Source organism: Paraburkholderia sp., from assembly GCF_049581445.1.
Lineage (GTDB): Bacteria > Pseudomonadota > Gammaproteobacteria > Burkholderiales > Burkholderiaceae > Paraburkholderia.
Genome location: NZ_JBAURZ010000076.1, coordinates 1 through 55,795, shown reverse-complemented (window position 1 = coordinate 55,795; position 55,795 = coordinate 1). Strand labels below are relative to the sequence as shown.

At 60.4% G+C, this 55,795-nt stretch carries 55 protein-coding genes and 1 pseudogene (1 of these 56 cut by a window edge); 22 read left to right on the top strand and 34 right to left on the bottom strand.

Annotated features, from left to right (window positions below):
- Positions 1–57, bottom strand: part of the annotated coding region (locus WCA85_RS06160; RefSeq protein ID WP_424062280.1) for a PLP-dependent aminotransferase family protein (this coding region is incomplete at its 3' end). Its footprint begins 1,237 nt before the window's first position; 57 of its 1,294 annotated nt are in view.
- A 559-nt stretch (positions 58–616) separates the two neighbouring features.
- On the opposite strand from WCA85_RS06160, the gene WCA85_RS06155 reads away from it, so the two are divergent.
- The 3 genes from WCA85_RS06155 to WCA85_RS06145 are packed head-to-tail and all read left to right on the top strand — an operon-like array spanning position 617 to position 3,347.
- On the top strand, positions 617–1,537 hold the full coding sequence (locus tag WCA85_RS06155; protein WP_424062279.1) for an ABC transporter permease: 921 nt from the start codon (positions 617–619) through the stop codon (positions 1,535–1,537).
- A 44-nt stretch (positions 1,538–1,581) separates the two neighbouring features.
- The gene (locus WCA85_RS06150; protein ID WP_424062281.1) at positions 1,582–2,589 is read left to right on the top strand and encodes an ABC transporter substrate-binding protein; all 1,008 of its coding nucleotides are present in this window, start codon (positions 1,582–1,584) and stop codon (positions 2,587–2,589) included.
- Between the two features lie 23 nt (positions 2,590–2,612).
- Positions 2,613–3,347, top strand: a complete 735-nt coding sequence (locus tag WCA85_RS06145; protein ID WP_424062278.1) for an ABC transporter ATP-binding protein — start codon at positions 2,613–2,615, stop codon at positions 3,345–3,347.
- A 7-nt stretch (positions 3,348–3,354) separates the two neighbouring features.
- Here the strand turns inward: WCA85_RS06145 and WCA85_RS06140 are convergent, their stop codons facing one another.
- Positions 3,355–3,792: a hypothetical protein gene (locus WCA85_RS06140; protein ID WP_424062277.1), complete on the bottom strand. Its 438-nt coding sequence runs from the start codon at positions 3,790–3,792 to the stop codon at positions 3,355–3,357.
- Between the two features lie 208 nt (positions 3,793–4,000).
- On the opposite strand from WCA85_RS06140, the gene WCA85_RS06135 reads away from it, so the two are divergent.
- The 3 genes from WCA85_RS06135 to WCA85_RS06125 all read left to right on the top strand — a co-directional run bounded on the left by WCA85_RS06135 (position 4,001) and on the right by WCA85_RS06125 (position 6,724).
- The gene (locus tag WCA85_RS06135; protein WP_424062276.1) at positions 4,001–4,612 is read left to right on the top strand and encodes a DUF6622 family protein; all 612 of its coding nucleotides are present in this window, start codon (positions 4,001–4,003) and stop codon (positions 4,610–4,612) included.
- 108 nt (positions 4,613–4,720) lie between these two features.
- On the top strand, positions 4,721–5,806 hold the full coding sequence (locus WCA85_RS06130) for a sensor histidine kinase (RefSeq protein WP_424062275.1): 1,086 nt from the start codon (positions 4,721–4,723) through the stop codon (positions 5,804–5,806).
- A 96-nt stretch (positions 5,807–5,902) separates the two neighbouring features.
- Positions 5,903–6,724 carry a LytR/AlgR family response regulator transcription factor gene (locus WCA85_RS06125; protein WP_424062274.1) on the top strand — a complete coding sequence of 274 codons (822 nt, stop codon included), beginning with the start codon at positions 5,903–5,905 and terminating at the stop codon, positions 6,722–6,724.
- Between the two features lie 55 nt (positions 6,725–6,779).
- Here the strand turns inward: WCA85_RS06125 and WCA85_RS06120 are convergent, their stop codons facing one another.
- On the bottom strand, positions 6,780–7,790 hold the full coding sequence (locus tag WCA85_RS06120) for a sulfonate ABC transporter substrate-binding protein (protein ID WP_424062273.1): 1,011 nt from the start codon (positions 7,788–7,790) through the stop codon (positions 6,780–6,782).
- Positions 7,791–8,153: 363 nt separating this feature from the next.
- Here WCA85_RS06120 and WCA85_RS06115 point away from each other — a divergent pair, with 363 nt between their 5' ends.
- Complete coding sequence (locus WCA85_RS06115) at positions 8,154–9,344, top strand: M20 aminoacylase family protein (protein ID WP_424062272.1); 1,191 nt, start codon at positions 8,154–8,156, stop codon at positions 9,342–9,344.
- A gap of 61 nt (positions 9,345–9,405) precedes the next feature.
- On the opposite strand, the gene WCA85_RS06110 is transcribed toward WCA85_RS06115, so the two are convergent.
- Positions 9,406–10,284, bottom strand: coding sequence for an aldo/keto reductase family oxidoreductase (locus WCA85_RS06110; RefSeq protein WP_424062271.1), 879 nt, complete (start codon positions 10,282–10,284; stop codon positions 9,406–9,408).
- Positions 10,285–10,387: 103 nt separating this feature from the next.
- On the opposite strand from WCA85_RS06110, the gene WCA85_RS06105 reads away from it, so the two are divergent.
- Positions 10,388–11,293, top strand: a complete 906-nt coding sequence (locus WCA85_RS06105; RefSeq protein WP_424062270.1) for a LysR substrate-binding domain-containing protein — start codon at positions 10,388–10,390, stop codon at positions 11,291–11,293.
- A gap of 18 nt (positions 11,294–11,311) precedes the next feature.
- Here the strand turns inward: WCA85_RS06105 and WCA85_RS06100 are convergent, their stop codons facing one another.
- The 5 genes from WCA85_RS06100 to WCA85_RS06080 form a co-directional block, all read right to left on the bottom strand.
- Entirely contained in the window at positions 11,312–12,286 is a 975-nt protein-coding gene (locus WCA85_RS06100) for an alpha/beta hydrolase family protein (protein WP_424062269.1), read from the bottom strand.
- 283 nt (positions 12,287–12,569) lie between these two features.
- Entirely contained in the window at positions 12,570–13,331 is a 762-nt protein-coding gene (locus WCA85_RS06095; RefSeq protein ID WP_424062268.1) for an SGNH/GDSL hydrolase family protein, read from the bottom strand.
- Between the two features lie 832 nt (positions 13,332–14,163).
- The gene (locus WCA85_RS06090; RefSeq protein ID WP_424062267.1) at positions 14,164–15,369 is read right to left on the bottom strand and encodes an alpha-hydroxy-acid oxidizing protein; all 1,206 of its coding nucleotides are present in this window, start codon (positions 15,367–15,369) and stop codon (positions 14,164–14,166) included.
- A gap of 581 nt (positions 15,370–15,950) precedes the next feature.
- Positions 15,951–17,024 carry a hypothetical protein gene (locus tag WCA85_RS06085; RefSeq protein WP_424062266.1) on the bottom strand — a complete coding sequence of 358 codons (1,074 nt, stop codon included), beginning with the start codon at positions 17,022–17,024 and terminating at the stop codon, positions 15,951–15,953.
- Between the two features lie 488 nt (positions 17,025–17,512).
- Positions 17,513–18,118, bottom strand: a complete 606-nt coding sequence (locus WCA85_RS06080) for a TetR/AcrR family transcriptional regulator (protein ID WP_424062265.1) — start codon at positions 18,116–18,118, stop codon at positions 17,513–17,515.
- A gap of 130 nt (positions 18,119–18,248) precedes the next feature.
- On the opposite strand from WCA85_RS06080, the gene WCA85_RS06075 reads away from it, so the two are divergent.
- Complete coding sequence (locus tag WCA85_RS06075) at positions 18,249–19,172, top strand: NAD-dependent epimerase/dehydratase family protein (RefSeq protein WP_424062264.1); 924 nt, start codon at positions 18,249–18,251, stop codon at positions 19,170–19,172.
- Complete coding sequence (locus WCA85_RS06070) at positions 19,169–19,519, top strand: DoxX family protein (protein ID WP_424062263.1); 351 nt, start codon at positions 19,169–19,171, stop codon at positions 19,517–19,519. Before WCA85_RS06075 ends, WCA85_RS06070 begins: the two co-directional genes overlap by 4 nt.
- A gap of 196 nt (positions 19,520–19,715) precedes the next feature.
- Here the strand turns inward: WCA85_RS06070 and WCA85_RS06065 are convergent.
- From WCA85_RS06065 to WCA85_RS06050, 4 genes and pseudogenes are all read right to left on the bottom strand, one after another.
- Positions 19,716–20,213: pseudogene (locus WCA85_RS06065) on the bottom strand (LysR substrate-binding domain-containing protein); the annotation flags it as partial.
- Between the two features lie 389 nt (positions 20,214–20,602).
- Positions 20,603–21,808, bottom strand: a complete 1,206-nt coding sequence (locus tag WCA85_RS06060; protein ID WP_424062262.1) for an EAL and HDOD domain-containing protein — start codon at positions 21,806–21,808, stop codon at positions 20,603–20,605.
- Between the two features lie 450 nt (positions 21,809–22,258).
- Positions 22,259–22,852 carry an NADPH-dependent F420 reductase gene (locus WCA85_RS06055; protein ID WP_424062261.1) on the bottom strand — a complete coding sequence of 198 codons (594 nt, stop codon included), beginning with the start codon at positions 22,850–22,852 and terminating at the stop codon, positions 22,259–22,261.
- A gap of 23 nt (positions 22,853–22,875) precedes the next feature.
- Positions 22,876–23,616, bottom strand: a complete 741-nt coding sequence (locus tag WCA85_RS06050; protein WP_424062260.1) for an SDR family NAD(P)-dependent oxidoreductase — start codon at positions 23,614–23,616, stop codon at positions 22,876–22,878.
- 122 nt (positions 23,617–23,738) lie between these two features.
- On the opposite strand from WCA85_RS06050, the gene WCA85_RS06045 reads away from it, so the two are divergent.
- Positions 23,739–24,629 carry a LysR family transcriptional regulator gene (locus WCA85_RS06045; protein ID WP_424062259.1) on the top strand — a complete coding sequence of 297 codons (891 nt, stop codon included), beginning with the start codon at positions 23,739–23,741 and terminating at the stop codon, positions 24,627–24,629.
- An 11-nt stretch (positions 24,630–24,640) separates the two neighbouring features.
- On the opposite strand, the gene WCA85_RS06040 is transcribed toward WCA85_RS06045, so the two are convergent.
- From WCA85_RS06040 to WCA85_RS06025, 4 genes are all read right to left on the bottom strand, one after another.
- The gene (locus WCA85_RS06040; RefSeq protein WP_424062258.1) at positions 24,641–25,108 is read right to left on the bottom strand and encodes a hypothetical protein; all 468 of its coding nucleotides are present in this window, start codon (positions 25,106–25,108) and stop codon (positions 24,641–24,643) included.
- An 83-nt stretch (positions 25,109–25,191) separates the two neighbouring features.
- Positions 25,192–25,908, bottom strand: coding sequence for an SDR family oxidoreductase (locus WCA85_RS06035; RefSeq protein WP_424062257.1), 717 nt, complete (start codon positions 25,906–25,908; stop codon positions 25,192–25,194).
- Between the two features lie 41 nt (positions 25,909–25,949).
- Positions 25,950–26,831, bottom strand: a complete 882-nt coding sequence (locus WCA85_RS06030) for an NAD(P)H-binding protein (RefSeq protein ID WP_424062256.1) — start codon at positions 26,829–26,831, stop codon at positions 25,950–25,952.
- A 162-nt stretch (positions 26,832–26,993) separates the two neighbouring features.
- Positions 26,994–27,566 carry a TetR/AcrR family transcriptional regulator gene (locus WCA85_RS06025; RefSeq protein ID WP_424062255.1) on the bottom strand — a complete coding sequence of 191 codons (573 nt, stop codon included), beginning with the start codon at positions 27,564–27,566 and terminating at the stop codon, positions 26,994–26,996.
- A 113-nt stretch (positions 27,567–27,679) separates the two neighbouring features.
- On the opposite strand from WCA85_RS06025, the gene WCA85_RS06020 reads away from it, so the two are divergent.
- Together WCA85_RS06020 and WCA85_RS06015 are read left to right on the top strand one after the other, a co-directional pair.
- The gene (locus WCA85_RS06020) at positions 27,680–27,895 is read left to right on the top strand and encodes a hypothetical protein (protein WP_424062254.1); all 216 of its coding nucleotides are present in this window, start codon (positions 27,680–27,682) and stop codon (positions 27,893–27,895) included.
- Positions 27,877–28,146 carry a hypothetical protein gene (locus WCA85_RS06015; protein WP_424062253.1) on the top strand — a complete coding sequence of 90 codons (270 nt, stop codon included), beginning with the start codon at positions 27,877–27,879 and terminating at the stop codon, positions 28,144–28,146. The genes WCA85_RS06020 and WCA85_RS06015 overlap by 19 nt, the downstream gene beginning before the upstream one ends.
- A 35-nt stretch (positions 28,147–28,181) precedes the next feature.
- Here the strand turns inward: WCA85_RS06015 and WCA85_RS06010 are convergent, their stop codons facing one another.
- The gene (locus WCA85_RS06010; protein WP_424062252.1) at positions 28,182–28,970 is read right to left on the bottom strand and encodes a DUF899 domain-containing protein; all 789 of its coding nucleotides are present in this window, start codon (positions 28,968–28,970) and stop codon (positions 28,182–28,184) included.
- A 248-nt stretch (positions 28,971–29,218) separates the two neighbouring features.
- Entirely contained in the window at positions 29,219–30,133 is a 915-nt protein-coding gene (locus WCA85_RS06005) for a LysR family transcriptional regulator (RefSeq protein ID WP_424062251.1), read from the bottom strand.
- Positions 30,134–30,306: 173 nt separating this feature from the next.
- Between WCA85_RS06005 and WCA85_RS06000 the strand changes: the two genes are divergently transcribed.
- Complete coding sequence (locus tag WCA85_RS06000) at positions 30,307–31,011, top strand: SDR family NAD(P)-dependent oxidoreductase (RefSeq protein WP_424062250.1); 705 nt, start codon at positions 30,307–30,309, stop codon at positions 31,009–31,011.
- Positions 31,012–31,114: 103 nt separating this feature from the next.
- Here WCA85_RS06000 and WCA85_RS05995 read toward each other — a convergent pair whose 3' ends face one another.
- From WCA85_RS05995 to WCA85_RS05980, 4 genes are all read right to left on the bottom strand, one after another.
- A complete protein-coding gene (locus WCA85_RS05995) occupies positions 31,115–32,047 on the bottom strand; it encodes a hypothetical protein (protein WP_424062249.1) in 933 nt (310 codons plus the stop codon).
- Between the two features lie 152 nt (positions 32,048–32,199).
- Positions 32,200–32,577, bottom strand: a complete 378-nt coding sequence (locus WCA85_RS05990) for a cupin domain-containing protein (RefSeq protein ID WP_424062248.1) — start codon at positions 32,575–32,577, stop codon at positions 32,200–32,202.
- 84 nt (positions 32,578–32,661) lie between these two features.
- Entirely contained in the window at positions 32,662–32,985 is a 324-nt protein-coding gene (locus WCA85_RS05985) for a helix-turn-helix transcriptional regulator (protein ID WP_424062247.1), read from the bottom strand.
- 175 nt (positions 32,986–33,160) lie between these two features.
- A complete protein-coding gene (locus tag WCA85_RS05980) occupies positions 33,161–33,502 on the bottom strand; it encodes a hypothetical protein (protein ID WP_424062246.1) in 342 nt (113 codons plus the stop codon).
- Positions 33,503–33,573: 71 nt separating this feature from the next.
- Between WCA85_RS05980 and WCA85_RS05975 the strand changes: the two genes are divergently transcribed.
- Together WCA85_RS05975 and WCA85_RS05970 are read left to right on the top strand one after the other, a co-directional pair.
- Positions 33,574–33,978 carry a GFA family protein gene (locus WCA85_RS05975; RefSeq protein WP_424062245.1) on the top strand — a complete coding sequence of 135 codons (405 nt, stop codon included), beginning with the start codon at positions 33,574–33,576 and terminating at the stop codon, positions 33,976–33,978.
- Positions 33,979–34,019: 41 nt separating this feature from the next.
- Entirely contained in the window at positions 34,020–34,673 is a 654-nt protein-coding gene (locus WCA85_RS05970; protein WP_424062244.1) for an SDR family NAD(P)-dependent oxidoreductase, read from the top strand.
- Between the two features lie 110 nt (positions 34,674–34,783).
- Here the strand turns inward: WCA85_RS05970 and WCA85_RS05965 are convergent, their stop codons facing one another.
- Positions 34,784–36,295: a hypothetical protein gene (locus tag WCA85_RS05965; protein ID WP_424062243.1), complete on the bottom strand. Its 1,512-nt coding sequence runs from the start codon at positions 36,293–36,295 to the stop codon at positions 34,784–34,786.
- Positions 36,296–36,606: 311 nt separating this feature from the next.
- Complete coding sequence (locus WCA85_RS05960) at positions 36,607–37,143, bottom strand: carboxymuconolactone decarboxylase family protein (protein ID WP_424062242.1); 537 nt, start codon at positions 37,141–37,143, stop codon at positions 36,607–36,609.
- Between the two features lie 132 nt (positions 37,144–37,275).
- Here WCA85_RS05960 and WCA85_RS05955 point away from each other — a divergent pair, with 132 nt between their 5' ends.
- Positions 37,276–38,253, top strand: a complete 978-nt coding sequence (locus WCA85_RS05955; RefSeq protein WP_424062241.1) for a cupin domain-containing protein — start codon at positions 37,276–37,278, stop codon at positions 38,251–38,253.
- Between the two features lie 18 nt (positions 38,254–38,271).
- Here WCA85_RS05955 and WCA85_RS05950 read toward each other — a convergent pair whose 3' ends face one another.
- The 4 genes from WCA85_RS05950 to WCA85_RS05935 are packed head-to-tail and all read right to left on the bottom strand — an operon-like array spanning position 38,272 to position 44,552.
- Positions 38,272–39,396, bottom strand: coding sequence for a hybrid sensor histidine kinase/response regulator (locus WCA85_RS05950; RefSeq protein WP_424062240.1), 1,125 nt, complete (start codon positions 39,394–39,396; stop codon positions 38,272–38,274).
- A 9-nt stretch (positions 39,397–39,405) separates the two neighbouring features.
- Positions 39,406–40,041 carry a chemotaxis protein CheB gene (locus WCA85_RS05945; RefSeq protein ID WP_424062239.1) on the bottom strand — a complete coding sequence of 212 codons (636 nt, stop codon included), beginning with the start codon at positions 40,039–40,041 and terminating at the stop codon, positions 39,406–39,408.
- A gap of 42 nt (positions 40,042–40,083) precedes the next feature.
- Positions 40,084–40,944, bottom strand: a complete 861-nt coding sequence (locus WCA85_RS05940; protein WP_424062238.1) for a CheR family methyltransferase — start codon at positions 40,942–40,944, stop codon at positions 40,084–40,086.
- Between the two features lie 23 nt (positions 40,945–40,967).
- Entirely contained in the window at positions 40,968–44,552 is a 3,585-nt protein-coding gene (locus tag WCA85_RS05935) for a response regulator (protein ID WP_424062237.1), read from the bottom strand.
- Positions 44,553–44,964: 412 nt separating this feature from the next.
- Here WCA85_RS05935 and treA point away from each other — a divergent pair, with 412 nt between their 5' ends.
- Positions 44,965–46,848: an alpha,alpha-trehalase TreA gene (gene treA / locus WCA85_RS05930; RefSeq protein WP_424062236.1), complete on the top strand. Its 1,884-nt coding sequence runs from the start codon at positions 44,965–44,967 to the stop codon at positions 46,846–46,848.
- An 83-nt stretch (positions 46,849–46,931) separates the two neighbouring features.
- On the opposite strand, the gene katE is transcribed toward treA, so the two are convergent.
- Positions 46,932–49,043: a catalase HPII gene (katE, locus tag WCA85_RS05925; RefSeq protein ID WP_424062235.1), complete on the bottom strand. Its 2,112-nt coding sequence runs from the start codon at positions 49,041–49,043 to the stop codon at positions 46,932–46,934.
- Positions 49,044–49,417: 374 nt separating this feature from the next.
- Here katE and WCA85_RS05920 point away from each other — a divergent pair, with 374 nt between their 5' ends.
- The gene (locus WCA85_RS05920; protein ID WP_424062234.1) at positions 49,418–49,771 is read left to right on the top strand and encodes a hypothetical protein; all 354 of its coding nucleotides are present in this window, start codon (positions 49,418–49,420) and stop codon (positions 49,769–49,771) included.
- Positions 49,772–49,893: 122 nt separating this feature from the next.
- Complete coding sequence (locus WCA85_RS05915) at positions 49,894–50,097, top strand: hypothetical protein (RefSeq protein WP_424062233.1); 204 nt, start codon at positions 49,894–49,896, stop codon at positions 50,095–50,097.
- A 29-nt stretch (positions 50,098–50,126) separates the two neighbouring features.
- Here WCA85_RS05915 and WCA85_RS05910 read toward each other — a convergent pair whose 3' ends face one another.
- Both WCA85_RS05910 and WCA85_RS05905 read right to left on the bottom strand, forming a co-directional pair.
- Entirely contained in the window at positions 50,127–50,393 is a 267-nt protein-coding gene (locus tag WCA85_RS05910; protein ID WP_424062232.1) for a hypothetical protein, read from the bottom strand.
- 687 nt (positions 50,394–51,080) lie between these two features.
- Positions 51,081–51,269, bottom strand: coding sequence for a CsbD family protein (locus tag WCA85_RS05905; protein ID WP_424062231.1), 189 nt, complete (start codon positions 51,267–51,269; stop codon positions 51,081–51,083).
- A 1,098-nt stretch (positions 51,270–52,367) separates the two neighbouring features.
- On the opposite strand from WCA85_RS05905, the gene WCA85_RS05900 reads away from it, so the two are divergent.
- Entirely contained in the window at positions 52,368–52,847 is a 480-nt protein-coding gene (locus tag WCA85_RS05900) for a hypothetical protein (RefSeq protein ID WP_424062230.1), read from the top strand.
- Positions 52,848–52,853: 6 nt separating this feature from the next.
- Here WCA85_RS05900 and WCA85_RS05895 read toward each other — a convergent pair whose 3' ends face one another.
- Together WCA85_RS05895 and WCA85_RS05890 are read right to left on the bottom strand one after the other, a co-directional pair.
- Positions 52,854–53,750 (bottom strand): MipA/OmpV family protein, encoded by an 897-nt coding sequence (locus WCA85_RS05895; RefSeq protein ID WP_424062229.1) that lies wholly within the window; start codon positions 53,748–53,750, stop codon positions 52,854–52,856.
- A gap of 279 nt (positions 53,751–54,029) precedes the next feature.
- Positions 54,030–54,920 carry a LysR family transcriptional regulator gene (locus tag WCA85_RS05890; protein ID WP_424062228.1) on the bottom strand — a complete coding sequence of 297 codons (891 nt, stop codon included), beginning with the start codon at positions 54,918–54,920 and terminating at the stop codon, positions 54,030–54,032.
- Positions 54,921–55,051: 131 nt separating this feature from the next.
- Here WCA85_RS05890 and WCA85_RS05885 point away from each other — a divergent pair, with 131 nt between their 5' ends.
- A complete protein-coding gene (locus WCA85_RS05885) occupies positions 55,052–55,777 on the top strand; it encodes a pirin family protein (RefSeq protein ID WP_424062227.1) in 726 nt (241 codons plus the stop codon).
- Positions 55,778–55,795 lie beyond the last annotated feature (18 nt).

The following is a 55,795-nucleotide window of genomic DNA, read 5'->3' as shown; positions in this document are numbered from 1 at the left end:
TTCGGGCGAGCGCTGGAAGCGCTGGGTCCATAACGCCGCCGAGGTCCGGCTAGGCATGCTGACTCCTGTGGGTTGCACCGCGTTTAATCGCGTTTTACCGTGTTGTGCGGACATGTCGCGGGGCGGCACGAGCCGTTCCCCGTGCTGGCCCATTCCAGATGCGCAGATGTGGACTCAACGATCGGCACCGTCTGGCTCTAACTTGCCATATTTTTTAATGACGATACTTGATTCAACCCGAGCCCGACGATTGGGACAAGCCCCGTCGCCGCGGCTTCACTCACAGCGAGGTTCAACACCGCCACGGTCATACTGGACGGGGCTTTCCGGCAGAATTTCGGCCTTCACGGCGCGCCGGGTTAACCCACCCTTTTGATCAGGAAATTATAGGTTACTGTTTCGTAGGGAAAAAAATCATCAGATGTAAAAAGATGAACTCCTAATTGCTCTCAGGCCGTCGTGACCCACGTTCGTGACTGGACGACGCAGCGCGAAACAGCACTACGCGCCGATGCACCGATTGACGAACGGCGCGCCACATGTTCGCCTTGTTACGACGCAGTACTGACTATTTCTATCCGGCGGCGAGTGCTTAGATTCAGAAAAGGAGGTCCGCATGCCTGTGACACACGAGAGTACCGAGGCACCTGAGGCAGTCGAGGTGGCCGGCACTACGCCACCCGAACCTGACGGGTCCGCCACTGAAACTGCGCCGATCACCGTCGCAGAAGGAGAAGGAATCCGGCGCGGCTCGATGGGCGCCCGCGTGGGTGGCCATGCTCACCGGTTTGCGACAGTGATCGCGCTGATCTGCGCACTGGTGCTGTGGCAGATCGTGTCCGTGCTACAGGTTTTTCCGCCGATCGCGTTGCCTTCGCCTGCGGCGGTGTGGAAGGCGCTGGTCTTGCTGCTCGCCCATGAATATGGCGGACATTCGCTCTATGACGACATCTGGATCAGTGTCTTGCGCATTGCCTTGGGATTTGTCGGCGCGGTGATCCTGGGTGTGCCGATCGGACTCGGCATGGCGCGCAATCCACTGATATTTCGCATCATCGACCCATTTCTACAGTTCGTCCGCCCGGTGCCGCCGCTTGCCTACATTCCGTTGCTGGTCGTGTGGTTTGGCATCGGCGAGTTGCCCAAAGTACTGCTGATCCTCGTCGGCACCGTGCCGGTGATCATTATCGGCACGATTTCCGGCGTCAAAGGCACACCGGCGCTCAGGCTGTCGGTTGCCCGCACGCTGGGCGCATCGGAGACGCAAATCTTTCGCTACGTGATTTTGCCCTCGGCGCTGCCTGAAATTTTCACGGCGATGCGGGTCGGCATCGGCGTCGCGTGGACCTGCCTCGTCGCCGCTGAACTGATCGCGGCGGATCAGGGGCTCGGCTGGCTCGTTCAATACGCAGGTCAGGCCCTGCAGGTGGCAATCGTGATCGTGGGCATCGTGGTAATCGGCATTCTTGGCTACGGCATGGAACTTCTCATCCGCCTGGTCGAACGCCGTGCAGTACCCTGGCGTGGTCAAGGTTGACCAGCACAAAAGCACGCATAAAAACGGAGGATGTCGTGGACAAAATGGGTAAGTATCTCGGGATGGGCCTTACTGCTTCTGTGCTGCTCATTGCGGCCGCAGCCTCCACTTTTGCCGACGCACAGGAAGTGGTGATCGGCTATGAAAACGGCGGCGCCGACCCGTACATGGTGACCAAGGGGATGAATCTGTTCCAGAAGAATATTCCGGGCAAAGTCAGCCTCAAGTATTTCGACTCGGGTCCCGCAGCCATGAGCGCGCTGGCCTCGAACAGCCTGCAATTCATGTGCGGTATCGGCATTCCGCCCTTCGTCACCGGTGTTTCGCAAGGCCTGCCACTGGCCATCGTATTCAACCAGGAGCGCTATACACGTGACGCCGGCATCGTCGTGCGTCCTGGCAAGGGAATCGATTCGGTGGCCGATCTAAAGGGCAAAACGATTGCCATCGTCGTGGGCTCGCAAGCGTCGTTCGAACTCGCGACCTTCCTGACCGAAGCCCATGTGCCGATGGAATCGGTACGGCAACTCAACATGTCGCCGCCTGAAATGCATGTTGCGTGGACGACGGGCAGCATCGATGCCGCCATCGTGTGGGATCCCGTCTTCGATGCGCTGCAGGGGCTAGGCGGGCACGCCATCAAGACGGATGCCGACCTGCCGCCGGATGCGTCGTCCTATAACGTGTGCATCGCCAATACCAAATGGGCGAACGCAAACCCGGACATTGTGGTCGCCTTTGTGAAGGCGCTCGACCAGGGCGTGACTTATACGAAGGAGCATCCGGACGACGCGCTCGCCATGATGGCCAAGGAAGCGGGCGTGACGCTGCCGGTCGCGAAAGCGGAGCTTGCAGGGTACGAATACTATTCGGCAAAGGATCAGGTCACGCCGAAAGTGCTGGGCTCCGGCAGCGGCATGGCCACTTCCGCCACCACCAAAACGCTTGAAAACACCGCGAAGGTTTTGCAGAAGATTGGCCGGGTCACCGACATGCCGGCCAGCTTCGCCCCCGCTGTGAATTCAAGCTTTGCGGCCAAAGCGGCTCAATAGCGTACAAGGTAAGGGGTCTGGTTATGACGATCGTGATTGATCGTGTCAGCAAGGATTTTGGTCCGCATCGGGCACTCGACGAGATTTCCCTGACCATCGAGGATGGCACTTTCGTGACCATCCTCGGTGCCTCGGGGTGTGGCAAGTCGACCTTGCTGAACATGCTGGCGGGGCTTACCGCCCCGAGCGCCGGCCAGCTTACGCTGGACGGCACCCGCATCGTCAAGCCAGGCCCGGACCGGGTCGTGGTGTTCCAGCAACCGGGCCTTTACCCGTGGCTCTCGCTGCGGGACAACATTGCCTTTGGCCTCCGGATGCGCGACACGCGACACATCGACTGGAAACGCGTAGACGATGTGATCGACGTGATCGGCCTCCAGGGCTTTGAAAAACACCGTCCCTATGAGTTGTCAGGTGGCATGCAGCAACGCGTCGCCATCGCCCGGGCACTCGTCATGCAACCGCGTGTCCTGCTGATGGATGAACCATTCGGCGCCCTGGACGCGCAAACGCGCCGCACCATGCAGCAGTTCCTGCTCGATCTGTGGGACCGCATCCACGCAACCGTGGTATTCATCACGCACGATATCGACGAGGCGATCCTGCTCGGCGAGCGGCTCGTAGTGATGAGCCGGCGCCCCGGACGCGTGGCGCTAACCAGCGATGTGCCCCTTGCACACCCGCGCAACTGGGAAATGTCGCTGGAGCCTGGCTTTCTCGACCTCAAGCGGCAGGCCATGAGCATTCTCGCCCACTGATCCCGTTTCAGTTACTCGACTTGCACAGCACCGCGGTCATGACGAGCGGCATCACTTCATGAACCGCGGCGTCGCTGCCTGCGTCACGCAGATGCATCTTGACGGAATCGCTCGGCCCGAACACGACCACGCCGTATAACGAGCCGGGCATGGCCTCGCCGCTGCCCTTATGGAACATCTCGTCGTCGTGCTCAAAGCCAAGTACGGCGTAGACCCGAAACCCGAACGCGGTCAATTCGCTGCCGCGCGTCGGCCGGAACGCGTTGACGGAATTTGCCTCGACGTGCATCGGCACCGGTTCGATATATTGGTCGCTCTGCAGCGACGCGATAAACGTATGCGCGTTCATGGTGCAGTCCAGCTGCGCATCCAGTTCGTGCGCGGCGGAGGGTAAGGAATAGCATGCGGCGCCGATCGCGGTGAGCAAGGTAAGCGCGCTGGACAAGCAATTTCTCATAACGATGCAACCCCTATCCTGGCAGGTATCGGGCACGCGGCCCCAGTTACAACGTAGGAGCTTCGCCGCGCTTCATCTGTACGGCAGCGATCAGAAGCGGCCGGGCTGAGCTGCTGGGCACCATCGCGATAAGACCTCAGCCGGTCGCAAGGGTTTCGCGCCGCTATCGGAGCGTTTCGCGACGCGCCCCGTCATTTTGTCGCAAACCGCTCGAACGCGTGGGCGACGCGGCCGACCATGTGCGTCATCGAACCCCCTCGTTGACGCCACGGAGCCAATCGCCATGTTTATTTCCATTCTTCAGCAGACACCGCACTGGGTTTGGGGCCTGCTGGCCGCCCTGACCATCACCGGCATGAAACAGACGCTGCCGCGCCTGCGCTCGGTGCGCAGCGCCACGACGCTGCCCGTTGTGATGATGGCCCTGTCGTTTTACGGGGTGGCCTCGGTGTTTTTGCATGAGCCGGTGGCGCTGGCCGCCTGGGCGGTGGGTGCGGTTCTGAGCGTGTTCCTGTGCAATACGCTCGGCGTATGGCGCGGCGTTGAGTGGTCCGCGGCGGATCGCGCCCTGCTCGTGCCCGGTAGCTGGCTGCCGTTGACCCTGTTTCTGACGCTGTTTTGCCTGAAGTTCGCCGTGAGTGTCGCCGTCGCTGCAAACCCCGCGCTGGCTGTCGACGCAGGGTTTGCCGGTCTGGTCGGGTTGGCTTACGGTGGTTTTAGCGGCGCATTCCTTGCCCGTGGAATCGTCATGTGGCGGGTGGTTCGACAGGCTGTGCAGCGCGATACGGTGAGCAATTCGGCTTTTTGATGCTGTGGCCGCCGCGCGATGGAACGCCAGTCTGATACGGCCCTGAAGCGGCTACAATCCGCAGCACTGGCCGCCCCTCTCCACCCGCGCCGCACTCTGAGACTCCGAATGCCCAAGTACCGTAACGCACTCGCATGGCTTTGGCGCGAACTGAGGATCGCGATTGGCGTGTCTCTGGCTTGCTCATTCTTTTTCAGCCCGTTTTCCGGTGAAACGTGGGTGTCGGATCTGATCTACGCGTCCTGCATAACGGTGTGTATTCAGACCCTGGTCGAGGCGGGTCGCTACGGATTTTCGTCAGCGCTAATCCGGCGCCTGCCCGAAGGCGCCGTGACGACACCCGCCCAGCGGCGCTGGCCCGGCTGGGCCTGGATGGCGCCGTGGGTGGCTGCCTCGGCGGCGGTGGGCTACTTCGGCGGCCATATGCTCGGCGATCTGCTGACGGGCGTGCACCGTCCCCCAGTCACGTTGATCCGTAACGCGAGTCAATTGCTGCCGACGCTGGCGCCGACGCTTGCCCTGGCGGTCGGTTGCACGTATTTTTTCTATGTCCGCGGACGCCTCGCGGCCACTGAAGCGCGCGCCCAGATCGCGCTGCGCACGGCGGCGGAAAACCAGTTGAAGCTGCTAGTGTCGCAACTGGAACCGCATATGCTGTTTAACACGCTGGCGAATCTACGTGTGCTGATTGGCCAGGACCCGGCACGCGCGCAGGCCATGCTCGATCATCTGAACGGCTTTCTGCGCGCTACGCTAAATGCTTCGCGTACGGACTCGCATGCGCTGTCGGCCGAGTTTGCGCGGTTGTCCGATTACCTGGAGTTGATGCAGGTTCGGATGGGCAGCCGCCTGCGCGGCACCCTCGATTTACCTGACGATCTGAGCGCCCTGCCTGTCCCGCCGCTGCTGTTGCAGCCGCTGGTGGAGAACGCGATCAAGCACGGGCTGGAGCCGAGTGTGACCGGTGGCCAGATCGAAGTGGCCGCGCGACGCGACGGCCATGCGCTGGTGCTCAGTGTGCGCGACACGGGCGCGGGACTCGGCGTTGCACCTGCGGATGGCACGCGCTTCGGCATGCAGCAGGTCCGCGAGCGGCTTGCGGCGTTGTATGGAGAGGCCGCCACGCTCGAACTCAGCTCGCCGATGGATGGCCGCGGCGGCGCGCTCGCGACGGTGCGGTTGCCGATTATATGAAATGAAGACCGGAAAGCTGGGCCGCCGAAGTACTGCACTATCGAATCACCTGACCACTTGACCGCTCGAACCCCAACCTGATTTTTCCCTTTCGCCATGCACGCAACCGCCCTGATCGCCGAAGACGAACCCTTGCTGGCCGCCAACCTGCAAGCCGAATTGCTTCGCCTGTGGCCTGAGCTGAGCATCGTCGGGTCGGTCGGCGATGGGGTGTCCGCGCTACAGCAAGGTCTGGCGTTGCAACCCGATCTGCTGTTTCTCGACATCCGCATGCCCGGCATGAGCGGCCTCGACGCAGCCCAGGCGCTGGCGGAAGACTGGCCCGACAACGACCGCCCACTGCCTTTGCTGGTGTTCGTCACGGCGTACGACGAGTACGCGCTGCGTGCCTTCGAGCGTGCGGCACTCGACTATGTACTCAAGCCCGTCCAACCCGAAAGACTGGCTAAAACCTGCCAGCGCCTGCAATCAGCGCTGCAGGCGCGCATGCAGCCGGCGACGGGCGAGGCGGCTCTCGCGCCAATGCTGGACCAGTTGCGTGGCTTGTTCGGCATGGGGACGGCCGGGCTTCAAGCAGCAGCGACGCCCGCCGTCCCTTTGCGCATGATTCAGGCAAGCGCCGGCAACACGATCACGATGGTCCCCGTCAGCGACGTGGTGTATTTCGAAGCCGCGGATAAATACGTGCGGGTGATTACTGCCGAGCGCGAGCATCTCATCCGCGTTTCCTTGCGCGACCTGCTACAACAACTCGATCCGCAGCAGTTCTGGCAGATTCATCGCGGCACGGTAGTGCGCGCAGACGTGATCGCCAGCGCGTCGCGTGACGAGTCCGGCAAGCTCACGCTCAGCCTGCGTGGACATGACACGCGACTGATTGTGAGCCGACTCTATGCGGACCGCTTCAAAGGCATGTGAAGCAGCAACCCGGCGCTGGCGATGCGCGCAGGTGCGCCGGTGCGCCGGTGGGTCCTCAGGCCGTGTCCCAGCGGGCCTCGGCTACCGTCAGCTTCTTGGGAATGAGCCTCAGATTGGTGAAGGTGTCGGCAATCTGTTGCTGATAGGCGAGCGTCGCCTCGGTAATGGGCTGCACCCCGTAGCCTGCTCGTCCTAACGCGAGTTCGAGGGTGGCCGTGTCGAGTCCGACCAGCGGCGACAACTGGGCCGCCACCGCCGGAATATTGTTACGTCCCCACTGACCGATCTGATTCAGTTCGTCCAGCAGGACGTGCAACACCTGCGGCTGGGTCGTCGCAAACTTACGCGTCGCGACGTAGTACTGGATGTTGCTGACGATCCCTTCGGCATTGGTCAGCACCCGTGCATTCGCCTGTCGCTCGACGGCGGCCAGATACGGGTCCCAGATCACCCACGCGTCGATGCTGCGTTGAATGAACGCCGCGCGAGCATCGGCGGGCGTCAGATAGATGGGCTGAATGTCCGTATAGGCGAGGCCCGCTCGCTGCAATGCCTTGACCAGCAGAAAGTGGACGTTCGAGCCGCGGTTGAGCGCGACCTTTTTGCCGTGCAGTTCGGCGACGCTGCGAATCGGCGAATCATGCGGCACGACTAGCGCTTCGCCGCGCGGTGCCGGCGGCTCGTTCGCGATGTAGACGAAATCGACGCCCGCCGCCTGCGCAAAAATGGGTGGGGTTTCACCCACCGTGCCGACATCGACGGCGCCCGCGTTCAAGCCTTCGAGCAGTTGCGGGCCAGCCGGGAATTCAAGCCATTGCACGCTGATGCCCTGCGCAGCGAACTTTTTCTCAAGCGTGCCGCGCGCTTTCAGGACCACGAAGTTGCCGTATTTCTGAAAGCCGATCCGCAAGGTCTTCGGATTGGTCTCGGCGCGTGCCGTCTGACTCGACAGCAGCGCTGCCGCGCCGCCTGCGATGGTGGCGCCCGTGCTCACCGCGAGTGCTGCGGCCGCCTTCAGCAACGTGCGGCGATGTGCGTCGTGGATGGGGTGTTCCTGTGCAGCCATGTGTATCCCTTGCAGTTTCAAAGCGGAGCGCGGTGGGCGTTGGGTGGGAGGCGCGAAACGCGCGCAGCCGGTCCTGCCGCGTTGCCTAGAATACGGTGGCGCCGCGTTGGGCCGAACCAATCAATATGCATATGCAAAGCTTTGGACGTGCGAACGCGTCGTTCTGAACGCTGCAGCGGCGATGCAGTTGCTCGTATTCCAGCGAGCAGATTTCGTTAGCTAACCCGTCCGCCCCTGTCGTCGACCACCGCTTTGGCATTGCCTGATAGGGGAATCAACATTCTCGACCGGAAAAGATCATTGATCGCCAGTCGTTACGGCAAAATACTGAGCACATTCTTCACTCGTACGAGCGCCCCATTCATGTCAGCCACTCAGGATTTCTGTTCCCTCCACGACACCCAGGATCTGCGCGACGAGTTGAGCGGCATTCGCCACCATCTCCATCAGCATCCGGAACTGGCCTATCAGGAGTTCAAGACCTCTGATTTCGTCGCCCAGAGTCTCGAAAGCTGGGGCTATGCAGTCACACGCGGCCTGGGCGGCACTGGCATGGTGGCCACGCTCAAGGCAGGAAGCGGCACGCGCGCCGTAGCGGTGCGCGCCGACATGGACGCCCTGCCGATCAACGAGGAAACCGGTCTGCCCTACGCCAGCACTGAGCCGGGGAAGATGCACGCTTGCGGGCATGACGGCCACACGACCATGGTGCTCGGCGCGGCGCGCCATCTGGCGCGCACGCGCCGCTTCGACGGCACCGTGCATCTGGTATTCCAGCCTGCCGAAGAAATCGGCGCGGACAGCGGCGCTAAAAGGATGATCGAAGATGGCCTGTTCGAGCGCTTCCCGTGCGACGCGATCTTCGGTCTGCACAACCACCCCGGCTATCCGACCGGCACGTTCCTGTTCCGCAGCGGGCCGTTCATGGCCGCGTGCGATACGGTTGAATTGATCATTCACGGTCGCGGCGGTCATGCGGCGCGCCCGCATCTTGCCGTGGACCCGATCGTGATCGGTGCGCAACTGGTGAGCGCATTGCAGACAGTGGTGTCGCGCAGTGTCGATCCGATGCACACCGCGGTGGTTACGGTCGGTGCGTTCAACGCGGGACATGTGGCCAACGTGATCCCGGAAACGGCGCGCTTGCAGATCAGCGTGCGCTCGTTTGATCCCGAGGTTCGCACACTGCTCGAAACCCGCATCCGCGCGCTCGCGCACGCGCATGCGGACGCGCACGGCGCTCGCATCGAGATCAACTATGTGCCGGGCTACCCAGTGGTGATCAATAGCGTCAAGGAAACCGACTTCGCGCTCAGGGTTGCACGCGAACTGGTGGGCGAGCACCGCGTGGTCGACGGCTTCGGGCCGATTGCCGGCAGCGAGGACTTCGCCTATTACCTGCAAGAAAAACCGGGCTGCTTCCTGCGGCTGGGCAACGGCGAACGCGCGCCGATGCTGCACAACGCGTCGTACGATTTCAACGACGACAACCTCACGGTAGGCGCGGCCTACTGGACGCGGCTCGTCGAGCGCTTCCTCGCACTGCCTGCGTAGGACGCTTCCAGGCGCCTCGTCGCATGGTCATGACGAGCGCGCCAGCCCAGGTCGCGTACGACTATTCGCTGTGCGCCTGCGCGACCGCTTCGAGTTCGGCGAGCACCACGTTGGACAGCTTCAATTGCGCCGCCTGGAGGTTTTCTCGCAGATGCCCGAGCGACGACGTGCCAGGAATCAGCAGGATATTCGGCGAACGATGCAGTAGCCAGGCCAGCGCCACCTGCATCGGCGTCGCGCTCAATTTCCCGGCCACCTGCGCGAGCACCGACGATTGAATCGGCGTAAAGCCGCCCAGCGGGAAAAACGGCACGTAAGCGACGCCCTGCTTTGCCAACGCATCGATTAACGCGTCGTCCTCCCGGTGAACCAGGTTGTAATTGTTCTGCACGCAGACGATCTCAGCGATCTTCTGCGCCTCCACAACCTGCGTCGCCGTCACGTTGGAGAGTCCGATGTGGCGCACGAGCCCCTTGCGTTGCAACTCAGCCAGCGCGGTCACCGGCTTCTCGATCGATCCTTCATCCGGCGCGTGCACCTTGCCCATGATGCGCATGTTGACGACGTCCAGCGCATCGAGGCCGAGGTTGCGAAGGTTGTCGTGGACTCCACGCTCGAGATCTTCCGGCTCCATCGCCGGCAACCACGCACCGTCGTTGCCGCGCACGGCGCCCAGCTTCGTGACGATCAAAAGATCCTCTGGATAAGGATGAAGTGCTTCGCGAATCAACTGGTTGGTGACGTGCGGTCCGTAATAGTCACTTGTATCGATGTGATTGACGCCTGAGGCCAGCGCCTCGCGCAGCACGGCAATGGCCGCGTCGTGATCTTTCGGCGGCCCGAATACGCCTGGACCCGCGAGTTGCATCGCGCCGTAGCCCATGCGGCGCACCTGGCGGCCGGCAAACGGGAAAGTGTCCGAGGGGGTGACGTTTGACATGACTGGCTCCGTGTTGAAGGTTCGGCTTCAGTATGGCGGCGATTGCGCTGTTAGATAATCCGGTCTAAATTGCACAGGTTGTTGAAAATTGTGAACAATGACCATGGAATTTAACGATCTCGCCGCCTTCGTCTCGGTGGCCCGCGCTGGCGGGTTTCGCGACGCCGCGCGTATCAGCGGCGTGTCGGCATCGAGCCTCAGCATTGCCGTACGCCGTCTTGAGTCGAAGCTGGGTCTGCGCCTGTTGAACCGGACTACGCGCAGCGTGGCGCCGACCGAAGCAGGTTTGCGTCTGATTGAAAAGATCACTCCCTTGTTCAGCGAAATGGAAGCGGCACTGGACGTGTTGAATGTGTTCCGCGACAAACCGACCGGAACGCTCAAACTCAACGTGCCGTCAAGCACCGCGCGGATCATTCTGCCTTCCCTGCTGGCGGCATTCATGAAGGCCTATCCGGACATTCGCGTCGAGGTGGTGGTTGAGGACGGGTTTGTCGATGTGCTTTCAATCGGTTGCGACGCGGGCATCCGCTACGACGAGCGACTCGAACAGGACATGATCGCGGTGCCGATCGGACCGCGTGTCCAGCGCTTCGCGACGGCGGCGGCGCCGGCGTATCTCGATGCGCATGGCAGACCCGAGCATCCGCGTGAGTTGTTGGGGCATGCGTGCTTGCGCGGCCAGTTTGCGGGTGGCGCGATGCCGACCTGGGATTTCGAGCGCGATGGTGAAGTGGTGCGACTGGATCCGGCAGGGCCGTTACTGGTCAGGCCGGGGGCGGCGATGGATCTGGCCATCAGCAGTGCGGTTGCCGGGCTGGGCGTGATCCACCTGTTCGAGGATATGCTGCGTCCGTATCTGGACAGCGGTGCCCTGGAACCGATTCTGCAGCCATGGTGGCCGGCGTTCTCCGGGCCGTTTCTCTACTATCCGGGGCGGCGGCATGTGCCGGCGCCGTTGCGGGCGTTTGTGGATTTTGTGCGCGGCGGTGGGGCTGACGAAGGTTGATGAAAGATGAGACGCTTTCTATCGCAGCGTTGCCTGGAAAAACTGCACCACATCGGCATTGAATTGTTCGTGGAACGCCGCGCGGTCGAAGCCCGGCAGGCTGTTGCAGATTTCCGGCACCTTGCGGGAGAGTTGCGCATCACAAGGCGGCAGGAAATCGTAATGGCCCGCGTTGGCGACCACGTGGTATTCAGGCTCTCGCGGCAAATTGGCGCGTACCGCCTGTTCATAGTAGGGATGTGGCTGATGGCGATCATCGGCTGCTCGCCAGAGTTGGATCGGCGCGCTCACGCTGCTTAGCCCTGCGCGGCCGAAGGTGAAGCCGAACGCGGGCGCGGCGATGACCGCGGCCTTGATGCGCGGATCGTGGACCCAGGCGCTGGCGGGAACATTGGAGCTGAAATGAAGATCGACCCCGGCATGTTTCAGGGTCGCGCACAGGTCATGCTCAGGATGGGCCTCGCAATACGGGGCGATCTCTGAAAGATCCGGGATTCCGCCTGCGGCCACGAGCACGGTGAAGCCACCGTTGGAAAAGCCGAACGCACCGACCCGGGTCGCATCCAGCCGCCCGTGCCAACGCCACTCGTCGAGCATGTAGTCCACCAGCCGGTGAAGCTGGGCGGGACGGCGCCACAGTTGCAAGACCCCGCTCTGGTCATCGAAGGTGTCGCCAGCATGGCTGACAGCCGCCACCACGAAGCCCGCGTGAGCAAGGGCAAGAGCGGTGTCGTAATGACCGCCGTACCACCCTCCTCCGCCATGCGACATCACCACCAGTGGCAGGCGATCGCCAGCGACCGGAGCGTCCGGTGCCACAGTCTGGGTGAAATTACCCAAGGAGTGCGGTGTCGCCGTCGTGTCACTCGGATACCAGATCCCGGCCGTTAGCGGCGGCTCCGTGCCATTCGCTATCTTGACCTCCTCGAAGCCGACATCGGCGGCAAGGGCAGGCGTGGCGACCAGAGCAAAAAGGATGGTGATAACGGCCATAAATCTCACGGCGGTCTCCTTTGTTATCGTCGCTCAGATCGAAGGTTTTATACGACGCAGTGACCGGGAGGCTGCCTGTGCAGGCGCGAAAGGTTGCGCGAGAACATACCGGTGCAATATTGATCTGAATGCCCAACAGGTTATCTCACCGGGCATAACAGCGGAAATCCCGCCAAACCTGGAGATCGCCCGCAAAGGTGCGCGTGGATTCTCGAGTCTGGTGGAAACGCTCACACAGCTGGAATTTTCCGTCACTTACCTATGGAGTCCGAAGGGTGGCGCTTCACGAAGCGCTCGCCACCATGGTCTTGGCAACCAACGGTTGCAGAGACCAGGCTTCACGTTGCCCCTTGATCGTATAAAGCGCCTGGTCAGGGTGGATACCGTCGGTCAGCATGCTTTGCCAATTGGTGAGTGAGAGAATGTAGTTGTACTGCTGGATAACCAGAACCTGCTCTTCATAGCCGACCTGGTCCACCATTGCCACGAACGATGGCAGTTGGGTGTAGTAAGTCAGGCTTGGAGGATTGGGTTCTTCAAGCACTGGAATTTTCCCTGCCTGCTTCACTACGGCGATCCAGGCAACCAGGTTATCGTGATACGTCTGAAGATCCACTTCAATCGAATCGTTCAAGCCATAATTTTCCATTACGATCTGCGATTGATCAGTAGCCAGGCGAGTGGCAAGAGGGGCAATGCCCGCCCATCCGCTAATGTCATCCCCGATTGTCTCGCCGACAACACCATTGTTCTCAACGGTGATCCCCTCCACCCCGAGCTTCCGGATTAACTGCTCTTGAGCCACCGCGGGCGCGGGCATATTGGCATATACATAAGCCCCATTCATCCACAGTGCCCCTTTCATGGTCGAGTCGCCTTCTGCATCAATCGTGACCGGGGTGGACGCTACTGGATCGGAAGCGGCACTCGAGGCCGCACTGGCCGAGCCAGCTTGTGCGCTCGTCGCTGGATTTGAGACCGGATCGGAAGACCCGCCACAGCCGGAAAGAGCCACGACTGCGAGAAACACCAATTCCCTGTTCATTTTGATCCTCATATATTGGTCGTAAATTGCTTGAAAAAACATCCCAAAATCGAAACGGGGCGAGTCCTCGTGGCAGCACTTCGGCGAAGTCGGCTCGCGCATCCGTCGTGAGTTCGATATTCGGTACTCGCGCACGCCGCCGACCACTCGCTATTCGACAGTGCCTTTATCAGTTGCCTGGAGGAATCGCTACATAACCCGCCGGATTTATCACGAAGTAATGATCCGGCACCGTATATAAAATAAATATGAATAGGACAACGTATTTATTGCATCGGAACCTCCGGTCGATTGAGAGAAATATAAAATTTTCCGATAGTGACGGCCGTCGGGAGTTTTTATATATGGGCCGATAACGTGTGCAAAAATGCTAATAGAATATGTTCAGCAGATTGCATAAGAACGCAAAACGATGTTATGTGCGGTACTTTGGCCGATCCGGCAGGATCGAAATTGACGCTCTTCTGATTTGCTGTGTTATTCCGATTCTTCTTTGTCTACCTGAATCGCTCTGTTAGCTAACGTTGTGTGAAAAACGTGCGACCATTGACAGGCAGATTGTTATTGACCAGAACGAACAAGGTCTGCGTTAAGTACACAAACCATATTGCAAGTCGGACTCATGGATTTGCGTTCGCGGGACCGCTCGACGAGCATTTGGAGAGTCGACCGGTCATTCGGTTCTGCGTTTAAATCGCGGCCCGTTAAGCGAGTGGCTGAGTGGTCGAATTCGGTAGGGGTGACCTCAATCGATCGTAAGGTCAGGTGGTCGCCGTAGTTCACGATCTACAGCAGCCATTCGACGACGGCAGCGAATGGCTGCTACTGAATGCTACGGGCGCGTACGGCGCACGCCGGCAGCTCGCAGTGCCGCGATGTCGGGAAATCCGTCGACCGCCATTAAAAGATCCGCCTCGGCCAGGATGGACCGGACGACGTGGACGACGCCTGGCGTGCCGCCTAGCGCCAGGCCGTAGGCATAGGGCCTGCCGATGCCAACCATGCTGGCTCCCATAGCAAGCGCCTTGACCACATCGGTCCCCGAACGGATGCCGGAGTCGAACCAGACCGGTACATCACGGCATGCGGCGACGAGCGCCGGAAGAAGGTCAATCGACGCAATCCCGCCATTGGCCTGGCGGCCGCCGTGATTGGAGCAGTAGACGGCGTCGACGCCGACATCAATGGCCCGCATCGCGTCGTCCGGATGCTGGATGCCCTTGACGATCAACGGCAAGCTGGTGATCGAGCGCAACCACCCCAGGTCTTCCACGGTCACGGTCTGCCCGAAGACAGATGCCCAGTACAGGACGGCGGCAGCGATGTCCTCCTCCGGGGGCGCCACGAGTTTGGCGCGGAAGTGCGGGTCTGCGAAGTAGTTCGCTAGAGCGACACCGCGCATCTGGGGAAAGTTGCTGCTGTTGAGATCCCGCGGACGCCAACCTGTGAGCCAGGTGTCCAGCGTCACGACGATGCCTTTGTAGCCGGCCGCCTCGGCCCGGCGGACGAAGCTCGCTGCAAGATCACGATCTTTGGGCATGTAGAGCTGAAAGAAGGCATCGCCGTCACCCAAAGCTTGCGCGACGGTTTCGAGCGGGTCACACATGAGCGTGGAGGCGATCATCGGCACGCCGGCCGCTGCTGCTGCCTTAGCCGTGGCGATATCGCCATGGCCGTCCTGGGCACAGACTCCGATCACTCCGATCGGGGACAACATCAGGGGGGATTTGTACCGCTTTCCGAAGACATCGACAGACAGGTCACGAGCACGCGTATCGACCAGCATTCGCGGCACGATGCCCCACTCCGCGAATGCTTCGACATTGCGGCGCTGAGTGGACTCGTCCCCGCAGGCACCTTGCACATAAGAGAGGACCGACGGTGAAAGGGCCGCGCTCCCTCGTTCTTCAAGAAGTTTGAAATCGACTGGAAGGCTCGGTGTAATACCCCGGAGGCCGTTCAAGTAGATTTCGTTCTGGTAATCACCGAATTGATCCATCGTTAATCCGTCCGTTTCGAAGAGATATGGGTCCAGCATGACGCAACTCGAAATGCCAGGGCCGGCTGGTTGCCTCGCCAGAGGCGTGGACCCATCATGCCTGGAGTTGCGCCCGGAAACTGTCAGAAAACCGACAGGTGGACACACAAATGGAACCCATGCCGCACCGTTATTGCCGACAACTCGAATCAACCGTGTGGTTCTGCGGTTTGCCGTCGAGTTTCAAGGCCATCTGATTTAAAAAGTCAACCTGCTCCAGTTGAACAAAGGGCAAGCGCTTTACGGGTGTGGCGACTCTTCTTAATGCTTGTACGTGCTGCTCAACGGCGCTCTAGCGCTGGGGACGGTCGGCGTCGTCTGCCTGGGTATACTAACGATTAGCCGGAATGCGTTCAGTCGCCGGGCTCAAGTCGAATAGCCGGTCATTGAGCGCAGCCGACATCGTTATCCTAACGTAGGACGACGCGACCGCACGGTTTCCGCTGATGTCGCGGCAAGGCTCAAAGAGCGAGCGAGATCGATATGCGAAGCTGGGCCTATCACGACGGTAATACGAAACGTCTAATTCCCAACGGGAATCAGAACATTTCGTAGTCGAGACAGCATGCTAGAAGCCGCGATCAGTCATTCGGGAAGGTGATCTTGAAGATCTGCGCTCCAATACCTCGCGTACCGGCATAAAGATTGCCGCTGGCGTCGGTGACCAGTGAGGTAATAAAGTCCGTCGTGTTCGTGAACGGATACGATACGACGCTGCCATCGCTGGCAACACGGTAGATCACCTGAACGCCCGCCGCGTAGATGTTTCCCGACTTGTCGACGGCAATCGTGCCTGCCGTTTGCAACTGGCTGGCGACAGTTGTGACTGTGCCGTCCGGTGCGATTTCCCGAACCGTGTCCAGACTTCTCACATAAAGGTTGTCGTTGCTGTCGATTGCAAGGTCGGGCGTCGCAGAGAGCGTGAATGTGGCAGCAGTACCTACCCCGTCCTGATTACCACTGGTGCCGCTGCCGGCAAAAACCGCCCAGGTGTTGCTGCCGACGTTAAACTTCACGATACGGTTGTTCACTTCATCCGCTAGAAACAGCGCCCCTTTGCTGTCCATAACGAGGCCACCGAAGCCGACTGACGAACTGGTGCCCGAGGTTTCCCAGTTCGCGAATAATTGCTGGTAAGTGCCCGATGCCGAGAATTCTTGCAGCGACGCTCCCAATGTCAGTGGCGAGCTTGCAATAAGCTGAACGTCTCCCGATCCGTAAACGTTGCCAGAGGGGTCGATTGCAACGCCGTCCCAAGAACCTTGAGTCGTCAATGTGGTGACCACGCCTGACTGCGTGACCTCCCGAAGGTGGCCTCGATCGGACAGGATAATGTTTCCAGACGAATCCATCGCAAGATGGCCGCCGCCCCAGAAAATGGCGGCTGCTCCCGTCCCGTCGACAGGCTGAAGGTTTGTGGTAGCCGAACCTGCGAGGCTGGTAACCGTCAACGGGGACGTCGAGAGACTACTACCGGATGCCTGCCCGGTGGTGACAACATTGTTGGCCGGGCCTGTTGCACTGGCGGGTACGGTGACGACTGCGCCCGCCTGTGTAATGACGGTATCTGATGACCCATTAATCGTTACGATCGTGCCGTTCGGCGCAGTAACGGTAGTCCCAGCAGGCACCTTCACGGAAGTGTTCGCCGCCATGGTCATGCTGGAACCGGCCCCCAGGGTAACAGGCGACGTCGTGGCTCCGGTCGAACCCGAACTGCCGGACCCACCTCCGCAAGCACTTAAAAATACGGTGCACCACACGACAACAGCCGCGCGTAGAAAAGTCCGCATTGTGTTCCCCTTTTTTTAATAATTCTGGGCTCGTTGATGAGCCGTGTCGTCATCGGCCGCTACAGCCTCTGGTTTTCTGATGCGCAAAGCGCGAGCTTAACAATCCGCCGAGCGCCGCCATTCTGGATAATTACCACACACACAACAAGTTTCTATTTATTACGGCTTGTGAAAATGGCCATCCATCCCAGTGCGGCCACAAAACGATATTCACAATTTTGAAAACACGCCTGGGTCGCGCGGAAACCGGTGCGCGACTGCGTTCGGAATTGGAAGCGCGGTGCCTTGCCACCCGCGCTACACGCTGTTGCGCTCCGCATGCAGTGGCCCGAAATCTTACGTGGCGCTCCTTAGCGAAGTGCAACCGCTACCGCCTCGTCAATCTGCAGCGCAAAACGCGCTTCGACATCGGGCACCGTGTAGCCGATTGACAGTTCCAGATACGCGTCGCCTAACACCAACTGAACGAATGTCGCAGCCCGCAATGCAGCAGTCGATTCGTCAAATCGATTTCGCAGAATTTTTGCGGCGAAGGCACGCACGACCTTTGCACCATTTTCGTAAAACACCTGGCCGAGTTGCGGAAGACGCTCGGCCTCAGCAACGATAGCCCGGTAAAGCCGCAGATAATCCGGCTCGATAAGGATTTGTGCCAACACCCCTCCCAACTCGCGCAACTCGATTTCCGGTGATCCATCGGATTGCTCGTCCTGAGTGCTGGCAAGAAGTCCACCCACCTGAGCGCACATCGAACTCACCAGACCAACGAAGAGCGCCTCCTTCGACTTGAAGTGGCGGTAGACCGTCTGTTTGCCGACGCCAGCGGCCGCGGCGACATCGTCCATCGTCGCCAGGCCGAAACCCTGGCTTAAAAAAACGGTTTTCGCGCCGTCGAGGATGGCGGACCGCTTACGGCGTTGCAGCGGGCTCAGGTCGGGGAGGGAGGACGTGTTCATGGCAGATAAATAACAGATCGTCGAGTAGTTGACAAGACTGGTCAGTCTCGTTTAGATTTGTCGAAACGAGACCGATAAGTCTCGTTCGTGTGATTTATCAACTTCGCAGGCAATCATCGAGGAGTACGCCATGGAACTGTTCATCACAGGTGGTACGGGCTACATCGGGCAAGCGGTCGCGCGCAAGGCAATCAGCCTCGGCCATCTGGTGACGGCGCTGGTGCGCGACGACAGGTCGGCGGCCGCGAGCGCGCTGGCACGGCTCGGCGTGAAACTGCATCGCGGCGACTTGCGTGAGCCACAGTCTTTCGCTGCAACTGCCGGTGCCGCTGATGGCGTGGTGCACATGGCGTCGACCAACGATGCTTCTGCCGCTGCTGCTGACAAGGCCGCGGCTGAGGCGATGCTTTCGCATTTGCATCCGGGCGCGGCGTTTGTCTATACGTCGGGCACCTGGGTCTACGGCAATACGGAGGGCGAGTCCGCGACTGAAGCATCGGCGCTGAACCCCACCCCGCTCGTCGCCTGGCGGCCCGCAGTGGAGCAACACGTGCAGGCGCTGGCAGCACGCCGCTCGATTGCCGCGGTAATCCTCAGGCCGGCGATGGTGCACGGGTACGGTGGCGGCATCTTCGGCATGCTTGCCGGCATGGTCCGTCAGACCGGCAGTGTGAGAGTCGTGGGCGATGGTCGCAACTACTGGCCTGCCGTGCACGTCGATGATCTCGCCACGGCATATCTGAGCGCGGTGGAGCGAGCGGGAAGCGGGGACGGTCGAGTCACGGGACAGATCTTCAACGTGGTCGCGGAAGATGCCGTTGCCGTTGCCGAAATGGGCGAAGCGATTCGGGCCTCGGTCGGCGCCGACCGCGTCGAATTATGGCCGCTCGACGATGCTCGCAAATCGCTTGGGCCATTTGCTGACGCACTCGCGCTCGACCAGACGGTAAGCGGCCAGCATGCCCGGCGAGTTCTCGCGTGGGAACCCCACGGCCCCGGTCTGATTGCGGACCTCTCAGTACAGACACACTTTCAGCAAAGCAACGGAGCATGACGATGGCGCTAAACACTGCATCTTTCGAATCGATTCTCGCGATGATCGTAGCGGTTCTGTTCGTGGTTGCTGGGCTGGTCAATCTCGCAGGACGCGGCGCGGTGAAGCGCGACTTCGCACGCTGGGGCTACCCGGCATGGTTTCGCTTCCTCTGTGGCGCTCTCGAACTGTTCAGCGCAGCACTTCTTCCTGGACAACAAACCAGAGTCTTAGGCCTAACGTTGGCGGGTGCGATCATGATTGGCGCGCTCTTCACATTGCTACGAAATCGGGAGCCGTTCCGGCATCTCGCCCCGGCGCTGATCTTCTCGGCTCTTATTGTGGTTACTGCGGCGGTCCGGGGTTGAGGCTTCCTCGGCACCATGCGAGTGAGTCCCAGACATTCAGATGTCGATTTGCCCGTGGGCCAAATTGGTCCCAGTGGATGCTCAGATGGACTTCCGTGGACCGAGCCTTCCCATTGCGGCGGCCGGTTGCCAGTTCGGATGGAAGCAGTTCGGGGAATCTCAGGCGCCGGCTAGCCGACAGGTCAAACGCAGACTATCAGCCTCTTTTTCGCGACCCGGCGCCCTTCGCGTCAGCTTGTACCCGGACTTTGCCATCGCCTGCCGTGCGGCTCTTCACATGATCGATGAACGCGCGCAACTTCGGCATGATCTGCTGGTGGCCTGGATAGCAGAGAAACATCCCCGGTCTCACCGGCGCGTAGGCCTCCAGCACCTGTACCAGTTTTCCCGATCTCAACCCAGCAGCGGCCAGCGGCTCAGGCAACTGGGCAACGCCCAGGCCTTCTATCGCCGCGCCAAGCGTGGTGGGAAAGCCACTGGCAATGAGGGGGCCGGATACGGCGATCTCGATCGTCTGGTCGTTGTCGTTGAATGACCATAGCGCGAGCGCGCCGTTGGATCGCCGCCATCGCAAGCATGCATGTTGGCGCAGGTCGTTCGGGTGAGTGGGCCGGCTGTGCTCCGCGAAGTAGGCAGGGCTGCCGACGACGATGAGACGACATGGTGGCGTCATTGGCACCACGAAGATATTGGCGATTGGCACCTTTGCGCCGGGCACGGACATGCAACTTGTCCAACACATTCTTCCGGCCGAAGTTCGCGAGACGGCGCAGCTCTACCTCGAGGGCAAGATTGACCAGTGGTATTCACTGCAAGACCGGGCTGGAGTGGCGTTCATCCTGAACGTTACGGATGTCAGTCAAGCGCATGAAATGCTTGAGGCACTTCCCTTGGGAAAAGCGCACTTAATGACATTCTCGCTCCTCCCAATGGGCCCACTGAAGCCGTTGAGTAAGCTCTTGAACCCGCCTCCCCCGCAGTAGAAAGCGCCAGCGCGTACCGGGCTGCGGGGCCGCCGGTTTTCCTGGACAGGCAAACGATGAAACAAACGCAAAACTTGCCGCGGCTACTCGACTCGTATCGTCAGGCTTGCCAGAACAGCGGAACCAGTTGCGTATTGACTTCCGCGCCAAAAATCTCGTACTCGGGCCGTACGCCCAACGCTTCACCTTGCTCCAGTTTTTCGGCAATCGAAAGAAGGATCCCCAGAGGTCCGGTGTAATTCATAATGCCCTGTCGAATATCTTCACTGAGCGGTAGTGAGGATACCAACATATCAATTGGAAGTCCGTTCGGTATGTGCGCGAGCGATAGCAGTCCGGTTAGATAGGCTGCCTGGCAAAATTCCATGTCCATACCCTGCGCCTTTCCCACGCGCTCCATAAAGGCGGCTCGTCGGTGGACCAGCTGGATGAGAGGATCGATCGCTTCAGGGCTGGCGCTGCCGTTTCCATACAGCAGAATGCAGCACCAGCGCACGAGTTGCCGGGTTCCTACGCGCGAAACGGCCTGACCGATCGACGTGATCGGCTGGATGGACGAGCGATTGAGTCCGCTGCTGTTAGCAAGGCGCAGTATCTGCAGGACCAGCGATGGCGCCGATTTCAAGCTGCGTTCAAGTTGATCAGTGGGGGCTTCATTGATAAGCAGGTTAAGCACCTGAAACACCGCCGCAAATGCAGAAGGCATTTTTTTTGTAGAGATCAGTTGCGGCTTGGCGAAGAAATACCCCTGAAACAAGTCGCATCCGAGCTTTAGCGCTGCTTCGTGCTCGGTTCGCTCTTCCACCTTTTCCGCGAGCACCAGTTTGCCTTGCCGTTTAAAGTACGAAACAAGCCCAGCGAGCTCTTCTTCGGGAATGAAGGGCCAGTCGAGTTTCACGATATCGACGTAAGGCAGAAAATCGGTCAGCGCTGGTGTGATGGAGCGAACGTCGTCAAGCGCGATCCGAAATCCGGCATGCCTGAGTTCGGCGCATCGCATTCCCAGTTCGGCGGTCAATTCTGTATCTTCCAGAACTTCGAGGATGAACCGCTCCGGTGGAAGCATCGCCAGAAAATCAGAGTTCAGAAACTCGCCCGTACAATTGATGGAACCATCGGCCTCCGCCAGGACCGCATCAACTCCCAGGTCGCCAAAGGTGCGTTCGATCACTGCGGCCGTGCGTGCGAATCCGTCGACGATGTTGGAATTGCTGGGTGCGGAGTCCCGAAACAGAAGTTCCTGGGCAACTACAGCGCCGGCTCGGTCAACAATCGGTTGGCGAGCCAAAAATACGGAGTCTGTCATCTCAAACGCGTTAGAAATTATGGAAAATCGCCGTCAGAGTGCTGCTTTCTTGTCGCCCCGGTCCCGGCCGCCATGGCTGCGTCGAAAGACTGCCGCTGCGGCCGCATCTACATCTCGGCCTCCAGCATTCCCGCCGCCGCCAGGTCTTGCGCGAGGCAGGCATGCGATCTCCTCGTTACAGTGTGAGTGAGGGGAGTTCCAGAGGCGGCCAGCCTCGGAACATCCCCGCCGGGTCGACAGACTTGTTAACGGAAGCGTAGGGGAGGACTTGAGGGTACGGCGATCGTGCGCAAACGTTTTCTAACAACCAAATTTAACTATCGATGAGATGTGTAAGATAGCTGCAAAGCCAGCTGCATAGGGTTTGCGTTCTTCCTGGCGCGCCCGTGACGATGGCTATACCCCGTCCAGTATGCCCATGTCGATGTCTTCATCCCGCTCGAACTTCGCTTAATCGAACTTGGCCAGGTCCTGAAAAACAAGTTGGGCCCACGTGTTGCCCCGTGCCTGGATGAGCAGACCGCCCTCGCCGGTCTTCCCCAGTTCGATCGGGGCGAAGCCGAGCCGGTCAACGAGCGTGGACACTGAGGCGCTAGCTGCGTTGTCGTCACTGGAGATGAACACGACTCGCCGGCCCCCTTGGGGCGTCCTCGCCCCTTGCGCCAGCACCCCCGCTGGCAGATGGTTGAAGGCCTTCACCACCTTTGCCCCCGGGAACGATTTCGCAAGGGCCGCGGTCGACGGCAGCCCACCCAGTTCCTCCGGGGGAATGCCGAACGCGTTGGTGGCGTCGATCACAATCTTCCCCTGCCAGCTTTCGGCAGCCCGCCCGATATCCCGATGCGTGGCATAGGGGACGGCCAGGATGACGACGTCGGCCTTGACCGCGTCCTCTAGCCGCTGGGGGACCAGCGACGCGCCGATCTGCGCCGCCGCCGCATCCAGCGGTCGTCTGCCTGCCACAACTACTTCGATATCCTGAACAGCGAACGCCTGAGCGATGGCCGTGCCGATCTTGCCAAGTCCGATGATTGCGTAGCTCATTGAAATCTCCTTTGTGTAGGGTCTCAGACCTGGCCGATGCCACCATCGGTCATCAGATCCGCACCGGTCATGTAGGAACTCTGGTCGGACGCGAGGAAGAGCGCCGCGTTGGCAATCTCCTCCGCGCGGCCGAGTCGACCGAGAGGGACCATGCTCTGGTACATGTTCACAAGATCCTCTCGTGTCTCCGACTGGGAGTCGAGAATCGGGGTATCGGTTACGCCAGGGCTGAGCATGTTGACGCGAATGCCGCGATCCTTGAATTCCGCAGCCCAGGTGCGAGCATAGGAACGCAACGCCGCCTTGGTCGCCGCGTAGGCGGTGTGGCCAGGAATGCCCATGCCGTGCATGGCCGACGAGACCAGAACGATCGATCCGCCTGCTGTCATCATCGGCAGCAACTTTTGCACAAGGAAGACGGGGCCGCGGGCCATGAGGTTGAATGCCTTGTCGAAATGCTCAGGCGTGAGGGTGTCGATCGAAGCCTGCTCCGTGAAGCCCGCGTTCGACACGATGATGTCGACGACGCCCTTCTCTTCCCTAACTGCAGCAGCGACCCGGTCAAGGTCATCGAGGTTCGCGGCGTCAGCCTGAATAGCGGTGACGTTGCGTCCGATCAGTCTGGTGGCCTCGTCGAGCTGTGCCTGCCGACGGCCGAAGATAAAGACGTGAGCGCCTTCGGCGACAAAGCGCTGGGCGACCGCTAAACCGATCCCGGTCGTGCCGCCGCTAATGACGGCAATCTTGCCTGCGAGAGTGGACATTGAGACCTCCTGTCTGTTCGTGAATGACAGAAACATCGTAATTGCCAGCGCCAGCAATGATAATCAGTGGATTTTTCATAAGATTTATGCTTAAAAGGAATCGGTCACGCAAGGGGAATGCAATGGATCGGTTTCACGAATTGAACGCCTTCATCGCCGTCGTCGAAGCCGGCGGTTTTTCCGCCGCCGCGCGTAGAACCGGCGAGTCGCAATCCGTCGTCAGTAAGGCTGTCGGCGCGCTGGAAAAGCGCCTCGGCGTGATGCTCTTCAACCGGAGCACGCGCAGTGTGACCCTGACGGACCAGGGGCAGAGATACTACGAGCGGACAAAACCGCTGGTGGACGAGATGGATGAAGCCGACAGCGAACTGACCAGCAGTACGCTTGATGTCTCGGGTTCAATCAGGATCGCCGTGGCCTCTACTTTCGGCCGCCTTCACATCCTTCCGCTGATACCCGATCTGTTGGCACTCAATCCCGGCCTTCAGGTAGATCTGGTTCTTTCGGACTTCGTGCGAGATATGGTGGACGATCGGATTGATCTGGCGATCCGGGTAGGCCCCGTCGACGATCCTGACGCCGTCGTCAGGCGCGTGGCTAGCACCCCGCTCGTATGCGTCGGATCCCGTCGGTACTTCGAACAACGAGGGATACCGAAGACCCCCGCTGAGCTCGTCGATCACAATTGCCTTTTATATGGCGGCCTGGTGGAGTCGGCGAACTGGCCGTTCGTAGGACCGGAAGGCCGATTCAGCGTGTCCGTTCGCGGAAATCTTTCGTCCAACAGTGTCGAAACGATCCGCGCGGGTGTTCTGGCCGGCGTTGGTATTGGCCTGTTTGCCAAGGTCTCGCTTGCCGATGAACTCCGGCATCCGGACGTGATCACGGTTCTCGACGAATTTATAAGCGACGTCAGAGACGTGAGCCTCGTCTGGCCAAAACGTCGGTTTGTACCGGCGCGCGTGCGCCGCGCGACCGACTTTTTCGCCATGGCGATTCCACAGCGTGTTTAGGGCGGCGCGAATCAAAGGAAAATATCTTTCCCCATATCTTGTTCCAGCAGCGAACCTAATCGTGCGGCCAGTGACAGCGCGGAATCGATTGGACTAAACGTGACGCTAACACGCGGCACGCTGCCATCCGCGTTGCGCTCGATGACAGCGACTCCTTGTATCGTCTTGCCGTTGCCGAACTCAGCTTCGTATTGAAGCAAGCTTCGGTTGTCGCAATGCCCATAGAAAAGCGCGGTTTGCGATACGTAGATTGACCCCACTGCGTCGACTAGCCGTTTTACGTTTTCGCGCCCTGACACTGGGCGGCGCGTAAGCGTACTCGTGATTACAGCATCGGCAGTGAGGTCGTCAAGGAACGGGTGGCGATCGCCGTTGGCTGACATGGTTGCTCTCCAGGTTGAACGACAGTATAAAGTTCGCTCCATTACCCGCCAGACAAACCGTGTTGGTCCGGCGAGCGAAGCGTCGTGCAGAATCATGCTGTGCGCGTCCGCGAGAGGCGCAGTTCGGGCCGGCTTCAGTTACGCCGCTCGTCAGTTCGCGGACTGCGCCTCATACATTTCTATGCCTCAAGGACCTCGGGAGCGATGTAGCCCGAAACGGTGGCCGAGAGGCTCTGCTTTAACGCGCGACTGCCGGCGTCGGCCAGAACTTCACTTTCGCCGGCCTCGAGAGCGTCGTAGGTTTGACGAACGACATCTACCGGACTCGCTTTCGGAACATCAAAACCTTTGGTGAGGTCGGTATCCACGAAGCCGACATGGAGGCCGACAACCGAGATATTCCGCGTCTTGAGATGCAGGCGGATGTTGTTGGTATAGCTCCAGGCCGCCGCTTTCGATGCCGAATAGGGCGTCAGTATGGGTACCGTTCTCCACGTGACGTCGGAGAGGACATTAATCACGGCCCCGTTGCCTTCGCTGGGAAGCGACGCCTGGAACGCGCTCGTCGTCCGCATCACGCCGTAATAGTTGGTCTCGAAGATACGTCGCGCCTGTTCTTCTACATTTTCCGCGAATGGCGACTCGCTAACTTCCGCAATCCCGGCATTGTTGACCAGCAGCGTCACATCGGACGCAATCTTTGCGGCCGCCAGGACCGAGTCGGGATCCGTAACGTCGAGCTTGACCGGGATGATGCCCGGTTCATTGAAGCCTTCCGGGTTACGGACACCCGCATAGACTTTTGCGGCCCCGCGGATGAGCGCTTCACGCGCAAAGGTCAGGCCGAGCCCGCGACTTGCTCCCGTCACGAACACAATGGAATTCTTGATCTTCATTTTAAATCTCCTTAATTTGCACTACACAATGTTTGTTCGGGTCAGGCCTGGAAAAGCTGGCGGTTTGCGCGTACAAATTCCTCGACCGTTTGCGGCGCCTTGCCGGTGACCTTCTCGATGATGCTGTCGGTCCCCTGGAAGACACCGTTCTGGTAATCGATAGCGACTTCAATGAAATGCTGAATCGTGAACTCCGGGATGCGGTACTTGCGCAGGTGCTCGCGATATTCCTCAAGCGTTACCGGGCTATAAACGATCTTCCGGTCGATGACCTTGCCGATTGCGTCCGCGATTCCTTGATGGTCGAGTTCAACCGGGCCGCAGAGTTCATAAGTCTTGCCGATGTGGCTGGCCGGCTGCATGAGAACCTTGGCGATGAAGCGCGCCTGGTCTTCAGCGGCGATCGGCGCATGGCGTCCCGTGCCATAAGGGAGGGTGATCTTGCCCTCCTTGACGATCGTATCGAGCACCCATGGAAAAATCAGCCATTCGGAGAAAAACGTCGGACGGATGTGCACGGTGGGCACGCCCGACCAGTCGAGAATGCGTTCGGCGATCCAGTGATCGCGCGCAGCGTTGCTCTTTGAATCTTCGCGGGCGGAAATCTGCGACATTTCCACGACCACTTCGAGGCCCGCGCGGCGCGCGGCGTCCGCAAAGTATGCGGTTCCCTGGATGAACCCGGGACTCACCGGATAGCAGAGATATGCTGCAGACGTGCCTGAGGCTGCACGAATCAGGTCGTCGTGGTTGAGAAGATTGCCCACCACGACTTCCGCGCCGGCGGCACGAAGCGCGGCGCTACGTTCGTCTTCCTTGCGCACCATGGCGCGCACGGCATGCCCGGCTTCAAGAAGGTAGTTGACCGTATGGACGCCGGTCTTGCCAGTAGCGCCGGTGATCAGGAATTTACGTTGTTGCACAATGAATCCTCCAATTCGTAAATGACAGCACTCGTACCAAGTGCAGGAATCCGCTCCCCCGTATCTGATATTGCTGTGCTCAGGAACTCACCTCGACACCCTATCTATGCATATACACATTTTCACTGAAATCGCTCGGCGATCCTTGACGGCCCGGATCGTCTAGATTGCTTCTACGTGTTGCTTGACGTCTTCCAGCAGCGACGCGGATGCATCTGGGTCCGCAATGATTCGCGACATGGTGAGAGCACCGATCATGGCCGCGAGCGCGAACACAGCGCGCGAACGGTCCGCCGTTTCCTCCGGATTTCCCATGCGCTTTGCCAGCATGTCGACAAGCTCGTCGTACCCGCGGGTCGCGGCCGCACGCGTAATTTCGTCCGCACGCGCTAACTCGCTACCCATGCTGGCAAGCGGACAACCACCCTCCGGCGTGTCCCGGTGGGCCGTCGACATGTAAGCGTCGACGACGGCTTTGAATCCGTCCGCTCCGTTGCATCCGTCAGCCGCGGCTTCCAGCGCAACGACAATGCCGCTAAGCCCCGCCTCACACGCTTCGGCGACCAGTTGGTCCTTCGAGTCGAAATGGCGATAAAAGCCGCCATGCGACAGTCCGGCGGAGGCCATCAGGTCGGCAAGCCCCGTCGCATGGATGCCTTTGGCCCTGAACTCCCCGGCTGCGACTTCCACGATGCGCCTGCGTGTCTCGGCGGTTTCGACCCTGGATTTCCTCATGATTCGTACTGCTCCGTGATTCGATGTTTTAGATGGTATGCATCATCTAATAGGAAGTCAAGGAGCATGCAAAATATTTGGTTTCCACCGGTCTATTCCGGACGGATCTGTTGATGGCGATGGTTGGCAAAGCGCTATTGCCGCGCATCTGCCAACCGATCAGCGTCAGTCTGGCAGCCGTTAAGGCCGCGCTGCATCGCGGCCGTGGTCGGCTTCGGGAACTCGTCGACGCTCCGGACGACTTGATGCCGAGCCTGGCCGCTTCAATGCTCGCGACTTCGACGCGCTTCGCGACCTGCTATCCGAGGAAGTGCGGCTCGATCTGGTAAATCGAACCCGTCTGGCTGGGCGCAAGGATGTGTCGGTCTACTTCACCCGTTACGAGAAAAGCTCTGGCTGCTGGCTTACCCCCGGCTGCACAGAGAATCGCCCCGTCCCGCTGGCCCGCGATCCAAACGTGTCGAGCGCGGATATCGCTTATGTGATCCTGCTCGACTGGGTCGAAGATCGTATCGTTGCGATTCGCGACTTTCGATATGCGCCGTATGTCGTGGAAAGCCTCACCGTACAAACCTTGTGATGGCGAAGCGCCGCCAATCGATGACTAGTCGGATACTAGCTGTCGACTTTCCGAAACGCGGCCTCCCCTGCATCTGACACTTCGACCCACTTCGGGTCCGGCGCAGCGTCGGGGACATAACTGTCGTTCCAGTTCCACCATTTGTACGGCCGGCTCTGCGGGTAGCCTTCCGGCGAGTCCTCCCATATCTCCTGACGCCCGAGCGCCGTCATGTCGAGATAGCTCCAGACGGTGCCCATCGCCTCGTCGCCGCGCCCGTTGATAAAGTACGTGCGGAACACGCGCTCGCCGTCGCGGATGAACGCGTTGTGGCCGTGCCACTGGTCCACGCCGAAGTCGGCGTCGAAACTGTCGGTGACGGTGTACCAGGGGATTTCCCAGCCCATCTGAGCCTTCAGCCGCGCGATGTCGGCCTGCGACGCGCGTGAGGCGTACACGAGGGTCGTGTCGCGGGCGTTCAAATGGGCAAGGTGGGCCACCTGGTCGGCGCCCAGGGAGCAGCCAATGCAGGCATGCTCCGGCCAGCCATGGACGCCCGGCTCGAAAAAGGCGCGATAGATGATCAACTGGCGGCGACCGTGGAACAGGTCTAGCAGGCTCGCTTCGCCCTCGGGTCCTTCGAAGACATACGTTTTATCCACGGCAAGCCAGGGCATCCGTCGCCGCTCGGCGGCCAGCGCGTCACGGGCCCGGGTCAATGCCTTCTCCTTGACGAGAAGTTGCTCGCGCGCGGCGTCCCACTCTTGCTGCGACACAACCGGTGGAGTCTTCATGGCGGGCTGTCCGTCGTTCCCACCCTTCTCAGGTGACGTAATCGTAGTCATCGCAACCTCCGAATAAGAGCGATCTCTCGTGTCGCCGGGCTGGAACGCGATACCGTTCCCCGCCTATCGCTCGCTGTTGATCATGGGAGAGAGTTTCGTCGACAGACGTCGAATGGTGGGAGTGACAAATGTGGCGGGATTCGCAGCGGGTCGTTATTCGGCTCGGGCGACGCACCTCGTACGATCGACTTCGTTGCGTCGGTCATCGAGAACGCCGGCCTCAACTCAGCGTTTGCTGTTTCCACGCTTCATAGCGGCACTTGCCGCCGACACACTCTGAGCACCAGTTCCCGAAGCCAACGATGAACAGGATCAACCTCTAAGCGAGGATGCCACATCTGGGAAATCGTAAAGCCATCCGTCGCCACGGGAAGCTCAAACGACCAGGCTGAGCCGGATTCGGCAAGCTGAGCGTTCATGAAAGACGCAGGCAGGAGCGCCACCAGATCGGACGCTCGAGCGACCGCCAACGCGGCCGGAAAGCTTGGAACCATCGATACGGTCGTTCGTTCCAGCCCTAACCGGGCCAACGTGGCGTCAAGAGACTCGATGATCTGACGGCCATACGGAGCAACCACGTGACCAAACGCGGCGTATCGCTCGGCGGTCACTTTCTGTTCCGTTTCCAGAGGATGCCCTTTTCTGACCACACCCAGGTATCGGTCTCGAAACAATGCCCGGACGCGCACTTCGGGCCCCATCTCCTCAAGGACACCAATCTCAAGATCGGCCGAACCATTTCGTAAAGACGCCGCATTCTTTTCCGGTTTAGACGCAAAGTGCAAACGCACAAGCGGCGCAAGTGCAGCCACTTCGGCGATCAAGGGTGCGCCGAGTACTTCCACAAAAGCTTCATTGGCACGAATCGTGAAGGTTCGTCGTAACGTTGAGAAATCCGGTACCACCGGCGACGGGCGCAGCAAGGAACGCGCCTCATCAACGACATGTCGTGTTCGCTCACGAATCTCTTCGGAATATGGAGTCAACACCATTTGGCGCCCGGCCCGGACCAGCAACGGATCACCGGTCTCGGCACGAAGACGAGTCAATGTGCGGCTCATTGCCGAGGCACTTAATTGCAACGCCTGGGCAGCGCGCGTTACGTTCTTCTCGGTAAGCAACGCATCGAGCGCGAAAAGGAGATTGAGGTCGGGTTCAGGCATTTCTGGATCGTAGCAAGTAGCGGCGAGGTATGGCGTCTGATGCATCTATGAGTTGCGCTCGTTGGGCCTTCCGCCTCCCCTTCTGCACCGCTACATTGGCTGCATGACTCACTTAAGAGGATCGTTCTCGTTGCTTTCAGGTTCGAGAACGGCTTCGTTGACAGGGAACGCTAATGCAAAACGCATCTTCGCAGAAAACGGTTCTCCTTATCGGCGCATCCCGCGGCCTGGGGTTCGCAATGGTCGAGGAGTATCTGAAACGCGGCTACCAGGTCATCGCCACCGGACGAACTGGCTCTACGGAAAAGCTTCGGCATGTCGCAGAAGCGTCTGCTGGGGCGCTCGAAGTAGAAACGGTCGATATCACGATTCCAGAGCAGATCACCGCTCTGCGCGAACGCGTTACAGGCCGACGTTTAGACGTGCTATTTGTGAATGCAGGTGTCGTAAACGACGATCATGAAACGCTAGCGGAGGTTTCGACCGAGGAATTTGTACGCGTGATGGTGACGAACTCGCTAAGTCCGATGAGGGTCATTGACGCGTTTCAGGACCTCGTACCGCCGACTGGGACGATCGGTGTCATGTCTTCGGGTCAAGGGAGTATCACAAACGCCACTAACGCGAATTTTGAGGTCTACCGGGGGAGCAAGGCCGCGCTCAATATGTTTATGCGTACCTTCGCCGCTCGTAGCGCCGAGTCTCCACGGACCTTGCTCATCATGGCGCCGGGATGGGTCAAGACGGACATGGGCGGCCCTGCCGCCCGCTTGACCATCGAAGAAAGCATTCCGAACCTGGTCAACACGATCGAGGCTTATGAGGGGCGCGCTGGTTTGCATTACCTTGATTATCTGGGAAAAGTCGTTCCCTGGTGAGGCGCCCGGCCGCTTTCCATGGATCAACGGGCGCTGGCGTGACAATCGGCTTCGACATGAAAAGACTGCCCGCAAACGTCCGGGCAGTCCCGAGGAATCCAACCTAGATGGCGGCGTAGTCGATTCCGGTCAGCGGACCCAGATGAGCAATGGTGGTGAAATGCGACTCATCCTTCGTATCGATGTCCAGTTCGCGCACGTTGCCACCCAGGTCGGTCACAAATGCCCGGCGCCCCGGTGCGTCGAGAGACACGCCAATCCCTTCTTTCAGTTCGCGAGCGAGCACCTCGCGATCGACCAGTCCGGACGCCGTGATTCTTGCGCGATTCAATGTATTTCCGTCATGCATATCGTCGCCGCGATCCGTCCAGTAAAGCATGCCGTCGCGGTGATCGATATCGAGATCGATCGGTTCGGGCAGATCGGCCAGCAAACATTCGACGTCCGGGCGCCGATCGGGTGCCGCACCAGCCGGTAGATCGATGCCAGCTCTGAAGATGCGGCCCTCGCCGGCATCCGGCGCTCCCTTTTGCGTCCAGTAGATATGCCCGTGTGCCTTGTCCAAGACGATGCCTACGCAATGACGGGTCGCGTCGGCCGTATCCTCCGGGAAATTTCCCGTTCGGACGAGTTCCGTCACCTCCGTGCCGTCCAGCCGCGCGCGCATGACTCGCATGCCTTCGCGGTCGCACCAGTACAGGTGGCCACCCTCCTTGTCGAGCACGAGTTCCTTGGGCGTTCCGGCCTTCCCGGAAGGCACCAGCACACGATGCTCACTGCCGTCGAGCTTCGCGCTTTCGATTGTGCCGTCGTTGGGGGGAACCGCGCCGGAAGCCGGATCGCCGTCGATCAGGTGGATGCCGGTTCCCATATTGGTCCAATAGACCACCTGGCTTTCGGGATCAACCTTGATACCGTCGGGCGTGCGCGTAAGGTTCGCGAGCACGACCTCGTGTGAACCGTCCGGTGACAGGGCGATGATCGCCGGTGGACGTGCCTGCAGGACATACAGCGTACCGCCATTCTTCGTAGTCACAGTAAGTACCCTCCGTCTGGTCACAAAAGCCGTCGTCGTACTGGCTGGCGGAGTCGATCTGCAGACCCGCCGCCGCTGAACCGTAGCAGAGAGACTACCTCAGGTTGTGCGAGAACTTTGTGAACGTTTGGCGCGACCCGCTATGAGATCACTCACAAATCCCCGGTCGGCACGATCCCGGCCTCTTCGACCATCAGGATAACGGTCTTCTCCGGCGCGCGAGGGCGATGCAGCAAGCCCTTGCCCACGACAAACGCCTGGCCCGGACGCAAATCAACAAGCCGGTCCTCCAGCTCGATCAGGAAGTGCCCACTGACGACATAGAAGAATTCGTCCAGGGTGTCGTGTTTGTGCCAGTGGTATTCACCCTCCACCACGCCTAGCCGAACGACTGCCTCATTAACCTGACACAGCGTCTGGTTGTACCAGCAATGCGTGTTCGTCTGGACGAGGGCCTCGACATCGATCACTTCGCCAGCGCCATGCAGAACATCAAGACGTGTCAAATACGGAAAAGCCTCGTTGCTCATAACGATCTCCATGAAGATTCGTGTCCATCAGGACGGTAGGGCAACTGTAGGCCGTAGCCGCGATCCCAGTCTTGTACCGGACCGTCAATCTTTGGAACAGGAGCGATCCGCGCGCAACTGAGATCGGTATGCGCCTGGCGTCAGCCCCATCCGGCGCCGGAACACGCGCGTGAAGTGGCTTTGATCGGCGAAACCGGCGGCCTCCGCGATGGCGGCGAGCGACTCGCTCCCACGGGCCAATTGCGTGCACGCGAAGTCGAGCCGAAGCTGGCGCACATACTCACTGACCGTCACGCCAAAATGCTTGCGGAACTCACGCGAAAGGTGGTCCGTTGAGACGTGGCTGTCGGCGGCGATTTCATCCAATGTTAACGCCTCATGAAAGCGTTCGAGCAGCAACGCTTCCACGCGAGCGAGCCATCGACGCGAGCCGTGTAAAGCGCCCATACGCGGGACTGATCGCTCGCAGGCTGCGAGAAGTTCCAGTACGAGTCCTTCGACCGCCAGCGGCGTGGCCGAATCCTGTTCATGGCATTCGCGGACCAAACGCCGCATCAGCGACACCGGCGCCCCGCTGGCAAAGTCATCCGGACGATTTAGCACGCTGGTGCGAGCACCGAGCCGCTGCAACCACAACGACGAAAACTCGACGTGAAGCCCTGCCGCCCGCGCCATACCAACAATTCGCGTGCGGTACGCCTGCCGGGAAAAGTGTCAACGACATCGGTCCGGCGGTGCCGCGGCGCGTCGACCAGGAGCGTGTTCCGTGTCCGTCCAGCACGAAGCAGAAAAAAGGATTGACGTGTTCGTGCTCTGGAATAATCAGATCGGTCGCGAAATGCGTCTCCACGATCGAAATACCGCTATCGCTGTATTGCTGGGCGGTGGCGCCGAAGTAGTCGCCCGGTTCGAGTACCCTAAGCATGGGACAACTCCAGATGAGGTCTTGCGGGCGATTCTATACGCATACCCTTTTGTCGCATCAGGGAGGAAGCAATGCTCAAAGGTGGCTGCTTTTGCGGAAAGCTCCGCTATGAAGTGTCGGGGACACCCTTCGACTCCACAATTTGCCATTGCGCCGATTGTCGCCGGGCAATCGCGGCTCCGTTCGTGGCTTGGTTTAGCATCAAAAGTTCAGAGTTCCGGCTTGTCCGTGGCGTACCAGCGAGCCTCGTATCGAGTGAAAGCGTTTTGCGCGATTTTTGCCCCGACTGTGGAACACGACTCACCTATCGACACGAAGATTTCCTCGGCGAGATCGACATTTCGACGTGTAGTCTCGACACGCCGGAAGCGGTTCCTCCGGCCCATCACACGTGGATATCGCAAAAGCTTCAGTGGATTCATATCGCTGACGCCCTGCCGAAATACGACGGAAGCCTTGAGCCTGGCGACGCCTGATCTGGCCATCAAAACTGGACGGCCAGGAAACGCGTATCCGCATGAAGGAAGTGTTGTTGGACCGTGCATGTGCTGCGATTGGTGCAGGTTTTCTAGGCCTTAACTTTTGCACATGGTTATGTCTCTCCCGTAAGAGCGTCAACAACGCCGGGTACGCGTACCTCGGAGCGATTGAAGAAGGCGAGGATGCCGACGTACGGGCGACGTTCGAAACCAACGTCTTTGGGACCTGGAACATGATCAAGGCGGTCTTGCCCGGCATGCGCGAGCGCGGGCGTGGACATATCGTCAACATCAGTTCAGTTGGCGGGCTGACGACTTTCCCAGCGGTCGGTTTCTACCATATGGCGAAGTTCGCAGTGGAGGGATTGTCCGAAACGCTAGCCACGGAGATCGCGCCCTTTAGCCTGGGAGTTATGGTTGTTGAGCCGGGTGCGTTTTGGACCGACTTTCGGGGCGCGTCATTGAAGCGATCGAACGTGCGCCTGTCGGCCTATGCTGATACCGCTGGTAAAGCGCGCGACAGCGTATTTTCAGCGCACGGCAAACAACAGGGCGACCCGGTGCTTGGCAGCAACGCCATCATTACCGCTTTGGAATCCGCTCAGCCTCCGATGCATCTAGTCCTCGGCGGAGACGCGCTCGATCTGATTCGCAAGAAGGTCGCGGATCTACGGTATGACCTCGACACATAGGAGGAATTGACCAGAAGTACTGACTTCCGGGCGGCTGGAAAGGCATAACCTGCCGACGGAATGTCATTTCCCCTACTCATTCTGACCAACGGATACGACACAAGCATTGTTTAAGTAAGCGTGATCACCGAGTGCGTGCCGGACACCAGCTTAAAGTCGAATGGGGAATACGTGCCAGACATCTGCAACTCCGCCACCACGGTACTGGCAGGATGAGTAAGGGTGAGCACGCCTGCTGCGAAGTTAAAGCCGCTAGCTTCGGTCTCAAGTTCAATCGAATGGGTCTTTGCAAAATCTTCTATTACGCCCGAGAAAACGCCGGGACCGGGGCTTCGTAACACGAGCCTGGCGTCGTTGCCGGCGAACTTGATTGTTTGACTGGACGTTACGGCTTCGAGCGATGCCACACTGTTCGCCTGAAGACTGATCGAGCCCGTATCGTCGAGCGAACCGACACACCGCAACTCGCCGCCCGCAGCAACCGTGATCGTGCCGCCGTTGTCGATATCCCCGATCAGGTTCAGTTGCGTTTCGGCGGTTATCGCCCCGCCCATGTTGCTGAACCCCGCGGTAGCAATCACTGTCCCATGGCCGGTTAGAGTTCCGCCCGAGTTGACGCCCAACGCCGTGGTCTGGATCAGTCCGCCGGCCAGCGACAAGGTTCCGTTCACGATAATTCCAATGCCTGCTGAAACGAAACCCTCGTCGGCGACCGTAAGCGAACCCGCACCCATATGCTGGACCTCCAGCAAATTATCAATGAGAAGGCGGGCGTCTTTCCCTTTGACCGTCACCGAGCCTTTTCCCTCGCCCTGGTTCGGCGGACTCGTGTTCGGCATACTCGCCGTCGGCGTGCTCGCGTTCGATTGACTCGGCGCTGACCAGCCGATTGTCATATCGTTCGCGACAACCAAGCCTCCCTCGTTCACGTTCAGCGTGCCGACGCATGCTCGGCCGACAATGATCTGGCCGCGTGCCACAAGCGACGCCTTCGACACCTCGACCGTGCCGTTGCCGGTCGAATGGTTTCCAACCACCAGGGCCCACGGATAAATAAGCGGATCGCCATTCCCGACGCTGACCACGCCACCGTCCCGGATCGTCAGGACGCCGGTCCCGGCCTGTCCGACGGACATCGGCAGATTGTCGCAGTCGACCACGGCATGCGCGCCCTGCACCACCAGCGAGCCCGTGCCAGGCGGACTATCCATGTTGGCGATCTGAATCGCATAGGTGTCCGGGGCGTTGCCTCCCGAGATCGCAATACGGCTATGCTCGCGGACGGTCATCGTCCAGGTGGTGGTGGTAACCGGGTTGGGTGGGAAACTTAATACGAGGTGAAGCATGGGCGTTGTCAGCGTGCTGCCCGGGAGAAGCGTCAAATTTGCATTCACGGGGCAACCAAACATCGTCACGAGGTGGCCCTCTACCTGGTCGGTGCCACCGAAGTTCAGGATCTGCGCAGTACCCGTTCCGGCAATCGGATTCGCGGCGTCAACGATGATCGCAGTGTCACTGGATCCTGGCGGCACGGTCGCGGGGTTGGTGGTAGCAGTCTTCCAGTTGCCTGCTGTCGCGAACCTGCCCGTCAGCGCATTTCCAGTCCATTGATAGCTGGCCATCATGACCTCCGCCGTTGGCTGGTCGTGTCCGAATAGGAACGCGGGTGCGTGGGTAGTTCAGATTCATGTGGAGCGACCGGGTGTTCAAAATATAGATGGATATTCCCTGGATAGTTAGGATGAAAGCAGTCTTCGATTCGGGTTGAAGATACGAGCGTAGAGGCAAAAACAAAGGCACAAACAAACGCACAAACAAACGCACAAACAAACGCGCCCAATGGACCCCACTCGCAAACGAGCGGCAGCCATCGGGCGCCCAAACACTTCCCGCGCATCACCTGCTCGACGCGGTCAGTTCAACTTGACAGCGATCATGCAACTGCGGGGAAATCCACCGTCGTATCGTTGATGCGGTTCACGAGGTTTGTGAACGTGATCGAAGCAATGGCCAACGCCGTTTCAATCACCTGCTGTTCCGTGTAGCCTGCCGCGCGAACTGCGTCGACGTCGGCTGCGGGGACCGTGCCACGCGAATTCACCAGCGTGTGAACGAAGTGCACTAACGCATCGCGTTTTGCGTCGCCGGTCGCTTCATCCGCGCGGACCTGCTTCATAGCTTCCGGCGTGAGACCGGCAAACTTCCCCATCAACGTATGGGCGGCGATACAGTAGTCACAACCTGCCACTTCGCTCACGGCAAGTTTGATTGCTTCGATTTCCGGCTTGGCCAGGCTGCTGCCAGCCAGCACGGCGTCCAGACTCAGCGCCGCGCCAAGTGCGGCCGGGCTATACGTGCCAATGGTTGCGTACGCATTCGGCACTTTGCCGGCAGCCTTCTTGATCTTCGCGAACAGGTCTGCGGCGGCGCCGGTTGCGGCTTCGGGGGTGATTGCGTTGAAACGGGACATGATTGACTCCTTGATGTTCAGGTTTATCTGCTTGCCATGTCGTATGGCATGGGAGTCAGTTTAGGCAGACAGGGGGAGTAATTTAATGCCACAATCGAGCAACTTCATGCTCAAACGTCTCATCCCCTGCTCATGGATCTACTAAGCCGCTTACTCGCCCTGATGCCGGTCGCCGGCCGGCTGGACGTGCGCTGCCATTTCGGGGCGCCCTGGCGGATAGATAACCCCGCGGCGGACGCGCGTGAGATCCCCTATCACGTGCTGCTGCGCGGCGAAGCGGTGATCGAGGATAAACACGGCGCGCCATTGCGCATGCGCGCAGGCGATATCGTGCTGTTTCCTGCTGGCAAGCCGCACACACTGCACGACGGCGCTGGCGGGCCGCCGACCGTCTCAGAGGCTCGTGTGGTGAATGGCCTGAAAATCGAAACAAACCAGGGTACGGGAGCAAGCGTCGACATTCTGTGCGGGCGGTTCCTCGTGCCTGCCGTGCCGGAACGCTTGCTGCGCGACCATCTGCCGGGCCGCCTGCTGGTGCACAGTGTGGCGCACGGAGAAAACGGCCACGCCACACCCGACGAACTGACGGACAACGTGGTTGCCACGAGCCGCCTCGCACGTCTGATTCAACTCATGCGCGAGGAAGCCCATGAACAAGGTCCGGCGAGCGAGACGCTCGTGAATCATCTGTCCGGCGCCCTCTTCGCCTTGACGCTACGTTTTGCCAGCGACACGGCCGAGCCGCCGCGCGGTCTGCTGGCGCTTGCACAACGTCCGCGTTTGCAACCGGCGCTCTCCGCGATGTTCGACGAACCCGGCAAGCCGTGGAGCCTGCCTGAGCTTGCCGAGTTGTGCCATATGTCGCGTGCCACTTTTGTGCGCCATTTCGATGAAGCAATCGGACGCTCAGCGAGCGATGTGCTGACCGAAATCCGCATGGCGCTCGCTGGCCGCAAGCTTGCACAAACCAACATGGGGATTGCGGAAATCGGCGAGGCGGTGGGTTACCAGTCGGATGCCGCGTTTCAGCGGGTCTTCAAGAAGCAGGTAGGGATGACGCCGGCGCAATGGCGTACGCAGGCAAAGGCGGAAGCGGCGCCGCAGCATTAGCGCGCCATCAAGGGGCGATCAGCGGCCCGTCAACGAGCCGCGCGCCAGCGTGGCCGTGCGCGGCAACTCAACCCGGAAGACGGTCCCGCGCGCCTCATCTGATTCGACCGCAACCTCGCCGCCGTGCATCTGGACGATCTCACGCACGATGTGCAGTCCCAGCCCGAGCCCTTCGCGCCGCCCGTTGATACCGTTCGCACCAAACGCCTTGAACAGATGGGGCACCACGTCAGCCGCAATGGTGCCGCGATTCGTCACGGTGAGCGTGACGTGTCCAACTGCGCGAGCGTCGACATTCACCACAATCTCGCCCCCCGCTTCACCATGATGCAGCGCATTGCTGATCAGGTTCGACACGGCCTGCCACATCAGATCCACGTCCCAACGGCCCGCAGAATCCCCTTCGCTACGCAGGGCGATCTGTCCGGCACCCTTGTGAGTAGCGAATTCCTCGATCACCGATTTGCACAGCGTCGCGAACTCCGTCGAACGGGGCTGTATATGCAGCCGTCCACCTTGCAGGCGCGCCAGATTCAGCAACTGGTCGACCATGCGCGCCATGCGCAGCGAGCTGTTCTTGATGCGCGTCGCCGTGTTCGTCACGGTGTCGCCGGCTTCAATACGCATCAGATATTCTGCTGAAGCCAGCACTGCGCCAAGCGGCGTGCGCAGGTCGTGACTCAGCACGGCCATCAACATTTCGTTGGCTTCGAGCATTTGCCGCGTAGTAACCAGTTGCGCGGCGAGTTGGCGCTTCTGCTGTTCGAGTTGCACGAACACATCGACTTTCGATTGCAGAATGCGCGGGTCGAACGGCTTATAGAGGAAATCTACCGCGCCAGCTTCGTAGCCGCGAAATGTGCGCGACGCGTCCTGGGCGGTGGCGGTTAGAAAGATGATCGGCACGTGCGAGGTGCGCGGGCTGCCGCGCATCAGCGCGGCCAGTTCGAAGCCGTTCATGCCGGGCATGTTGACGTCGAGAATCGCCAGCGCAACTTCGTGCTTGAGCAGCAGATCGAGCGCAGCGGTGCCGGAATCGGCCACCAGCAGGTTGATCTCCGGCCGCGTCAGCGACGCCTGCAGCGCCGTAATGTTATGGGCGATGTCGTCGACGATCAGTACGTTGACAGTGGAATTCGTCATGGCATCGGGTCAGGCTTGTTGGTCAATAAAAGCCGGCAGTCCGATAAGACTTTCGGCGATAGAAGAAGGTGTCAGCACGGCGTCCACTACGCCACGCTCGATTGCGGCGCGCGGCATTTCCGGCGACGATGCGGTTTCGGGCTCTTGCGCCCAGGTAAGGCCGCCCATTGCGCGTACCGCTTCGAGGCCGCGCACGCCGTCCTCGTTGGCGCCCGAGAGCAGGATCGCAAGCAGCCGTTCGCGATACGTCCATGCGGCGGATTCGAACATCACATCAATCGAAGGCCGCGAGAAACGCACGGCGGCTTCGGTGGAAAGCGCCACGGTGCGGTCGCTTTCCACCAGCAGGTGATAACCGGGCGGCGCTACGTACACGCGGCCCGCGAGAATCTGTTCGCCCGCGTCGGGCTCGATCACCGGCAGCGCGCAGCGGTGGTTGAAGCTTTGCACCAGATAGCTCGGCGGGTCCGGCGGCAGGTGCACCACAATCATCACGGCGGCGATGAAATCTTTCGGCAGCGCGGCGAGCAGACCGGTCAACACATCGATGCCGCCCGCCGACGCCCCGAGCGCAACCATCTCGAACGCGCGCGCCGGCGCCGAGGCGGTCTGTCGCTTCGCAGTGGGACGGTGTGCGCGCATCATGGCTCCCGTCAAACTCGGCTGAACGTTTGCATGGCGGTGGCGTCAGCGTTTCTGATAGATACGCTCATGTTGACAAAACTCGTCAAACGCTTCGTGCTGGTTCGAAAAACGCAAACTCTCCTTGCTGCCGAGGCCGAGAAAGCCACGACGCACCAGCGCTCGCTGGAACAGACCCAGCGCCCGGTCCTGCAACGCGCGGTCAAAATAGATCATAACGTTGCGGCACGACACCAGGTGTGCTTCAAGGAACACTTCGTCAGTGGAGAGGCTGTGATCGGCAAACACCACCCGGTCCTTCAAAGCCCCCGAAAAACGCGCGCCGCCATAAGCCGCATGATAGTAGTCGGACAGCGAGCGTTTGCCGCCCGCCGCCAGGTAATTTTGCGTGAAGCCCGCAATCCGGTCGAGCGCGTAAATGCCGGCTTCGGCCTTGGCGAGTGCATCCGGGCTGATGTCGGTGGCATAGAACAGGGTCCGCTCGGTCAAGCCCACTTCGTCGAAGAGGATCTTCAGGGACCAGAGTTCCTCGCCGGTGCTGCATCCCGCCACCCATACCTTGATGGACGGATAGGTCTGCAAGACCGGCATCACCTGTTGGCGCAGCGCCAGAAAATAGGCTGGATCGCGGAACATGTCGCTCACCTGCACCGTCAGGTACTGGAAGAGTCGTGAGAAGTCGGCGCCGTCGCGCATGATCCTGTCCTGCAACTGCGACAGTGTGGTAAGGCCGAATTCTTCCAGCGCCTGCAGCAGCCGCCGCCGAAGCGAAGTCATGGCGTAGTGGCGGAAATCGTGCTGGTACTTCAGATAGATGGCTTCGAGCAGCAGCTTCAACTCGATGTCGAAGTCGCTGATGCGCGCGGGCCGGCTTGCGGGTGCGGACGTGGACGTGGACGGATTCATCTTGCTCGGATCCTCCTCGACCATTACCGCTGACGCAGCCAGACCCGACACAGCGACACCAGCTTGTCGACGTCGATCGGCTTCGAAATGTAATCGTCCGCGCCGGCTTCGAGGCAGCGCACGCGGTCGTTGGCCATCGCTTTAGCGGTCAGCGCGATGATCGGCAAATGCGCAAAACGCGGATTGCGGCGGATTTCGGCCATCGCCGTCAGACCGTCCATTTCCGGCATCATGATGTCCATCAGCACCAGATCGATCTCCGGCTCACTGGCAAGCAAATCGAGCGCTTCACGTCCATTACGCGCAATCTGCAGCTTCGCGCCGAGCGGCTCGATCACATGCGACAGCGCGAAGATATTGCGCACGTCGTCTTCGGCGAGCAGGATGCTGCGGCCTTCGAATGCGTTGTCGCGTTGCCGCACGGTGCGTAGCATGCGCTGTTGCTCCGGCGCGAGCGACGATTCGACGCTGTGCAGGAACAGCGTGACTTCGTCGAGCAGACGCTCGGGCGACTTCGCCCCTTTGATGATGATCGATTTCGAATAACGGCGCAGGCGATGCTCTTCTTCACTCGACAGCATGCGGCCGGTATAGACGATCACGGGCAGCGCGAGGTGTGCCGCGTCACCTGCCAACCGTTCGAGCAGGTCGTAGCCGGTGCCGTCGGGCAAGGCGAGATCGGTCACCACACAGTCGAAACGCGAGGTGTCCAGTTGCGCGAGCGCGGCGGCAAGCGTCGCTACCGCCACAATCTCAGTGTTTTCGCTTTGCAGCAGCGCGCGGATGCTCTCGCGCATGGCTGAATCGTCCTCGATCACCAGTACGCGTTTGAGGCGCTGCTGCAGACGCGCTTCGAGGCGGCGGATCGCGGCTTCCATCGTGGAGCGCGCAGTTGGCTTCAACGTATAGCCGATTGCGCCGAGATGCAGCGCCTTGTCGGCATGATCAGTGGCCGACACGATGTGGATCGGGATATGACGGGTAAGCGGATCGTTCTTCAACCATTCGAGTACCGTCAGACCCGAACGGTCCGGCAGGCCCACGTCTAGCAGCACGGCCGCTGGGCGCATGTCGCGCACCAGCGCGAGGCCGCTGGCGGCGTCGGTGGCGTGCAGGAAGTCGAAGTCGAGTTCGTGAGTCAGGTCGCGCAGAATCTCCGCAAACGGCGCGTCGTCTTCAATGGCGAGAATCAGCCGGCTGCCGCGTGCGCGTTCGTAGCGATCGTCGCTGATCGGCGCGGGGCCACTTTCCGGGGCCGCGCCGTTCGCTTCGCTGACTTTGGCTGCGGGTTCGGCGGTGATAATGCCAGCAGGTTCGCCTGAGGAGCCAGCCGCCGCTCCATTCAGCAGCGCATGGCTGACGGGCCTGGCGCCGGCCGCTGTAGTTTCAGCAGCCGAGCGAGCTAAAAGCTGCGCAGATGCGGCCGCTTCCTCGCGTGCTTCGGTGGCTGCGCTCATCACCGCTGAGGCGTCAGCCGGCAACCATAGCGAGAACACGCTGCCCTTGCCCAGTTCGCTCGCCACGCTGATGCGCCCACCCAAAAGCCGCGCAAATTCACGCGAGATCGACAGGCCCAGTCCGCTGCCGCCGTAATGCCGGCTGGTGGAGCCATCGGCCTGCTGGAACGCTTCGAAGATCATTTCGAGTTTGTCCGGCGCGATGCCAATGCCCGAATCGCGCACATCGAAGCGCAGCATGCCCTCTTCTGCCGGCGCCACCTGCAACGCCACTTCGCCGCGCTCGGTGAACTTCACCGCATTGGACAGAAGATTGCGCAGGATCTGCACCGTGCGCTGACTGTCGGTGATCAGCAGTTCCGGCACGCCAGGCATGCGCTCGAAGCTGAGCGTCAAGTGCTTCGCGGCCGCAAGCGGTGTGAAGGTCTCACGCAGCGACTGCAGCGTGCCATCCACCGAAACGTTTTCCAGTTCGATGTTGATCTGGCCCGCCTCGACCTTCGACAGATCGAGGATGTCGTTGATCAGCACCAGCAGGTCGCTATTGGACGCGTGAATGGTTTCCGCGTAACGCACCTGCTCTTCGGTCAGATTGCCGCTGCGGTTCTGCTGCAGCAGCTTGGCGAGAATCAGCGAACTGTTCAGCGGCGTGCGCAACTCGTGCGACATGTTGGCGAGAAACTCGGACTTGTAGCGGCTCGACTGTTCAAGCCGCGCGGCGTTGGCCGAGAGATTGTCCTGGGCGCGCAGCAGATCGGTCTTTTGACGTTCGAGGCGCTGTGCATATTCTTCGAGCTGGACGTTGGTCTGTTCGAGTTCGGCTTGCTGCGCTTCGAGTCGCGATTGCGAATCAAGCAACGCCCGGCCGCGTTCTTCGAGTCCTTCGTTCGACACGCGCAGCTCTTCCTGCTGAACCTGCAGTTCCTCGTTCAGTTGCTGGGTTTCGACCAGCGCGTCCTGCAGACGCTCGCGATATAGCGCCGCTTCGAGAAAGTCACCCATGCCGCCGGCGATCAGTTGCAGGAACTCCGCATCGCGCTCGACCATCGAGCGGATAAAGCCCAGTTCCACCACGCCATTCACGGCACCATCGTTTTCGATCGGGAGCACGATCAGATGCTTTGGCGGGCTCATGCCGAGGCCGGAAACCACCTTTACGTAGTTGTCCGGGACCTCCCGCAAGACGATCATTCGCCGCTCCTGCGCCGCCTGCCCGACCAGGCTTTCACCGCTCTGGAAGTTTTGCGCCGCCTGTTCGCTTTCGGCGCTAAATCCGTAACCGGCAATGCGGTGCAGCGTGCCGGTTTCTTTTTCGCGGACATAGAGCGCCGCCACCGCAGCCCCCAGATACTGGCCGAGAAAGTCCAGCATCGCCCGTCCGACCTGGATTGGCGTGGACTGTCCCACGACCTTTTCGGCCAGCAGGCGCTGGCCCGAGCGCAGCCAGACCTGCTGCTGCAATACTTGAGTCTGGGCATCCTGCTGCGCGAGAACGCCGTCATAGGTCGCGGACAGCGCGAGCAGTTCGCGCCGCCCCACCCACGCGAGCAGTCCGCTGACGATCAGGCTGAACAGCAGGAAAGTGCTGACGAGAGTGGTGCTGACGCGCCGGGTCGCGTCATCGCGCTCCTGACGCAGCCGTAGCTCGACGTCGAGAAAATCGCCGAATAACCGGCGTGTCTCATCGAATTCGACCTTGCCGTGGCCATCGCCGACGCTCGCTGAATAATTCAGGTTTCGGCGCCGCAAGTCGATCAGATCCTGAGCGTATTTATCCCACTGCTTCTGGATGGACGAGATCTCGTTGAGCCGTTCGACCTGTGTAGGGTTGTCCGACACGAGCTGCTTCAAAGTGTCGAGCTCGCCCTGAAAATGCGCCTGGCCCAGTTCGTACGGCGCGAGATAGGCCTCGTCGCCGGTCAACAGGAAGCCGCGCACGCTCGATTGACGATCGACCGCGAGGCGCAGCATTTCGTTGGCGTCGCCAATGACGCGCTCCGAATGCTCGGCCCAGCTCATCGTGCTTATCAAATACGCGATCAGCGCGACGAACACGGCAACGGTCAGCAGGCCAACACCTAAAGGCAGCGCGATGTTACGGCGAATGATGCGGCGAAAACGGTCTTGGTCGACAGCAGTAAGGGCGGGCATTTTTTCTGTATTTCGTCTGGTCAGCTTGCTCGGATCGGCAATTTCGACTGATGTACCGCCACTGCAGCATGCATTGCGTCACGTTTGCGGCGACAACCCCGGTAAAAACGCCACGCAAAGCTTTGCGCCGCACCGCGCGCTTCAAATTCGCCGCGCAACGGCACCGTATCATACAGTGAGTATCATCAGTCTTTCTATGAGGATCGCTTATCTGCACGGCTCGTCTAAAGCGATTCATGGCACAACGAACGGATAGCCCCGCGCCCCTGTCCAGAGGCACGGGACAATCAGACGTTCGTAGCAAACGGCGTACCCGCCCCGCCGCACATCGTCCCAAGCTGACGTCAACACGTAAAGGAACGTAACTTGCTGCCGCGGTCCTTCGTGTCCGACCTGCCCGCATTCGCTGCCCATGCCCAATCGCGCTCGCTCCGGAATCAGCCCGTTTTATCTTCGCCTTTGCGCAGCCGCGCTCGTCGCATGCCACGTTGGCTTCGCGTCGGCGATGCCGCCAGAGACGCCGCTCGCGTCACTGCCCGCCACCGCCAGTGCCGCACTTGGCGCGGCGCCTAAAGGGGTATCCAAAGTTGGCGGCGCAAAGGCCGCGCAGGCATTGGTCACGCAACATGGCAATCCGCATGCTCAAGTCTCTCCGGTTGCCGCCGTGCCGCCCTCGGAGCAGTTCGGCGAACTCTACCGCGATGTCGAACTCGCGCACCTGTTTCTGGACAGCAAGACCTTCGCGGACATGGTGCCCAACTCGGCGCCACAACAGATCGTGGCCGCTTACGCCAGCGCCCGGCAACAGCCGGGTTTCGATCTCGCGGGGTTTGTCCGGCAAAACTTCTCGACGCCGGCACATACGGTCAAGCCTTACGTCTCTGATCCCAATCAGGATGTAGTGGGCCATATCGACACACTGTGGGACGTGTTGCGCCGCGATCCGGATGCGACGGCCAGCCCATGGTCGTCGCTGCTGCCGTTGCCCGCGCCGTATATCGTGCCGGGCGGACGCTTCGACGAGATCTACTACTGGGATTCGTACTTCATCATGCTGGGTCTCGAGCAAAGCGGGCGGCATGACCTGGTGATCGACGAGCTAACCAATTTCGCCACCTTGATCGATCGCTATGGACACATTCCGAACGGCAATCGCACCTATTACCTGAGCCGTTCGCAACCGCCCTTCTTCTCGCAGATGGTGCAACTCGTCGCGCAGAAAGATGGTGACAAGACCTATCTGCAATACCTGCCCGAGCTACAACAGGAATACACCTACTGGATGGAAGGCAGCGGCCGGCTCGCGGCGGGTCACGCGTACCGGCATCTGGTGCGCCTACCGGACGGCACCTTGCTAAACCGCTACTGGGATGAACGAGCCGCACCGCGCGACGAGTCGTACCGTGAAGACGTCGAAACCGCGCAGCAGACGCCACAACGCAACGCAGGGGATCTGTGGCGCAATCTGCGCGCTGGTGGCGAAACCGGCTGGGATTTCAGTTCGCGCTGGTTTGCGGATGGCAAGACCCTCGGCACGATTGACGTGACCTCGCTCGTGCCCGTCGACCTCAATTGCCTGCTCTACCAGCTCGAACGCACGCTCGCGCATGCATACCGCCTGCAGGGCGATGTTACACGTGCCGAGAACCTGGAACAGCGGGCGAATTCACGCGCCGACGCAATCCGCCGTGTCTTGTGGGACCCTTCGCTGCAGGCCTTTAGCGATTACGACTTCGAGCACCATCAGTTGACGCATCGACTCACGGCGGCGACGGTTTATCCGTTGTATGCGGGGGTGGCGAACCGGCAGCAGGCGCAGGACGTGGCGCGTGCGGTTCAGCGCGGGCTGCTGCGGCCGGGCGGACTCGCGACAACCCAGTTCAACAGCGGACAGCAATGGGACGAGCCGAACGGCTGGGCGCCGCTTCAGTACCTTGCAGTGATTGGCTTGCGGCGCTACAGCGAGGGCGCGCTGGCGCAGACCATCGCCGCGCGATGGATTCACACCAATGTCTCGGCTTACCAGCACACCGGAAAACTGGTCGAGAAATACGATGTGGATGCGACCAGCACGGGCGTGTCCGCGGGCGGCGGCGAATATCCGCTGCAGGATGGCTTCGGGTGGACCAACGGGGTATTGCGGGTGCTGCTCGCGCTCTATCCTGGCGTGGTGAATGTGCCGGATACGAAGCCGTCGGCACTGGCCACGGGAGCGACCGGTCCTTCGGGAGTGGGTGCTTCGGCTGGGTCGCCTGCGCCGGCTTCTCCGGCATCCACGACGGCCGCGCCGCATTGACGTAACCGGCTTGCTCCCGTCCCGGAGGCAAGCCGGTAAGTCACACCCCGGTGCAAACTGCGCCGTCACGACGCAGTGGGAACCTACGCCGGCACCGACTCCGCGAGCGCCTGACGCGACCACACCCGATGCTGCTCAGCCGCGGCGACAAACACCTTCATGACTTGCGCGTGCTGTTTGTCATCGCCGGTCGCTACGCCGTCCGCGTTCTCGGGCAAGTGCGCCGCCTTGAGCACATCACGGCCGGCACCCAACGCGGCGATCGCCTTCAGATGCTTGAACGCTTCGAGCACGAAATGCCGTGCGTCGCCCGATTGCGCCAGTGCCTTCGCACCCGCTTCGCCGCCACAGACGACTACCGCGTCGAACATGATGGACGGCATGCCGGCGATCGTCGCATCCGGCTGCTCGCCGCCGATAGCGGCGAGCGTCGGCGCAACCAGTAACGGCGTCGCGCCTTCGTCACGCAGTGCCTTCTGCAGTGTCTTGAGCAACGCGGCGTCAGAACCTGGCGCGGCCAGCAACGCAATCTTGCAGGTCTTGATGCCCGGTTTTACACGATTGAGCAGACTCAGCGCGGGCGACGCCTTCACCTTCGACGCAGCGGGCGCCTTGCCCTTCTTCGGCGCCGGCAGTCCCAGCCCGTTGGCGACTTCAGCAGCGAGACCTGCGTCGAAGTTGGCGAGAATCTCATTCACCACGCGCTCACGAATTTCCGGCTTCGTCACCTTACCGAGTTCGAACTGATAAGCCGCGCTGATGTGGGCTTTCTCCGGCTCCGACATGCTCTGATAGAACAACGCGGCCTGCGAGAAGTGATCGGCAAACGATTCGCTGCGTACGCGAATCTTCACGCCGTCGATGCGCTCGTGATAGCTCTCGAAACCGCCATCCGACGCCGCCGGGTCGGTTTCCTTCGGCCAGCCGCCATTCAGCGAATTCGGCTCATACGACGCCTGCCCTACACTGATTGCCTGGCGATGCATGGCGTCGCGCTGATTGTTCTGGAACGGGCACACCGGACGATTGATCGGGATCTCATGGAAATTCGGGCCGCCCAGCCGGCTGATCTGCGTATCCGTATAGGAAAACAGGCGCCCTTGCAGCAGCGGGTCGTTGCTGAAATCGATGCCCGGCACAACGTGCCCCGGATGGAACGCGACCTGTTCGGTCTCGGCGAAGAAATTGTCGGGATTGCGATTCAGCGTCATCTTGCCGATGATCTTGACCGGCACCAGCTCTTCCGGAATCAGCTTGGTCGGATCGAGCAGGTCGAAGCCGAAGCTGTTTTCGTCCTTCTCCTCGACGATCTGCACGCCGAGTTCGAACTCGGGAAAATCGCCGCGTTCGATGGCTTCCCACAAGTCGCGTCGATGAAAATCCGGGTCCTTGCCGGCGAGCTTCTGCGCTTCGTCCCACAGCAGCGAGTACGAACCGAGCACTGGACGCCAGTGAAACTTCACCAGGCGCGCGTTGCCACTCGCGTTGACGAAGCGGAATGTGTGGATGCCGAAGCCCTCCATCGTGCGCAGGCTGCGCGGAATGGCCCGGTCCGACATGGTCCACAGCACCATGTGCGCAGATTCAGGCACGAGCGAGACGAAGTCCCAGAAGGTATCGTGCGCCGATCCACCGGTGGGCATTTCATTCGGCGCTTCCGGTTTGACCGCGTGAACGAAGTCCGGAAATTTAATCGCGTCCTGGATGAAGAACACCGGCATGTTGTTACCCACGAGGTCATAATTTCCTTCCTGCGTGTAGAACTTGACCGCGAAGCCACGCACGTCGCGCACCGTATCGGCTGAGCCGCGCGGACCCTGTACGGTCGAGAAGCGCACGTAGACCGGCGTCTGGACGGACGGATCCTGCAAGAAAGCGGCTTTGGTGTACTCCTTCATCGATTCGTAGACCTGAAACACGCCGTGGGCGGCACTGCCGCGCGCATGCACGACCCGCTCCGGGATACGCTCATGGTCGAAGTGGGTGATCTTCTCGCGCATGATGAAGTCTTCAAGCAGCGAGGGACCGCGCGCTCCGGCGCGCAAGGTGTTCTGGTTGTCGGCGATCTTCACGCCCTGGTTGGTGCGCAGCGCCTCGCCGTCCGGGCGCAAGCGAAACTGTTCAAGATCTTTCGACTTTGGATCGGCGCCCGGGGTGGCGGTTGCGGGCTGCCGGCTACTGGTTTTACCTGCCATGGGGAAACTCCTTGCGTTCGGCGCCGCCAAGCAAAACGTCGGTCTGGCGCGAACTTCGAATTGAGCAAGGGACATTCCCAACGTGAGGTGGCAACGGGAAGCATGGGTCGGGGCGGGTTTCCGGCTGGGCGTTGCGGCGTGTTGCGTTGTGTAGTGCGCGCGCCCTTGCCTGCGCGAATACGTTGCACAAAAACCTGTATGAATGTACAGTAGTTTGCATATGCCGGTCGATGCCGTGGGCCGGCGCAGGTTGGGGGCGCCGCTCACGGGCCGCCGCCCAGATGGCGTCGCTAGTGGATTTCATTTCGTACAGCAAGGGGTGCGATCCGCGCATAGTGAGCGGCGAAACAAAACGAACAATGATGGAGAACCAGATGCTTCGAGTCCTGGGCGCGGGTGCAATGCTGTTTGCGCTCGCATCGACCGTCGCGGCAAGCGAGCATTACGTGGAGATCTGGAATCCCCCCGAGGCGCGCCTCGTGAAACCGGCCACCAAATGCAAGCCGCACTCCTGCAAACCCGCGCTCATTGCGCACACCATGCCGAAGGCGGGCACGCGTCGGGTCGCGGACCCGCTGGCCAAAGCGTCGCCAGTGAAGCACGGCAGCAACGATGCCCCGAGGAAAACGGCGAGTCCGAGTGTTATTGACATCCCTCGCATCATGACGCCGGAAGGCAACGTTTTGCGCGTGGGCGGCAGCAGCATGGCGGTTTCCGTGGTGCGGTAGGTGGCGCGGCGCAGACTTCGCTTCGTCTGCAGACCGTTTCGTTGTAAAAGAGCGCGCACAATGGGTGGATGAAATGCGGTCTGGCGGACATGCCAGCGAAGCCTCACCTCTACGACAACAACATGGAATCCGAAATCTACAAGGGATACGCGATCTGGGGCCATGCCATCGTTCAGGACGACGGCTACGCGGCGAGCGGCACCATCACGCGAGGCAGCAAGATGGTGGAAGGCTCGGGCGTGCTCGGCCATTTCGAAACGGAGGACGAGGCGCGGCTTGCAGGGCTCGACTGGGCGCGCGCGTGGGTTGATAGCCACGGCGAGTAGCGCGGACGGGTTGCGCGTAGCGGCACTCGTCAGCCGGCAAATGTATAGCCCTCGTGACTGGAATAGCCTGAATAGTTGTCGATCAGCAGCAGAAGATCGGCTTCGTTGGGTTGCGTACCCCAACGGCTGTGACCTGAGATCGATGCGATGGCGAACCACGAATGCGGCGGAAACCACTCTGCGCGCACGTTGGTCCCGCTGATGATTCGTAAACGGCCGGTATCGCAAAGAAACTCGGCGCGAACCGTTTCCCCGTCCACCACTTTGCTAGCAGTAATCGGCACGGACTCAAACATGATGTCCTCCGGTTGGTGAACCACTCTATCCAGCTAAAACTGCAGTTGCGTGTCGGATCCTCCTTGAGGTCGAGAAGCGGATGGGCGTCGGACAACAAACATCCATGCCGCACGGAGGCGGTGCTGGCGGTCTGCCATGCCCGTGCTTTCCGTTCCTTACACAAACGCAAGTTCTATGCCGATTTGGTCAACTGCCCATGCGACGGGCTTTTGCCCGATGAGAGCCATGGCGAGTGCTGAATACCATGTCCTGAAAACGAACGGGAATGCGCTTTTATTGAGCAGTCGAACACCGGTTCGGTGCGAACGTTAAGGGAGCCCATGCGAATCGAGCGGTTGGGTTTGAGATTTTTCGACTAGAGGATTTTTGCGCCGCGAAGGCAGGCGCGCAGGCCACGCCCCGGTGCAGCGAAGAAACATATGGACCGCGACTACAAGCGTCAAAACGAGGCGCCGGGCGTTATCAGCTTTTGCTGTTGCATACGGCATCCTAATCATTCCACAGCGTTGTCGGATCTAATGGAATCTACTCGGATTGAATCGGCCGGATGGGTCTGTTGTCGCCGTCTGATTATGCCGGCGCCCCCGCGCGCAAAGCGCGTCGGGGGGCCGTTTTCATGCCGTCAAACGCACGTTGGAACGGGTTTCAAATCCATCCGCCGTGCGATCAACACTGCCCATCAACGATCAATGGTGGCGCTTGGCTTGATCCTTTGCCGCTTCGCGCGAATCGCCCATGTCCTTGCGGGCTTGTCCCGCGGCTTGCTGGACGTCGCCCTTCATTTCACGGTTGACATTGCCGGTAGCCTTCCCTGCGACTTCGTTAACCTTGCCCTTTGCCTTTTCGGCAACGCCCTTCACTTGATCCTTGTTCATGACGTCCTCCATAGGTAGCGACTGGATGTCGCGGCACCCAACCATGTCGCAAGCAGCGTACCTGCGGCGCGTGGTTCTCGGTGGCTATCCCTCGGACAACCAAACTTCCGGGCGCGCGGCCCCCGTCAGCGCGCCGTCCGGCTGGATCGAGACCGCTTGAGCGAACCGCGCGGATGCGCTTCTCGTGCAGCGCCCTAACCTCGCTTGGCAGCGGCATACGGCACGGAAACCGGTAGATTCACGCAATTCATTGAACTGCACCGTCATTCGCCCTCGTTTCGCCAGATCGCGCCGCCCTCTTCGTCATTACACTGGTTTTCATGGGCAGGACGATTCACCCAGCCCATACGCGGTCTTCTCCCCGCGTTGTGTTTTGACCGTACCGTAAGAGCAGTCCGATAGACGTAGTGTGTAAGCGCATCACAGCAGCGAACGCAGCATTTGATGTCAGCAATACGTAGTCGTAGTTGCCGTAGAACACCGAGCAGTAGCAGTACCCGTAGAGCAGTTGTCGTAGAACACCCTGCATCAGCAGTACCGGTACAGCATTTGCCACAGAAAGCCCAGCAATAGCAGCAGTCGTACAGCCGTTGCCGTGGAACACCCCGCAGTAGCAGCACCAGCAGCACAGTTGCCGTAGAACACCCAGCGGTCGCAACAAAGATGCAGCACATAGGAAAGCAACAGGGTTTCGCAGTAATACGAGGATGAAGGACCAAGCCTTGAAGTAGTGAAGAGCGATGATGTTGTTGTGGTGGGACCAGGTCGGCAAGCATCCACGCGCCTGCACGACTCTTCCATCCTGTCGAGCCCTGCCCCCACCGGGACAGGGCTTTTTTTTGCGTTTGCCCCGGGCGCGCCACCTCGGCGTGCTGCAGTTCTTTCGTTCCTCGTACGAATTCGAGCCACCGGTAACACCTGTACCGGGAATGGGTTACACATTTACCCGGGTCCATACGGTGCCTTTAAGACTGTCTTAATTGTTGCTCGCCATGATGCTCACAGGACGTCACGCAAAATGTCCTTCACCCGCCTCCTGCGTGTCGCAGGTCGCTGTTTCGGGTGGATCAGGCGTTATAGAAAGAGGTGAAAACCGTCATGCCCAGCAAATCACAACATCGCAAACGCAGTCAGGCCGCCATGTCGCCGCTTCTGCGCGCCCTTACGTTCAGCCGGGCAGCGCACGAGCCAGTCACGCAAGCCATGCTGCTTCAGTGTTACACCGCGCTGGACGCCTTCCAGCGTGGCCACGGCTCGCGCGAACTGTTCATGACGCTTGGCCGGCACCTGCTGGTCTCCGAAGAGTTGTGCCGTCTTGGACTGGAGGCGCCGGGTCTGGAATACGTCGAAAGCGCGCACGCGGCGATGGTGCAACTGGATGCCACTGAGCAACAGCCCGGCGGCTGGCGTCTTGGCGAGGATGAATCTCTGCGGCTTCGCGCGGCGTTGTCGATTCTCGACAAGCAACTCGCCGAAGCGTCGCTCGAAATGATCGCCCGTGCAGAAGCGCGCATGGTGAAAGGCTTGCTGCGTGCCGGACGTGAACAGGCGCGCACGCCTGCGGCGGCCTCCGCCTGATAGCGCTCAAAACTGATAGTTGACCGAGAGATCGAGCACCCCGTTCGAAGAGCGCTGCGTAATCGGACTACGCGCAGCGCTGCCGACGAGTTGCTCGAGCGCAAGATCGCAAGCGGCAAACCAGTGTTTCTGGAAGAACCAGATCGCGCTCACGCCGAAGCCCGCGGACTTGATCCCCGCGCTCGCGTGGTAGTACGAGTACTGGGACGCGGCCGCCTGAGTGTCATTGACGCCGAACCAGGTGTTCATATAGTTGGAGTCGGCGAATGTCACGCTAGGTCCGGCAAACCAGAAGAATGTTTTCGAACTGCCCGGCAGCGGCATATACACACCCAGGTCACCGATCCAGCCGTTCGAGCCGCCGAAACTGCGCCGTATGTCGGCGCGCAGCACCAATGGAAAGTCCTTCGAGATCACATAATCCGCCGCCAGTTTCAGCTCTGGGGCCGGGTTGATATTGCCCATGCCGTGCAGATGTTCGTCGTCGTCCTGACCACGCCTGCCCAGGTCATAGGCGGCGGCAATACTGATGCGCCAGTTCTGGCCTTGCAGCACATTCGCGCCGAAACCTTCGCCGGTTGAAGCGAAGTACAGATCGCTATAGCGGATATCGATGCTCGGGCCGCCTTCAAAGTGGTAGCGATCGGAGCCGTCGTACCGCGGCTGGAGCGCGACCGCGCCACCCACCGCCACTTGCCACGTGGGAATCTGCGGCTCCATCAGCTTTTCGAGCGGCACGCCCGCCGAGTATTGCCATTCCTGCAGTGGAGCGGGCGTTTGGGCCATGGTTGTCGCCGGCATCGCTGAGGCTCCGATAATCGCGGCTGCTGCGAGCAACGGCGCCGAATTTCTTGTTTGTTTATCGCGGCTCCTGACCGTCCGCGTTCTGCGACTGTTCAACACCCATCCTCCGATCGCGCCTGCTGCGAATTGATTGACCGCCTGTCGCTGAGTTTCACGCGAGGCTGTAACGCCTGCCACGCAATCACATCTCGCGATGTAATTTTTTCAGCGTACGGTACAGATAACCCAGCCGCTTCAGCGGATCGACGAGCGCAGCGCGCCTTGAGGACGTGCCTGCTGCGATGCAATCCGCCGGACGGCTGGCGTCGGCAGGCTCGACGTTCGCAATATCCGGGCCTGATTGGTCGGGGGGACAGAGCGCGCGTGTTTCGGCTTCGCTCAGGCAGCCAGCGATTTGACCAGTTGCTCGCGCAAGAACGCGATGAACGCCTGGATGGTCGACGAGCTTTGCCGGTGCTGCGGGTAGACGGCGTAAAGCGCCGATGCATGAGGCAGGAACGGTTCGAGCACAGGCACCAGTTGCCCCGCATTGATCCCACCCGCGACGATGAAATCCGGCAGCCGCGCGATGCCGAGTCCGGCAATGGCCGCGTCTCGGATCAATTCGCCATTGTTGGCGCGTAGCGGACCATGCACCTCGATCGCTTTGTGCGCGCCGTCCACGATGAACTCCCAGGTGGCCGGGCCGCCGTGCCCGTACAGCAGACATGCGTGACGTTCGAGATCGACGGGCGCCGCGGGCGTGCCGCGCCGACGCAGATACTGCGGGCTGCAGCTGGCCACCATGCGCACCTCGGCCAGCTTCTGTGCAATCAGCGTCGAATCCGCCAGAGTGCCGATGCGAATCGCCATGTCGAAACCTTCGCCGACCACATCGACGGTCCGATCGCTGAGTTCCATATCGAAACGCACATCGGCGTGTTTCTTGAGGAACATTGCCACCAGCGGCGACAGATGCACCATGCCGAACGACATGGGCGCGCTCACCCGCAACAGACCGTGCGGCGCAGCCCGCCGCAGCGACATGGCCTGCTCCGCGTCCGCCACCTCACCAAGGATACGCCGCGCCCGCTCGTAGAACTCCTGCCCCAGATCCGTGACCGCGAGCTTGCGCGTGTTACGGATCAGAAGACGCACCCCCAACGATTCCTCAAGCGCCATCACACGCCGGCTGACGAACTGTTTCGACAGCGAGAGCCGGTTCGCCGCCGCCGTGAAATTGTGGGCGTCGACCGTGGTGACGAAGATGCGCATGTCTTCGAGCTGCATTGAATTGTCTACTCCATCGTGACAGTGTTTCCCGATCAAGGCTGATTATAAGCACATTGATTGACGTAAACTGCTGTTCATGGATCACGGCGAAACAGGCTTCCCGGATCGCACAATCAAGGAGAAACAAAATGCTCGACATCAGACACGCCAATCAACGCGGCCGCGCGGAGCACGGCTGGCTCAGTTCGCGTCATACGTTTTCCTTTGCGCACTATCACGACCCTAAGCAGAACGGCTTTTCCGATCTGCTGGTGATCAACGACGACCGTGTCGCGCCGGCTCAGGGCTTTGGCAAGCATCCGCACCGCGACATGGAAATCTTCTCGTACGTGCTGGAAGGCGCGCTGGAGCACAAGGACACCATGGGCACAGGTTCCGTGATCGTGCCTGGCGATATCCAGTTGATGAGCGCAGGCACCGGCGTCGCGCACAGCGAGTACAACCACTCGCACAGCGACCCCGTGCATTTCCTGCAGATCTGGATTGCTCCGGCAAAGACCGGTACGGCGCCACGCTATCAGCAAAGCCACTTCAGTTCAGAGGCCAAGCGTGGCGTGCTGCGTCTGGTGATCTCGCCGGATGGCGCGAATGAATCGCTCGCGGTTCAACAGGACACCCGGGTCTATGCGGGACTGTTCGACGGTGACGAACAGGCGCGGCTGGAACTTGCGCCAAACCGTTACGCTTATATCCACGTCGCACGTGGCAGCATCACGGTGAACGGGGTCGTGCTGGGTGAAGGCGACGGCGTGCGGGTGCGTGATGAAGAGTTGCTGACGTTTACGCAAGGCCGGGATGCCGAAGTCCTAGTGTTCGACCTGCGTAACAACGAGACTTCGGAGTTCTGGTCGTAAGAAGAGTTCGGCCGGGAG

What these genes read in the sequence shown, in the direction of transcription:
- WCA85_RS06155 (WP_424062279.1), top strand. Translation starts at nt 617, where the DNA reads ATGCCTGTGACACACGAGAGTACCGAGGCACCTGAGGCAGTCGAGGTG.
- WCA85_RS06150 (WP_424062281.1), top strand. Translation starts at nt 1,582, where the DNA reads ATGGGTAAGTATCTCGGGATGGGCCTTACTGCTTCTGTGCTGCTCATT.
- WCA85_RS06145 (WP_424062278.1), top strand. Translation starts at nt 2,613, where the DNA reads ATGACGATCGTGATTGATCGTGTCAGCAAGGATTTTGGTCCGCATCGG.
- WCA85_RS06130 (WP_424062275.1), top strand. Translation starts at nt 4,721, where the DNA reads ATGCCCAAGTACCGTAACGCACTCGCATGGCTTTGGCGCGAACTGAGG.
- WCA85_RS06125 (WP_424062274.1), top strand. Translation starts at nt 5,903, where the DNA reads ATGCACGCAACCGCCCTGATCGCCGAAGACGAACCCTTGCTGGCCGCC.
- WCA85_RS06120 (WP_424062273.1), bottom strand. Translation starts at nt 7,790, where the DNA reads ATGGCTGCACAGGAACACCCCATCCACGACGCACATCGCCGCACGTTG.
- WCA85_RS06115 (WP_424062272.1), top strand. Translation starts at nt 8,154, where the DNA reads ATGTCAGCCACTCAGGATTTCTGTTCCCTCCACGACACCCAGGATCTG.
- WCA85_RS06110 (WP_424062271.1), bottom strand. Translation starts at nt 10,284, where the DNA reads ATGTCAAACGTCACCCCCTCGGACACTTTCCCGTTTGCCGGCCGCCAG.
- WCA85_RS06105 (WP_424062270.1), top strand. Translation starts at nt 10,388, where the DNA reads ATGGAATTTAACGATCTCGCCGCCTTCGTCTCGGTGGCCCGCGCTGGC.
- WCA85_RS06100 (WP_424062269.1), bottom strand. Translation starts at nt 12,286, where the DNA reads ATGGCCGTTATCACCATCCTTTTTGCTCTGGTCGCCACGCCTGCCCTT.
- WCA85_RS06095 (WP_424062268.1), bottom strand. Translation starts at nt 13,331, where the DNA reads ATGAACAGGGAATTGGTGTTTCTCGCAGTCGTGGCTCTTTCCGGCTGT.
- WCA85_RS06090 (WP_424062267.1), bottom strand. Translation starts at nt 15,369, where the DNA reads ATGCTGGACCCATATCTCTTCGAAACGGACGGATTAACGATGGATCAA.
- WCA85_RS06085 (WP_424062266.1), bottom strand. Translation starts at nt 17,024, where the DNA reads ATGGCGGCGAACACTTCCGTGAAGGTGCCTGCTGGGACTACCGTTACT.
- WCA85_RS06080 (WP_424062265.1), bottom strand. Translation starts at nt 18,118, where the DNA reads ATGAACACGTCCTCCCTCCCCGACCTGAGCCCGCTGCAACGCCGTAAG.
- WCA85_RS06075 (WP_424062264.1), top strand. Translation starts at nt 18,249, where the DNA reads ATGGAACTGTTCATCACAGGTGGTACGGGCTACATCGGGCAAGCGGTC.
- WCA85_RS06070 (WP_424062263.1), top strand. Translation starts at nt 19,169, where the DNA reads ATGACGATGGCGCTAAACACTGCATCTTTCGAATCGATTCTCGCGATG.
- WCA85_RS06060 (WP_424062262.1), bottom strand. Translation starts at nt 21,808, where the DNA reads ATGACAGACTCCGTATTTTTGGCTCGCCAACCGATTGTTGACCGAGCC.
- WCA85_RS06055 (WP_424062261.1), bottom strand. Translation starts at nt 22,852, where the DNA reads ATGAGCTACGCAATCATCGGACTTGGCAAGATCGGCACGGCCATCGCT.
- WCA85_RS06050 (WP_424062260.1), bottom strand. Translation starts at nt 23,616, where the DNA reads ATGTCCACTCTCGCAGGCAAGATTGCCGTCATTAGCGGCGGCACGACC.
- WCA85_RS06045 (WP_424062259.1), top strand. Translation starts at nt 23,739, where the DNA reads ATGGATCGGTTTCACGAATTGAACGCCTTCATCGCCGTCGTCGAAGCC.
- WCA85_RS06040 (WP_424062258.1), bottom strand. Translation starts at nt 25,108, where the DNA reads ATGATTCTGCACGACGCTTCGCTCGCCGGACCAACACGGTTTGTCTGG.
- WCA85_RS06035 (WP_424062257.1), bottom strand. Translation starts at nt 25,908, where the DNA reads ATGAAGATCAAGAATTCCATTGTGTTCGTGACGGGAGCAAGTCGCGGG.
- WCA85_RS06025 (WP_424062255.1), bottom strand. Translation starts at nt 27,566, where the DNA reads ATGAGGAAATCCAGGGTCGAAACCGCCGAGACACGCAGGCGCATCGTG.
- WCA85_RS06020 (WP_424062254.1), top strand. Translation starts at nt 27,680, where the DNA reads ATGGCGATGGTTGGCAAAGCGCTATTGCCGCGCATCTGCCAACCGATC.
- WCA85_RS06010 (WP_424062252.1), bottom strand. Translation starts at nt 28,970, where the DNA reads ATGACTACGATTACGTCACCTGAGAAGGGTGGGAACGACGGACAGCCC.
- WCA85_RS06005 (WP_424062251.1), bottom strand. Translation starts at nt 30,133, where the DNA reads ATGCCTGAACCCGACCTCAATCTCCTTTTCGCGCTCGATGCGTTGCTT.
- WCA85_RS06000 (WP_424062250.1), top strand. Translation starts at nt 30,307, where the DNA reads ATGCAAAACGCATCTTCGCAGAAAACGGTTCTCCTTATCGGCGCATCC.
- WCA85_RS05990 (WP_424062248.1), bottom strand. Translation starts at nt 32,577, where the DNA reads ATGAGCAACGAGGCTTTTCCGTATTTGACACGTCTTGATGTTCTGCAT.
- WCA85_RS05980 (WP_424062246.1), bottom strand. Translation starts at nt 33,502, where the DNA reads ATGCTTAGGGTACTCGAACCGGGCGACTACTTCGGCGCCACCGCCCAG.
- WCA85_RS05975 (WP_424062245.1), top strand. Translation starts at nt 33,574, where the DNA reads ATGCTCAAAGGTGGCTGCTTTTGCGGAAAGCTCCGCTATGAAGTGTCG.
- WCA85_RS05970 (WP_424062244.1), top strand. Translation starts at nt 34,020, where the DNA reads ATGAAGGAAGTGTTGTTGGACCGTGCATGTGCTGCGATTGGTGCAGGT.
- WCA85_RS05965 (WP_424062243.1), bottom strand. Translation starts at nt 36,295, where the DNA reads ATGGCCAGCTATCAATGGACTGGAAATGCGCTGACGGGCAGGTTCGCG.
- WCA85_RS05960 (WP_424062242.1), bottom strand. Translation starts at nt 37,143, where the DNA reads ATGTCCCGTTTCAACGCAATCACCCCCGAAGCCGCAACCGGCGCCGCC.
- WCA85_RS05955 (WP_424062241.1), top strand. Translation starts at nt 37,276, where the DNA reads ATGGATCTACTAAGCCGCTTACTCGCCCTGATGCCGGTCGCCGGCCGG.
- WCA85_RS05950 (WP_424062240.1), bottom strand. Translation starts at nt 39,396, where the DNA reads ATGACGAATTCCACTGTCAACGTACTGATCGTCGACGACATCGCCCAT.
- WCA85_RS05945 (WP_424062239.1), bottom strand. Translation starts at nt 40,041, where the DNA reads ATGATGCGCGCACACCGTCCCACTGCGAAGCGACAGACCGCCTCGGCG.
- WCA85_RS05940 (WP_424062238.1), bottom strand. Translation starts at nt 40,944, where the DNA reads ATGAATCCGTCCACGTCCACGTCCGCACCCGCAAGCCGGCCCGCGCGC.
- WCA85_RS05935 (WP_424062237.1), bottom strand. Translation starts at nt 44,552, where the DNA reads ATGCCCGCCCTTACTGCTGTCGACCAAGACCGTTTTCGCCGCATCATT.
- treA (WP_424062236.1), top strand. Translation starts at nt 44,965, where the DNA reads ATGCCCAATCGCGCTCGCTCCGGAATCAGCCCGTTTTATCTTCGCCTT.
- katE (WP_424062235.1), bottom strand. Translation starts at nt 49,043, where the DNA reads ATGGCAGGTAAAACCAGTAGCCGGCAGCCCGCAACCGCCACCCCGGGC.
- WCA85_RS05920 (WP_424062234.1), top strand. Translation starts at nt 49,418, where the DNA reads ATGCTTCGAGTCCTGGGCGCGGGTGCAATGCTGTTTGCGCTCGCATCG.
- WCA85_RS05915 (WP_424062233.1), top strand. Translation starts at nt 49,894, where the DNA reads ATGGAATCCGAAATCTACAAGGGATACGCGATCTGGGGCCATGCCATC.
- WCA85_RS05910 (WP_424062232.1), bottom strand. Translation starts at nt 50,393, where the DNA reads ATGTTTGAGTCCGTGCCGATTACTGCTAGCAAAGTGGTGGACGGGGAA.
- WCA85_RS05905 (WP_424062231.1), bottom strand. Translation starts at nt 51,269, where the DNA reads ATGAACAAGGATCAAGTGAAGGGCGTTGCCGAAAAGGCAAAGGGCAAG.
- WCA85_RS05900 (WP_424062230.1), top strand. Translation starts at nt 52,368, where the DNA reads ATGCCCAGCAAATCACAACATCGCAAACGCAGTCAGGCCGCCATGTCG.
- WCA85_RS05890 (WP_424062228.1), bottom strand. Translation starts at nt 54,920, where the DNA reads ATGCAGCTCGAAGACATGCGCATCTTCGTCACCACGGTCGACGCCCAC.
- WCA85_RS05885 (WP_424062227.1), top strand. Translation starts at nt 55,052, where the DNA reads ATGCTCGACATCAGACACGCCAATCAACGCGGCCGCGCGGAGCACGGC.